The sequence below is a fragment of the Anabaena cylindrica UHCC 0172 genome (assembly GCF_034931625.1).
Lineage (GTDB): Bacteria > Cyanobacteriota > Cyanobacteriia > Cyanobacteriales > Nostocaceae > Anabaena > Anabaena cylindrica_A.
Map to the genome: position 1 here is coordinate 57672 of NZ_JAYGGY010000006.1, position 42476 is coordinate 100147.

Here is a 42476-nt window from a genome sequence, read left to right on the forward strand (position 1 = left end):
CAACTGAAGCGTCACTAAAAGCGGAAATATCCCAATTGCAAGCTACTTACAAAACCCTTCAGGGACAAGTAAGTGAAACCCAAACGGCACTCTCGAAAATGGTGCAAGAGTCCTTAGTGCTGTTAGAACAACGTAAACAAGCGTTGCAAATTTCTGTAGAACAACTAGAACGCCGTCAAGAACGGATTCGCAATGAAATGCGAACTACCTTTGCGGGAACATCTCAAGATTTGGCAATTCGGGTACAGGGTTTTAAAGACTATCTCACAGGTAGTTTACAAGATTTAGCATCAGCAGCAGAGCAATTGCAATTGGTTCCGGCTGTGAGGGAACGAGAAAAACCAGCGGCGAAAGAGGCTAAACCTGTTGAACAACAGCCACCTACATTGCAACTTGCCCAACAACAGTTTCAAGATACAACCAAACAAATTCGCCGTTTAATTGACCAATACCGCAACCAACCCGATTATTATGGTGCTGTGTGGCAGTTGCGACGCACCTTTGAACCAATTCATGCAGAACGAGTTTCTAATTGGTTTTTCACCTTGGGGGGACGGGGTGCTTTACGGACAATGGGTAGCCGCTTGCAGAATATCTTGATTGCATCGGCGGCGATTTCCATATTACACAAATTACATGGCGATCGCACACGCACTCTAATTTTAGCGAATACACCGGAACGTTTAGGTGAATGGCGACGCGGTTTACAAGATTGTTTGGGAATTGGTCGCCCAGATTTTGGACCCGACAGAGGTGTAGTTTTGTTTGAAGCACCTACAGCTTTAGCCCAAAAAGCAGACCGATTAGTTAAAGCCAATCAATTGCCTTTAATTATCATTGATGATTCAGAGGAGCAAATTAGCTTAGGGCTGTTACAATTTCCTTTGTGGTTAGCTTTTGCACCTGACCCAAAAAACATGAGAAATCGGGATTTTGATGACGAATTTTAATTTGGTGATTGGTCATTAGTGATTGGTCATTAGTCAAGATATTTTAATCTAGACTAGTGACCAAATAATTACAAATTATTTAGAATTTTACTTTTTGAATTATTATGGCTATTTGGTTAAGTTTTTGTGGTGCTGTTGTTTTATTAGCTTACCTATTGGGTTCTTTCCCTACTGGGTATATTGCCGGGAAGCTGTTAAAAGGTATTGATATTCGGGAAGTTGGATCTGGTTCAACAGGTGCAACAAATGTATTGAGAACTTTAGGGAAAGTTCCAGGGGCTTTTGTGTTATTAATTGATTGTTTGAAGGGAGTTTTAGCAATCAATCTCGTTGATACTTTATTCAATCTAGCACCTAGTCAAAATTTAATTCCATCAACATTAAATGTAGAACTATGGCAACCTTGGTTAGGAACTTTAGCAGGATTAGCTGCCATTTTAGGGCATAGTAAATCAATCTTTCTCAGCTTTTCTGGGGGTAAATCTGTAGCTACTGGTGTGGGGATTTTGTTAGCCTTAAGTTGGCAGGTTGGATTATCAACCATAGGAGTTTTTGCTGTTGTTTGTGCAGTATCTAGAATTGTGTCTTTAAGTTCTATTGCTGGTGCTGTTGTTGTTTCTATTCTGATGGTAATTTTCCATCAACCTTTACCCTATATTTTACTTGGTATCGCTGGGGGTTTATATGTAATTGTCCGTCACCGCAGTAATATTGAGCGATTAATTGCGGGTACAGAACCAAAAATTGGGCAGAAGGTAGAGACGGAAACGGAACAAACAGCATAATGCAATGCTTGAAGTAAGTCCTATTAATTATCAATTATACGTGCAGAAATTTCTGATAACTTACTTTCTATCAAATGCAACTGTTCCTGATGTGCTTTTAGAAGTCGCGTAATTTCAAAAATTTCATCTTCCCGCAACAGATTCATTTTGTCGTGTAGCAATTCAATTTCTAATTCTGCTTTCTTATTTACTTCGTAGTCATATTTTGCATCTTGGCGATCAATGGTAGCTTGACGGGTCTGACTCATCATGATGATAGGTGCAGTATAAGCTGCTTGAAAGGATAACATTAGGTTCAGTAATATAAATGGATATGGATCCCAATGGTTAACGTAAGCTGTTACGTTAAAAATAATCCATAGTAAAAGCAAAGTACTTTGAATGATAATAAATCGCCAAGAACCAACAGTATCAACTACTTTATCAGCCAACCTGTCGCCCAACGTTCCCGGAAACTTAGGTGGGTTTTGTGCGGGTTTGCGATCGCGCAAATGCTGTAATAATTTATATTCTTCTGTACTAACACGGGCGCGTAAAGGCTTTTTTTGCATATTGGTTGCGGTTGATTGCCGTTGGTTTAAAGTGTAATCGATTAGGCTCCAGGTTTGAAATAATCGAGGAGGCGATCGCCTGAATCAGCACGAATCAAAGCCACAACTATATCTGGTAAGGCTGCTAAACTATGGTATACCAAATAGCGCGGTTCCCAAGTGGGGTGAAATTTGTCTTTATAGGCGTGCAAACCTTGGAAGTTGTAAAAGCCGTTTAAATGTTCGTAAAGATAATGTAGAACTTTTTCTAAGCGGCGTGACTCTAAATTTTCACCAACTCCAGCAAGGGCAGAAAGACCAAAATTAAAAGTATCATAACCTGCTTCTTTGAAATGCTGGAGCAGGGAAATAAATAAAAAGTCCATCATGCCATTTTCAATGTCGGAACGATGGCGCATCATGTCAATAGTGATTTCATTTAATTGATATTCTGGCAAAACGTTTGTAAAAGCCACCACGTTACCAGTAGAATTATGCACAACAGCAATTTCACAATCACGTAGATAAGCTTCGTCAAACCAACCTAAAGAAAAGCGTTTTTCCGAACCCTGCGCCATTTTTAGCCATTCATCACTGACAGGTTTAAGTTGGTGTAACAATTCATGGGTGATTGGTGGTTGATAAAAACTGACTTGATATCCGAGTTTCGTTAGCCGATTAATTGATGGTCGAAAGTTTTTACCAGCTTTGCCTTGTAAAGTAAAATTTTTCAAGTCAACGATCGCTTCTTCACCAATCTTGAGTATCCTGAATCCTAGAGAAATGTAGATGTCTAGCTCGTCGGGTAAAGTTTGATAAAAGGCAGGATACCAGTCATTCCGCTGGCAAAACTGCTGAAAACCCACAATCACCTCAGGGCGGTCTTCAATAGATCCAATAGGGTCTCCTAAAGCGATCGCACCTCTACCTTTAGGCACATAAGCAATGACACTTTTACCTGAAGGACTAAAAAAGTAACTTTTATCGCTTAAAAGTGTAAAGGCTGCTAAAGAACAGCAACCATATTGCTCAACAATTTCCTTAGCTTTTTGTCGGTCTACAGAATTTGCAGATTTCTGCAAAAATACTGGCTGTAATAGCATCACCACTGCAAAAGTCATCGTGCTGACAGCAATAATATAAATAGAATCAGCAAAGAATCCACCAAATTTAGTTTTTGGTTGCAGTCCTAAATTATCCTCAGTGAAAAACATTGCCAAAGTCTGAAGTATGGCATCTTTCCAATTAAAATTTTCAGTAAACTTGCCATCTAATAAATAAAATCCGACTGTCCCGTATGCCAGAGTAAAAAGCAAAGCACCTATTAATACCCGCACACCTCTAGCAATGGAAGGGCGGTCTGATTGGGCTGTAAAAACATGGCGCATTAAAAATAATTGCACCAATAAAATTCCAGATAATATACTCTCTTCGTAATCTAAACCTTTGATTAAATGGCTAAAAATAGAAACAACTAGTAAACAAATTGTCAGCAACCAAGCAACTCGCTTGCGGCGTAATAAGTTAGTAGCAAGTGTTAGCAAAACGAAGCCAGTTAAAGCTGCAAAAATATGCCCAGTAGCACGAATTTCAAAGGGTAAAAATTCTCTTAACCAATGATTACGTCCATATAGATTAGGTGTAACTGCTGATAAAACATTTACCACTCCTACTAAACCTGTTAGGATTGTTACACTCCAAAGTCCAATTCGAGTTTTTAAGTTATGAGTCATTAGTTATTTTCAATTAGTAGATATTATCTATATTAATTTGAGTTGAATTATTTTCAGAAATTACGCTAGTGTCACTCTTAATATCCTTTGTAAAAAACATTAGACTCGATAATTCAGTAACAATAAACAGATTTTTAAAGTCCTGATTTTTTAAATGTTTTAAACTGTTCTCCCACATAAGAAAGAGAATCTTGTAAATGTTTATGAAAGTAATTCCAGCCAATATCTGCACCAGATAAACCATGACCTCCAGGAAAACCATAGAACACATTAGCAATACCTAACTTGTCTAATGTTTGGTGGAAAGTTTTAGTAGCAGCCAAAAAATCAGAATCATTTAAACCTGCATCCAGATATATACGCAATCGCTTCCTATCAGCAACAGATAGTTGTTGTACTATTTTTTGTGGGCTATTTTGGGGACTACTATCATCTGTAAAATAACCGCTATGACTAAATAAAATATTGAACTTGTTGAGATGGCGTAACCCAATATTAAATGCTCCCCACCCACCAGAAGATAGACCTCCCAACGCCCAAAATTCTGGTTTTTCTAGGGTACGATAACGTGACTTGACAACCCGGACTAATTCCGAACCAATCAAAGTGCCAATGTTGCCATTAGCCCCATCATAATAATCGGGATCATATAAAGGACTAGAACCCCGATTGTCATTACCATCTGGTGTAATAATAATTGATGGCGGTAATTTGCCAGTTTTATACAATTCATGCAGTACATTCATGATGGCATATTTATCAGCATAGGCGCGGGCATCATCATGACCACCGTGTAATAAGAAGATAACTGGATAGCGGTTTTGGGGATTTTTGCTATAGTGAGGGGGCAAAATCGCGCCATATTGACGAACTGTACCCATAGCTTTTGAATTGAAGCTTTCTAACTGAAATTTTAAGTCTGTATCTGCTTGCTCTTGGGGTGGATCTAGTTGTGGCGCACCTAAAATAAAAACATAGTAATATGCTGTACCGCTAAGAATAGCGATCGCTCCTGCCAAAGTAATCAAAATTTTAGAAATTTTCATATAAATTTATCTCCAATTAAATATAATATGCTAATTTTTAGCAAAGTTTAAGTGTACTGCCTTGAGAAAATACTAATAATGTTGTTGGTTTGGCGGATGGTGAACGCCAATATGATCAGCAGCGTGTGCGATTTTAGCATTCCGAAATTGCTCACCGACAAAAGTCAGAGAATCTGCTAAATGTTCCTGCCAGTATTGCCAAGTATGGCCACCAGGAAACTGCCGAAATAGGTTATAAACTTTTTGTTGGTTAAGAACTTGAACAAATTCTTTAGCATGATCAATTTCTTCGGTATCTGATCTGCCTGAATCTAGATAAATTCGCAGACTTTTTTTGGCTTGGGGAGAAAGAGTTTTGATATAAGCTATAGGGCTATTTTGTGCGCCGCTCTGATCTTGAAAATAACCACTATGACTAAATAAAATTGAGAAGTTTTGCCAGTTGTGTAATCCCACATTCATAGCGCCCCAACCACCAGAAGATAATCCACCTATCGCCCAAAAATCGGGATTGGGTAATGTGCGATAGCGACTTTGCACGACTTTCACTAATTCATAGCCTACTGCTGTGGCAACTTTGCCATTAGATCCATCAATATATTGGGGGTCCCAATAAGGACTAGAACCGCGTTTGTTGTTACCATCAGGCGTGATAATTATACTGAGTGGTAATTTATCTGTAGTATATAGTTTTTCCAGGGTTTTAAGGGCTTGTCCTTTTTTATCACTAAACCAATCAATAGGTTCACCGTGGCCACCGTGGAGGAGAAAAATTACCGGATAACGTTGTTGCGGATTTTGTTCATAACCAGGCGGTAAAGAAACACCATAAGTGCGTTTTCCGGGTATTATTTGGCTATCGTAGCTTTCAATTTTGTAGGTGAGGGAAGTAGCTAAGGCGTTGGCATTTGGTTGTGAAGGGAGGAGGGAAGTTGTTGTTTGTGGTGGTATAGCGAAACCTTGGGAGTAATTACAGCCCACTAAAGTGAATACTGAAATTAGTAGTAGAATTTTTTTGGACTTCATAATTTATAAATTAAGGATTGACTTGTTGTTTTAACCAATTTGCGATCGCATAATTAACTAATTCTGCACACTCGGCCATAACCAAATGTCCCGCATTGGCAAAATGTAAATGAGTACCGTTCATAAAGTGACTCGCCAACTCATCTCCCATTTCTTGGCTAAACATGGGGTCTTTTCCCGCAGTAATTACTAAAGTTGGGATATGCAAATGCTGCGGTAACGGGTGACGAGTAAAAAAGTTATAGTCCCAAAAAATTTTTAAGGCTTTGTAAGCATCAAAATCAGTGGGGACGGGGTTTTCGGCAAAAAATCGCTCCATGACACTATGCCGATAAGAAGTGGAGAGAAAGTTATTCAATACTTGCACCCCTGGTAAATAATAAAGATATCTACCACCCCAAGCCTGTAACTTTGTCAAAGGGATTTCCCACCAAGGCGCTAAATCGTGACTACCACCAGCAATGGCAATCATTGCACTAATTTTATGGTGTTGGGCAAATTCTAAACCAATGGGAACGCCATAACTATGACAGCATAATATAGGCGACTCAATACCAAACTTGTGCAACAATCGCTGTAAATCCCGGCAATGTCGCCCAATAGAATAACGAGAGTAACGACTAGACTGTCCATGTCCTGCTAAATCATAGGCAAGAATCTCCCAACCTTGAGTTTGAGCAAACTCATATTGCGCTCTAAAATTAAACCGATTACCCATTCCGCCATGAATAAAGACTATTGACGGAATCATGCCAGGACTATAGCTAACTTGCAAATCTACTCCTCGCCGCAGGTGAATTGTAGAACCAGTTAGAGCATCTTCAAAAGACTCATCATTTGTCATGGATAATCGCTACATTACTGGCTGGGAATTTGGTGGTTGGTTCTTTTGCTCTTCAGATTGCATTTCCAGCAGTTCAGGAATCGTCACAAATTGATAGCCTTGAGCCTTGAGACCAGTGATAATTGCTGGTAAAGCCTTGACAGATTTGATCCGGTTGCCGCCACCATCGTGGATTAGGACAATTGCACCTGATTTGGCATTTTTCAACACATTTTTAATCAGCATTGGCACTTGAGGCGAATGACGTTCAGCGTCTCCCGACTCTTCTGACCACATCATCACAACATATTTATGATTTTTGGCGTATTGGGCTAGTCCATTATTCAGAAAGCCTCCGGGCGGACGAAACATAGTTGTTTTCTGTCCTGTAGTTTTGTAGATAATTTCTGCTGTGCGATCAATTTCACTAGCCGCAGTAGCTACATTCATTCGGCGATACCAATGATGCCATGTGTGATTACCAATGGCATGACCATCAGCCGCTACCTGCTTGGCAACTTGGGGAAAATATTTCACCATTTCCCCAATCATAAAAAAGGTGGCTTTAATATTATTTTGCTTGAGAATTTCTAAAATCTGTGCCGTATTTTTTGGGCTGGGCCCATCATCAAAAGTTAAGGCGATAACTTTCTCCTTGGCTTTCAGTTTCGCTTCATAAACAACTATGCCCTGAAATGCTTTTGGTATTAAATTTTCCTCATTTGTAGGAGTCATGGCTTGTGTAGATGGACTGATGATCTGGCCATGAGTTGCTCTAGCACTTTCAGATTTTAATTGTTGAATTCCTAACAGATGCTCAAACCCGCTGGGGTTGATCAGCAAACTTATACCTACAGTAATAGTCGCAGTAATCAATGTAATAGTTACTAATTTAAAAATTATAAATAATTTACGGATGGACAACCGCCATATATCTTTAAACATGGTTCATTGCTACATTCTTAGCCTAGAATTTGGTCGTTATTGATCAAGATTTGAAGCTGGTGATATGAAAATACTGTGTCAAAGTAACGGAAAATTTGCGAATGATTGATTGTAAGTTAGTAATCAACGCAATGAGGATTTAAAGAATGCTGAAAAAGCTGCGACTCAATATTAGTCGTTTATTTGGCTTGTTGCTCCTGGGGCTTTCTGTGTGAGCGATCGCTCATGAACTACACTCATGAACTACATGAGTATAATTATATCCTCAATTGTAGAGAAGAGAATCCCCAGGCATCGAACGTTTCTACAACGGTTCACTGAAGATGCATATTTGATGTGAACTACCGGATTTTCTGTTGCGCTCCTTATTTAAATTTGGCGGCTAATGATCTGAAAATATAAAAAATTAAATAAAGACTTAATCTGGAAAATACTGAAAAATGTGATATGATTAGTAGTTCTCTAAAACAGTGCTGGGTGAAGAACGTAGAGATAAAACTCAGCACATCTACAACACTCAGCACGAAGAACTCTAGTTTATGGCACTGCCAATTGTTGCAATTATCGGTCGCCCAAATGTGGGCAAATCCACTCTGGTTAATCGTCTCGCTGGTGATCAAGCAGCGATTGTCCACGATGAATCGGGTGTGACACGCGATCGCACTTATCGTCCAGCATTTTGGAGCGATCGCGAATTTTCAGTAGTAGACACAGGCGGTTTAGTCTTTAACGATGATACCGAATTTCTCCCCCTAATTCGCCAACAGGCATTAATGGCGCTCTCAGAAGCCTGTGCAGCGATTTTTGTAGTGGATGGGCAAACAGGCCCCATGCCCGCAGATCAAGAAATTGCTGATTGGTTACGTCAACAAACCGTACCAATTTTCTTGGCTGTCAACAAATGTGAATCACCAGATCAGGGCTTAATTCAAGCTAGTGAATTTTGGGAACTGGGTTTAGGTGAACCTTTCCCGATTTCGGCAATTCATGGTAGCGGTACTGGGGAAATCCTGGATGAATTAATTAAGCACGTCCCTGATGTCAAGGATGTCCCTGAAGATAATGTGATTAAAGTCGCCATTATCGGTCGTCCCAATGTAGGCAAATCCAGCTTACTGAATGCTTTTGTAGGCGAAGAAAGAGCGATCGTTAGTCCTATTTCCGGGACAACTCGTGATACAATTGACACGGAAATTGAACGGAACGGGCAAACCTACCGCTTAATTGACACCGCTGGTATTCGCAAAAAGAAACATATAGAATACGGTACGGAATTTTTTAGCATTAACCGCGCTTTTAAAGCAATTCGCCGCGCCGATGTGGTTTTATTAGTTTTAGATGCTGAAGATGGTGCTACAGAACAAGACCAAAAATTAGCAGGACGAATTCTGGAAGAAGGTCGGGCTTGCATTATCGTAGTTAACAAGTGGGATGCAGTCGAAAAAGATTCTTACACTATCTACGACTACGAAAAAACCCTAGAAACACGTTTACATTTTACCGAATGGGCAGACATAATTTTTGTCAGTGCCACAACCGGACAACGGGTAGAAAAGATTTTAGAATTGGTGAATAAGGCAGCGGAAGCACACAAACGCCGTGTCACCACCTCCGTAGTTAATGAAGTCCTCACAGATGCAATTAGCTGGCATTCTCCACCAACTTCACGGGGCGGTCGTCAAGGTAAAATCTATTACGGCACACAAGTAAGTAGCCAACCCCCAACTTTTGCTTTATTTGTCAACGATGCTCAACGCTTTAATGACAATTATCGCCGTTACATTGAAAGACAGTTCCGCAAACAATTAGGATTTGATGGAACTCCAATTCGCGTATTTTGGCGGAGTAAAAAAGTCCGAGATGCAGAAATTGGCAATCTCAACCGAGCAACTCGCGTAAAATAGTATTCACTGGTCATTTGCTCATTACTTATGACCAATGACCAATGACCAATGACCAATGACTAAAGAATGGATTTACTGCGATCGCTCCCCCTTGGACTATACTTAGAACAACCAGAAACTTGGCTACATAGGCTAGATCCGCGAGTCAAGTTAGTTTGGTTGTTAAGCTTTCTCACCAGCTATGTTGTAGCTAACAACTATTGGCGGGTGTTGTTGGTGGCATTATTAATTATTTTTACCTTATTTGCCAAAATTCCGCTGCGAGTATGGCGGCAACAAATGGGCTGGCTGCTGGTGTTATCATTTATGGTGTTGGTTCTCGGTTCTATGAGTCCTGATGGACTAGCTATAAATTATCAATCACGCTTACCAGCTAATGAAAAAGTTTTAACTCAGCCAGCAAATGCTCAGAATCGCCAAGTGAATTTAGAGCAAGCCAGAGGTAATCAAGAATATAACTATGTATTATTTCACAAAGGACCAATTAAAGTAAATCGCCGTTCTATAGATTTAGCAATTAGCCTGAGTACAATAGTTTTTACCTTAATTTACAGCACTAATTTATATTTGTTAACAACCGCACCAGAAGAAATCACTTCGGGAATGGAAAGCTTAATGCAACCCTTGCGGAGGTTTAAAATCCCAGTTACAGAACTGATGTTAACTCTCACTTTATCTTTGCGGTTTATTCCTTTAGTTTTAGAAGAAGTCCAAAATCTCATTCGTTCTGTGATGACGAGAGCAATTAATTGGAAAAAGCTAGGATTAAAAGGAGGAGCTAAAGTTTGGTTAATTGTGATTGAGCGACTTTTAGAAAATCTGCTTTTGCGTGCTGATCAAATGGCAAATGCAATGATGGTCAGGGGTTTTACCAGTCCAAATGAGCATCGAGTCAAATGGCAAGAATTACGATTGAAAAGAGGTGACTGGTTAGCGATCGCAATTTTAATCGTATTTTGGGGACTGAGGATAGCTTTTGGGACAGCAATTTCTTAACAGGTGCAATATTGTAGAGACATTCCAGGGAACGTCTCTACAGGGCATTCAACCCACACATATTTAATTTTTTAATTCTTGAAACATCGCCGTACTCAGGTAGCGTTCACCAAAAGAAGGCTGAATCATGACAATTAACTTACCTGCATTTTCTGGGCGTTTACCTACTTGAATAGCCGCACACAAAGCCGCACCAGATGATATCCCTGATAATAAACCTTCTTCTTTAGCTAATCTTCTACCATAGGACATTGCTTGATCATCACTGACACGAATCACCTCATCAATCAATTCTTGACGCAACACATCTGGCACAAATCCCGCACCAATACCTTGGATTTTATGGGAGCCGGGTTCACCTCCAGAAAGAACGGGACTGTTGCTAGGTTCAACCGCAATCACTTGAAAACTCGGTTTGCGCTGTTTAAGTATCTCTGCAATACCAGTAATCGTTCCCCCAGTTCCTACCCCAGCAATTAAGATATCTGCTTCCCCATCAGTATCCGCCCAAATTTCCTCAGCTGTCGTTTCTCGGTGAACTTTGGGGTTAGCTGGGTTGCAAAATTGTTGCAGCATGAAGGTATTGGGAGTGTTAGCCACAATTTCCTCAGCTTTGCTAATTGCTCCCCGCATTCCTTGGGGGCCTGGTGTCAACTCCAAAGTTGCACCATAAGCACGCAACATTGAGCGTCTTTCTTGGCTCATGGTTTCTGGCATTGTTAAAATCAATTTGTAACCACGAGCCGCAGCTACCATTGCTAAAGCTATTCCTGTATTTCCTGAAGTTGGTTCAACTAAAACGGTTTTTCCTGGGGTAATTAAACCATCTGCTTCGGCTGAAAGTACCATACTCAAACCAATACGGTCTTTGACTGAAGCTGCTGGGTTCATGCTTTCTAGTTTGACAACTATTCTGGCAACTACTCCCTCAGCTTGGGGAATTTTGTTCAGCTGAATTAAAGGGGTTTTGCCAATAAGTTCTGTTACGTCTTTAGCAATTCGCATTTATTAACTCCTAATATTCTAAATATTACTTTTCCGTCTTTGCTTATAATAATATGTTTTTACTTATTTATTTTGTAGTTAAGTAACAGTTAGTTAATTAAATATTATTTTGCCAGAAATAGTTATGATAACTGGGTTTTAAGTAAATAGCATAATTGCATACAGCGCTAGAAGGCTGAATATTTGCTACTAAACTTGTATCAATTATTTTGAAATTAGGTGTGATTTCCAAGGCTATATAAGTCAGAATAATTTAGTCATGTCAAGGTCAGATCATAGAATTTAAGAAATTTAATTGTTTTTTTGAGTTGTTTGGTTTATTTTTAATTCAGGTCTACTTTGTCAGGATATATTGTTATTTGAGTACAAGATTTTAGGACTAATAATCACCATTAAATATTCTCAAACATCGGCTACTAAAGCATTAAGTTGAGTACAAAAATCCCCGTCCCCTATCTGATAAATGCTAGTACCTCCTCCTGAAAACACTAGCACCTCTACCCCAAATATTTTTTTAAAGTCTTACTGGATCAGTTTTATAAGCTTTGAGTACTATGTTAATGATTTTAATAATCTTAATTCGGCTGGGGTAAACTGTGTTGAAGAGAGGTGACTGCTATAAACGTTAGTAGGATTTACGCAGAGATTCCCCTCTACCCCCCGAAATTCCTAGATGAAAGTCTAGAGAACTAGGGGGGACTTCTTAACCCTAGTTTGATAGAAATCTCTATTCAAAAGCGGTTAAATCCTGTCAGTATTAGTCAATACTAAATGGAGTGTATTTGGGATTTTTAAATTTTCACTTGCTTAGTAATAATTTATGAGTATTTTGCACAAATAGTGGTGATTCATAAATCTGCCAAGTTTAGATTTGCAGTTTGAGATTCACAGATAATTTTTAAATTATTTGAGATGTTTTTAAATAATTGGGTGTCATCTACTAAATGTATATTTAGAATCTAATACTTGATGCTTGTTTGAGAATTGGCAAAAGGAAGGTGCAGCAATAAAGCATAAACTATATTTTCTTACTGGGTGAATAGCTACCTAGCAAGGGAGAGCGAAGATGAAATTAAAAATTTTAAATGTGCTAACAGTAGGTTTGGTTACTTTAGCAGTGCTTTCTCCAGGGATAATCGTCTTTAATTTAATTTGGGGACGACATATAGAGTTAGTTAAGACACAGAATTTATCTTGTCAAGTCACCAATATTAATAAAGGTTCTGAACCTGCATTTCTCCAGCCAGAGAGCATAAATACTCCCCACTCTCCAGCTAACAAAAAATTATCCAAACGTAATTTTTTTGTGCAACTGCAAATTCTAGTGGAACAGTATAAAATCGCTACAATTTTGCAATGGTTGGTTTTGGTTACACCTATTTGCATTGGCTTAGGCATTATTGTTTATGACAGGTATCTTGTCTATCGTACTGCTGTTCTCAAAGCACAAGTCGAAATGTTAGAAAGACTTTGGCAACAGAGTATTGAGCAATAATTTTCAGTTTTCTCATCCACCATAAACTAAATTATCATGACAGACGAACGCCAAACACAGTATTTTAATTTGATTGATGAACTGTTGCAATGTCCTAATGGTCAGGAACCAGAAATTTTAGAATCTCAGCCGGAATTGGTTGATTCTGGGTTAGTACATTCAATGCTACAAGTAGCTACTATGTTTGCCCATGAAGGAAATCAAGATGGCGCTCAATTTTTGTTTTTTGTAGCCAAAGAGTTAGCTAAACAATTGGGGTTATATCCTGAAGTTTCCAATGAGGTTGCACATCAGGAGTAACAATGTTATTGACTTCAACTGATGCTGGACAAATAGCGCTAGAGTTCATCTTGGCAGATTGGAACATCTCAGAAAATTATCGAGATTGGTTTACTATCTTTAACTCGCGATTAACAGGTGAGTTTTGGTACATTGTGGAATTGGGTGTTGAAGGTTTTCCTGATAAGTGGTTTATCCAAGTTTATGATACAGGAACTTGTGACCCCAATTATACATTTAGTTCTCCTATTTCTGGTTCTGAGGGATATCTGGATTTAAAAAATATTCCAGATATCATAGCTGATGTTTTAGTTGCTGAACGCAATTCTCGCTAAGTAAAGTTCAAAATTTATTTTTGCTATTTCAAAATTTTGAATTTATTATATATGGTCATTATATAGAGGTGGTACTTTCATAAAAGTATCCCTCTTTTTTTTGAGAAATTTTCCAAAAAATAAATTTAAATTGGTGTTTTGTCAGGTTTAATTGACAAATTTATGTTATGCTAAATGGTAGTGATGGACGCTACAGAAATATCAGTCAAATGATTGCTGAAGATATCCTAGCTAAAGAATTCACAAGAGTCGTTAACCTTTATTACCCTAATACTGGAAAACTACTAGAAAGGTGTCATGTAAAAGTGATTACTGGCTTCTGGGGACGACCTGCTAAACGCTTTCAATATATAGGGATTTATTGTGCCGAAGACATGATGCCCTATATCAAAGCGCAACAAGTAATACTCAGAGAAGTAGCAAGTAATATGGGACTGATTCAGGTGGTTTGCATGAATGCCAAGCGATTACTACGCGACCCAATGTCAAAGCTTAAACAATCCGAACCGCGTTTATGGTTGGAGTTGCATTTAGTGGCTGCTTAAAATATCGTCAAAAATGAAAACAGGACTTTTCTGCAATTACGAAAATCATCACCAAGATGCCCGTCGCGCTATCTTTGAGCAGGTTTTATTGGTGAAAGAGGCGGAAAACTTGGGTTTTGATGAAGCCTGGGTGAGTGAACATCATTTTAATGAATCGAATCTCAGCCCGTCACTTTTGCTGTTAATGGCACATTTGGCGGGTGTTACGTCAACTATTCGCTTAGGGACGGGGGCTGTATTATTGCCATTTCATAACCCGATTCGGGTGGCTGAGGATATTGCTACTTTGGATAATCTTTGTAGTGGTAGATTGGCTTTTGGAGTGGCTAAAGGTGGCCCTTTCCCTGAACAGAATAAGCATTTTGGCGTATTGATGTCTGAATCTCGTGTGAGGATGGTGGAAGCGATCGCACTCATTCAAAAGCTATTATATGAAACTGACGTGTCATTTAATGGACAATTCTATCAGTGCGATCGCTTGACGGTCTATCCCCAGCCGCTACAGAAACCAATTCCCGTCTATATTGCCAGTGGTGATGATGATACGATTGAATATGCTGCCCAAAATTCCTTCGGTTTAATGGGAGGACCGCCCTTTTCCCTAACAAGATTGAAGAATACAGTCAGCAAATATCGGCAATTAAACTCCAGTGGTGCAGATAAATTTCTATTAGCACGGTTCTTTTTTGTTGCTAAAACCACCGATGAAGCTGTGAGTGAAGCCTTACCTTTCATTCGTAAATTTAGCAAAAAAATGATCGCCAATTCCACTCAAGTAATGCAGAATAGTCCCCAGCCACAGAAACCATTTGATCGGACAAATATCTGTTTTGAGGAAGATTATTTGCTCGAAAATTCGATTATCGGCGATGTCGAAACCTGTCGCCACCGAATCAAGAAATTTCAGGATGAATTGAATCTCGGCACAATAGCGCTCAAACCTTCATCATTGTCTCTGCAAAAAAATCGAGAAAGTTTGCAGCGCTACAATCAAGAGGTGCGAAATTATGTCTAAACTTTCCTTGCTTCCTCCTGATGATTTACCTCCTATTGAGGTGACGAAACAGGATGGAATGCTACATTTAGAACTTGAGCAATCTATTGGGAGGTGCTACTATCTCGCGTGCGATCGCATCACCCAAGTTCTATTATCTAATTGTCAGTGGTATATGACAACCAATACCACCACCCTCATGCTGATAATTGACTGCCCAGATATAGTATCTTACTGGCATATAGTCAGCAATATTCCCCAATTGGGTAATAGGCTAGAACGGTTTACCAAGGACGCAAAAATTCGAGTTTATCCGCCCTTTGGTAAAGGTAAACCCTTTGAAATTCCCATCAATGAAATTTCGGCTTATCGAGACTGGTTATAGATTCTAAGTTCTATTTCGCGCAAAGGTGCAAACAAAGCTTTGTGCCTTTGCTTTTTTGTATAAGGTTATAATGAACTAAAGACCAATAAATTAAAAATAATGAATAACATTATAACTAACAAAAAACAACTTTTTGACCGTTGGGCATCCAGTTATGATTGGACTTTCCCCTCTTTTATTTATCAAGCTATTCATAAAAGATTGCTTTCAAAGATTGAATTGTCAGCAAATGCAAATGTACTTGATTTAGGGTGTGGAACTGGAAGATTACTAGATAGATTAGCAAGTCAATTTCCTGAATTGCGGGGTACAGGTTTAGATTTATCTCCCCAAATGGTGCGATTAGCTAGACAAAATAATCGTCATCGTCCCCGGTTAATTTATCTGGAAGGTAATGCGGAATCACTACCTTTTACTGAAGGTCAATTTGATGCCGTTTTCAATACTATCAGTTTCTTGCATTATCCTCAACCAGAAAAAGTTTTAAGTGAAATAGCACGGGTACTTTCTCCTGGGGGAAGGTTTTATTTAGTTGATATAACGGCTAAGAATAATTCAGCATTTCAATTAATGACTAATTCTCCGACTGGAATTAAATTCTACAGTCAAGAACAGCGTGAACAACTGGGTTCTATTGCTGGACTTTTGTGTTTAGGTCACTACTATTTATTAAGTCCAGTTTTGTTGACTATTTTCACTAAACCGATATGAAGTTATAGCGGTATGTACTTCAGTTAGATCCAGTCAGTAAATTGCAAAACCTGTAAGGTTGGGATTTCCCCACCTTAGATTGTATTGCCTCCGATTTCCCTTTTAAACCCCTGAATGCCTTCATTTATAAAGGTTTTTTCTTTGTATGGATGACGCTACGCTATCAGCAAAACCTAAATAAACTTAAAATGACGCAAACCCTCCAAAATACCTTCAGCATAGAATGCTTTTGCCAAATAGTGATAGTCAGTTTTGTTCGCTGTATACCATTCACGTAATTCTGAAAGGGCATTTCCCACAATAATACCTCTTTCTTCTCCTCTACTGAATAAGGCAATATCATTACCTGAATCACCACAAACAACTGTTTCGTGAGGAGAATATCCCCATTCGTTTTGTAAATACTTCATTGCTAAACCTTTATCGGTATCAAAAGGCAAAATATCCAGGTTTTTACTTTCCAGGTTTTCGCTGCCACTAAAGTTGCCACTGTAGATTAAATTAAATTTAATATTTTCCTTTTTTAGTAAATCATCGAGTTGAGGGATAACTTTTTTGGCAGCTTCTTCCTTCACAAGATAACTAACTTTAAAAGGAAGTTGTTCAGATGCTTGTTGAAGAACTAGATCTTCAAACTTTGCAGCTATTTTCTCTACCAAATCACGATTCCAGCCAATTGATAATTTACTAGACCATTTTAAATCGGGAGTTTTGTAATTAGAGTTGAAGTATATTTCAGTTCCGACAGCAGTAATTAAAGCATCGGGTTCTAAAAGTTTTTGTGTCTTTACCAACTGCTGGTATAGATTTAGTGATCGTCCTGTGGCATAAACAATCTTGCTTCCATATGTTTTGCGATGATTTATTAATTCTTCGTTCAATTGTTCTAAAAAGTCTAAAGATTTTTTATTACCCACTAGTGTGTCATCTAAATCAGTAACGAAGAGAAATGCTTTCATGATTACAGTTGCTTGATGGTACAGTTAGTATGTAAAACTTTATACTGAGTTAAGACAAGTACTAAATTGACAGTATTATATCTGAAATCGCAACCAGACTCCCAAAGCCTTACTGGTATAGTCCAAAATTTAGATCGCACTCCAATTCATCTCCAATTCATAAATAAGACCATGTGATGGCTACCATCGCCTAAAATCTCTAGCAGATGAATAGGCAAAACTCCATGAATAATACCAAAGACACCATTTTCAGCAAAATTATCCGTAAAGAAATTCCCGCAAATATCGTTTATGAGGATGACTTGGCTTTAGCTTTCACAGACGTTAACCCCCAAGCACCAGTTCATATCCTCGTCATTCCCAAAAAACCTATAGTTAACCTCGCTACAGCCGAACCAGAAGATCAAGCTTTATTAGGACATCTTTTATTAACAGTCCAGAAAGTCGCAGCACAAGCTGGATTAGAAAACGGTTATCGCGTAGTTATGAATACTGGTGCTGATGGCGGTCAAACAGTCTATCACCTACATATACATATACTAGGCCGTCGTCCTATGTCCTGGCCTCCTGGTTGATTTTCACATCTGAAATCATCTATAACTTTTGTAGTGTGGGCATCCTACCCACACAAATCATTCTGTAAATCTAAATACATTAGTAAAACATATAACTGATATAACGAATACTAATTCTAATTATCTTTACAAAACGCAACTTAGCCTTTAATGTTGAATACAGATAGGCAAAAAAACCTATCACACATCATAAAAACATAAAGCACTTATAAAATGACCACAACCATTCAACAGCGTTCAACCGCTAACGTATGGGATCGCTTCTGCGAGTGGATCACCAGCACCGAAAACCGCATCTATATCGGTTGGTTCGGAGTATTGATGATTCCTACCCTGTTAGCCGCTACTACCTGCTTCATCATCGCCTTCATCGCTGCGCCTCCCGTTGACATCGACGGTATCCGTGAGCCAGTTGCAGGTTCTTTGATCTACGGAAACAACATCATCTCTGGTGCAGTTGTTCCCTCCTCTAATGCGATCGGTTTGCACTTCTACCCAATCTGGGAAGCAGCTTCCTTAGATGAGTGGTTGTACAACGGCGGTCCTTACCAATTGGTAATTTTCCACTTCTTGATCGGTTGCGCTTGCTACTTAGGTCGTCAGTGGGAATTGTCTTACCGCTTAGGTATGCGTCCTTGGATTTGTGTAGCTTACTCCGCGCCTTTGGCATCTGCTACCGCAGTATTCTTGATCTACCCACTAGGACAAGGTTCATTCTCAGACGGTATGCCTTTGGGTATCTCCGGAACCTTCAACTTCATGATTGTGTTCCAAGCAGAACATAACATCCTAATGCACCCCTTCCATATGTTGGGAGTAGCTGGTGTCTTCGGTGGTTCCTTGTTCTCTGCAATGCACGGTTCTTTGGTTACATCTTCCTTGGTTCGGGAAACAACCGAAACCGAATCACAAAACTACGGTTACAAATTTGGTCAAGAAGAAGAAACCTACAACATCGTTGCAGCACACGGTTACTTCGGTCGCTTGATTTTCCAATACGCATCCTTCAACAACAGCCGTTCACTTCACTTCTTCCTAGCTGCTTGGCCTGTAATCGGTATCTGGTTTACCGCTTTGGGTATTAGCACAATGGCGTTCAACTTGAACGGATTCAACTTCAACCAATCAATCATTGATTCTCAAGGTCATGTAATCGGTACATGGGCTGACGTAATCAACCGCGCTAACTTGGGTATGGAAGTAATGCACGAGCGCAACGCTCACAACTTCCCCTTAGACTTGGCTGCTGGTGATGTTGCTCCTGTTGCTTTAACTGCACCTGCTATCAACGGTTAATAACTAAGATTTAGTTAAACGAAAAACACTCTCCTTAAGGAGGGTGTTTTTTGTTTGTGATGTAATTTTAATTAAGATTATACTTCCAAATATCTTTTCCGCAGTTGCACTGCCTATTTATTTAAATATTATACCAAGCGTGTTAATATACTAATGTAGCTATCAAGGTTGAGCCATGATTTAGTTACGAGTTTAAAACCCTAAGAGTTACTCATTTTAATTCATGCTTCACAAGGGTGTAAAACTGCTCAACTTGTCTGGATGATGGACGTTTCGCCTATAACAGTCAAGTCCATTTGGTATAAAAAGGCTGGATATAGCCTGCTATACAGTCAATTATGGAGGAAGACAAGATGTCAAACAGCCAAGGGTTGTACATTTTGCTAGTTAGTGTTCACGGTTTAATTAGAGGTCATAATCTAGAATTAGGAAGAGATGCTGACACAGGTGGACAAACAAAATATGCAGTAGAACTTGCCACCACATTGGCCAAAAATCCACAGGTAGAAAGAGTTGATTTAGTCACTCGATTGGTGAATGATCCAAAAGTTAGCCTCGACTATGCTCAACCACTAGAAATTCTCTCAGATAAAGCCCAAATTATTCGTCTTGCTTGCGGGCCACGTCGCTATCTCCGCAAAGAAGTTCTCTGGCAGCATTTAGATACCTTTGCAGATGAATTACTCAGACACATTCGCAAAGTTGGCAGAATACCGAATGTAATTCATACACACTACGCTGATGCAGGATATGTTGGTAGTCGGGTTGCAGGTTGGTTAGGAACACCTCTTGTACATACTGGTCACTCCCTGGGAAGAGTTAAACAGCAAAAATTACTAGAACAGGGAACTAAACAGGAAATGATTGAAGATCATTTTCACATTAGTAAAAGAATCGAGGCTGAAGAAATTACACTTGGTGGTGCAGCTCTAGTTATAGCTAGTACTAATCAAGAAGTTGAGCAGCAGTATAGTTTGTACGATCGCTATCAACCAGAAAGAATGGTGGTGATTCCTCCTGGTGTAGACTTAGATCGATTTTACCTACCTGGTGATGATTGGCACAACCCACCGATTCAAAAGGAATTGGATCGGTTTCTCAAAGATCCGCAAAAGCCAATCATCATGGCGATTTCCCGTCCCGCTATTCGTAAAAACGTCAGTAGTCTGATTAAGGCTTATGGTGAAGATCCTGAGTTGCGGAAACTGGCAAACCTAGTCATAGTCCTGGGAAAAAGGGACGACATCATGACAATGGAATCGGGTCCACGTCAGGTATTTATCGAGATATTGCAATTAATAGATCGCTACGATCTCTATGGTCACATTGCTTATCCTAAACACCATAATGCTGACGATGTGCCAGATTTATATCGGCTGACAGCTAAAACACAAGGGGTATTCATTAATCCTGCCTTAACAGAGCCATTTGGACTCACCCTGATTGAAGCAAGTGCTTGTGGTGTACCCATTATTGCCACTGCTGACGGCGGACCACGGGATATTCTGGCAGCTTGTGAAAATGGGTTGCTGATTGATCCCCTGAATATTAAAGAAATACAAGATGCCCTCCGCAAAGCGTTGACAGATAAGGAACAATGGCAATCCTGGTCTAGCAACGGTTTAGTTAATGTCCGCCAACATTTCTCCTGGAATAGTCATGTGGAGAAATATTTAGAAAGAATTCGTCTATTTCCCCAACGACGAGTTCAATCTCTGCTCAGTCCTCTGCCCGCATCTCCTGCGGCTGATCATCCAGAATGGAATGTACCAGATACTAACCGTCTACCAACCGCTGATCGTTTCCTCGTGAGTGAAATTGATAATACGCTGTTGGGTGACAAAGAAGCCCTGGAAACATTGATTCAGCGCATTCGTAGTGAAGGAAATACAACTGGTGTTGGTATTGCCACAGGAAGGACTCTAGAAAGTACTCTGAGTATGTTGGAAGAATGGAGATTTCCTCTGCCTGATTTGTTAATCACATCAGCAGGTAGTGAAATTTACTATGGTCCGCAGATAGTTACAGATACAAGTTGGCAAAAACACATCGGTTATCAATGGCAAGCGGAAGCAATTCGGGCTGCTATGAAGAATATCCCTGGTGTGGAATTGCAGCCCGAAGAAGCTCAACGCAAGTTTAAGATCAGCTACTTTGTTGATGAAGCCAAAGCGCCTAATTACCGAGAAATTATCCGCCATTTGCGTCGTCATCAGCTGCCAGTGAAAGGGGTTTACAGCCACAATATGTATCTGGATTTAGTTCCTATTCGCGCTTCTAAGGGAGATGCGATTCGCTATGTGGCTTTGAAATGGGGTTTACCTGTGCAACGTTTCTTGGTGGCAGGGGCATCAGGTAATGATGAAACCATGCTTGGTGGTAACACTTTAGGGGTTGTAGTGGGGAATTACAGCCAAGAAATTGAAAAGCTGCGCGGTTATCAACAGATTTACTTTGCTCAAGGTAATTATGCCTGGGGCATTTTGGAAGCGTTGGATCATTACGACTTCTTTGGCAATCTGTCTCAAAAACAGCCGGAAATGGTGACAGTTTAGCTGATTAGATGGTTTGATTTTGCGATCGCCTACGGTACAACGCTCGGTACAATCGCCTTGCTCACCGCAGGCATCGCACACCTAAATTTTAAGGACAGAGCGAGGGGTAGCTCTAGCCTATCTTTTTGGGATAAGGACGTAAATAGCGCCAGAATATAGGTAATCTTAAACTAGAAAGTGTCGTTAAACCCTGCTCCAAAATACCCCTAAAAATGTCATCATAATAAAGGTAAAAACACTCTGGAGACAAAGCCACGGTTTACGCACGCCCTTTAGCCCGGTTAATTGAACAACTACAACGCCTTCCCGGAGTTGGCCCCAAATCCGCCCAGCGTCTAGCGTTGCATATTTTGAAGCGTCCAGAGACAGAAGTAGAAGCCTTAGCACAGGCAATGATTGATGCAAAAAAACAGATAGGCTTGTGTCAAGTCTGCTATCATCTCTCATCTGAACCTGTATGTGAAATTTGTCGCAACTCCAACCGAGATAATAAAATTATTTGTGTAGTTGCAGATTCCCGCGATGTGATTGCACTGGAAAAAACCCGTGAGTTTAAAGGCAAGTATCACGTTTTAGGTGGAGTAATTTCCCCAATGGACGGTATTGGCCCAGAACAGTTGACAGTCCAACCTTTAGTGCGGAGAGTCAGTCAACAAAAGCCGCAAGAAGTAATTATGGCAATTAGTCCCAGTGTGGAAGGGGAAACAACAACATTATATATAGGTCAGCTACTCAAACCATTTACCAAAGTAACTCGTATTGCTTTTGGTTTACCTGTGGGTGGTGATTTAGAGTATGCTGATGAGGTGACACTGGCTAGAGCTTTAGAAGGTCGCAGAGAATTAGATTAGATATCTACAAATTACTAGATATAGTAGTCATCAATAATTTGTAAAAATAAATTTTTCCTTATGGTGAGCATTACCCACCATAATTTTTTTAACTGAACTGCAATATTGTCTTATTGAGCTTTATTTTTCAGTTTATTCCAAGCGGAGACAACAGACTGTAATTTATTTGGCAGTCCAGTTTGAGAAATATCATTGTACTGAAATGTACCTTTTTGGCTGGTGAGAGTGTAGGTAATATAGTCAGCAGCACCACTAGGTGCAGGATAACTGAGATTTTTGAATTTAGTAATGTTATTTTGATTTAGCAACTTTTCAAACTGTTTTACCTGTTGCAAAGAAACACGGCGGACACTACGTTCTGAATCATTGGCATCACCAATTCGCACACGCATCAAAAGCCCATCATTGAGTAAAATAGTTTGGTAGGTTCTACCAGTTATCCCACCACTAGAAATTTCCCGAAATACCATACCTCTATCTAAAGGTGGTGGTAACTCATTAGCAGGAATTGGTACAGATTGTATTTTACTATTTTTGATGGCTCTATGCTGTACATTAATGGGATTTGGAACAGCTACTGCACTATTAATAAGAGTAATTCCACTGCTCAAAGATAACATCGCAGTTAACATCAAAAAAGTAGCAAGTTGCTTGTGATTGATGTTGTTATTCAGGTTAGACAAGGTTTTAACATTCAGCATGAAAAAATTTCCTATGAGATGATTATTTAAATGGTTATTTTTGTAAAAATACAAATTAATAACCATTAATTACACAATGTGACAATAAAAATTTGAAGAATGAAATACAATCTTCAAAGCATCAATATTTGAGTATCTATAAAGGGAGACGCTGATTTAGCAGCGATTGTTGCCGTTTACCGATATTTTAGCAAAACTCAGCACTACTTAAGGAAACGGTTATATCAAGTCATACAATCGAGGGTTAAGTTGCTAGTTAGGGAAACTGTCTGATATGGCTTACACCACGCTATGCCTACGTCACACTACGTAAACACGAACAGGATGAAGTCGGGTATTTGATCACCAATTACCCATTACCTAACCTATTTCTCAATTTGAGTATTCATCAACCTTTGCACACTCACTAAGGCTCGATTTAATTCATAATTCCGTATTTTTGGATTCTGTAAATAAGCTTGCTGTTCTTCTTCAATCATTTTTATATCTTGTCTTACCAAACTGTCAAGTAATTTTTGGGCTGCACCAAATAAGCTATTTTTGATAAACCGTCGAAACCATAAGGGTAATTTGTGTAGTCTCCAAAAGGCGTTAAGTGATGTGAAGTGAATTAAATAGGCTTTTGTCTGTGTCTCATTTACAGGACATAATAAACAGTAAATTTTAAAATCATTACCCAAGGTAGATACCCAATGGGGATAAATATAACTGACATCTAAGGGTTCAGGATGTAAGCGTCGCAATGCTGGAAAAAATAATTGTGATATCGACCAAATTTTATCTATTTTATAATAGCTTTGGGCTGTATAATGGGCATTAACACGATTTTTATCCTCATCTATATTTTGTAATGCTGCTTCTGCCCAAGCTTGCAAATCTTGATGTAAATGACCGTGATACATATCCATCAAGTTTTCAATTAAATAGGAATAATGGGCTTGAGTATTAATTACGGAAACTGTAGCGATATAATTTAAATGTTCCCATTCTGGTAAACCCATTGGTTCTATAGATGGTTCTATATCTGAGGGAAATAACCAAATAAAACCATCTTGTTCTTTGACTGGATAATGGCGAATTTTGCAAGTTGGTAATTTTTGGTTTGCGGCTAGGTAGGGAACTGCTACACATTCACCACTACTATTAAAGCGCCAACCATGATAACTACATTCTAATTCATTGCTGATGACTTGCCCGTGACTAAGTTGAACTTGACGATGGGGACATCTGTCTTCTAAGGCGTGGATTTTTCCGGTATGATCTCTATAGAGTGCGATCGCTTGTTTCCAAATTATCACACTTAGAGGTTTACTAGTAACTTCACTACTGCGTGCCACTACGTACCAATGATTTGGATTAATCCCGATTTTTCGCACACTAGTTTGTATAACTGAAGGAGGAGGGGAAGTAGTTACAGGAATTATTTGCTGCATAAGATGTTAAAATTCAGCAGTAGTTAAAGTTATATGACAAGTAATTAGAACTTACGATTATATATTCTTTTTATACCAAATTATTCATGTTTGGGAACTAAAGAGCAGCAAAAAAAAGTTAATGTGTGATTATTCTCCCTGTTAAGAGTTCCCTACTGTACATTAAAGCAGTAACCATATTTGAGGAATAAGTCTGTATGACAAGCTACCAAGAAACCCTAACTCCCGATGAATTCATTGATGAACTCATTAGTGAAACAACTGCTCTTAATCATGTACAAGTAATTGAAAGCGTGATTGGCACGTTGGAACAAGATAACAGCGCTATGGTTAGCCACACACCAGAGGGTGCGTATCTATGGAAATTTAAATATGGCAGTGTAGAAGTATTTGTACAACTCACGGGTTCGAGTGATGAAGATACAATTACAGTTTGGTCTGCGGTATTAAATTTACCCGCGAAAGATGAACCCAAATTGATGCGTTATTTGTTAGAATTGAACTTTACTAGTACCTTTGAAGCTCGGTTTGGAATTATCGACAATCAAGTGGTTGTAATTTCATCACGGACTTTAGCAGAGTTGTCACCTAGCGAAGTTTCCCGTATAATTACCATAGTTGCTACCATTGCGGATAATAATGATGAGGCTTTAGTAGCTGAGTATGGCCTAGCATAGGTACATTTAGATTTGAGTCTCCTGCATCGGATGCAAAATAAGCAGGCTTGGCGACTAATTCCTTTAATAGCAACTACTGGTAATTTACAAATGGCAATTGACCATTGGTTGTTAGAACAGCACGAGTCGGGAAATAATCCTTCAACTCTGCGGTTTTATACTTGGTCGCCAGCCGCAATTTCTCTAGGATATCATCAAAAACAATATCCTGAATATTGGCAAAATTTAAATTGGCAAGGTGAAAAACTGGATTTGGTGCGTCGTCCTAGTGGTGGTAGGGCTGTGCTACACCAAGGTGATTTAACTTATGCTGTAGTGACATCGGGAATGATGGGAAATCGTCTCCAGGTGTATGGGAAGATTTGTGAGTTTTTGATTGCCGGATGGCGATCGCTTGGAGTAGATTTAAATTATGGTCAAGCTGGGCGCGGTTATATCCACAACCCCAACTGTTTTGGGACTGCAACTGGAGCAGATTTAATTTTAGCAGATGGTAGTAAACTGATTGGTAGCGCCCAACTGCGACGAGGTGAAGCGATTTTGCAACATGGTTCTATTCAGTTAAACCCAGACGCAGATTTATTTAAACAAGTATTTGGGAAAGATGCTTTTACCCCAGTCCAACTTCCTCAAAATCTTAATCAAGAAACATTGATAGAAGCTTTGATTATTGCGGCTTGTGATTGTTTTAATATGCAGATAGAAGTAAAACCGCTTTCTGAAACTGAATGGGAAGCAATTTTGACACAACCTAGTTTGAAGAGGGTTTAAGATATCCCGCTTGGATACAATCCTCAATTACCTGCAAAATAAATGGCCAAAGTGCCGGCGCACCTGTCTCTACTGGTGCTATCCGCTTCATAACTTGATCTCGTGTAATTCCATGAATGCGCCAAGTTCCACCCTGAGTTTGCTGATTATGCAATAAAGGCTGGATTCTGTCTAGGGCAGCAGCAAATTTAGCGGTTGGGGTTGCGACTGCTTCAAACTCTTCCCAAAGTAAACGTAGTTCTTTTCCTTGTACTTCTGGTAAAAGTCCAAATAATCTTAATGCTGCCTCTGTTTCTCGTTCCGCTTTGTTGTGATTACCCTGCACATCATAGCAAAAAGTATCACCTGCATCAATTTCCACTAAATCATGAATGAGCAACATTTTGATGGCACAAAATATATCAACTTCTGGTGGAGCATATTCTGCTAAAGTTATGGCCATCACCGCTAAATGCCAAGAATGTTCTGCACTATTTTCTCTTCTTGAAGCATCGGTAAGAAGAGTTTGTCGTAAAACTTGTTTCAGTTTATCAATTTCAATGATGAATTGAATTTGTTGATTTATTCGTTGAGTTTCCACTTCTAACTCCAATCAAAAAGCGTCTGGGAGTGTTACCGTGTTTCCACCCCAAACGCTTTTCTTTTAAACTTGCTCCTCACACCATATAACCATATCACTGGTTGAATTAAATAGCAAGTGTTTGATTAAATATCTAAGTTGAGAGGAAAATAAAAATGCCTGGGAGTGTTGCCGTGTTTCCACCCCAAGCATTTTTTGTTTCAACTTACTTCTCACACAAGGGTTAAATTATCATTGCTGAATTAAAAAACAAGTATCTTAAGTGCCACTTTCACAACTGCACCAGGAAGTAATTTTTTACACGCCCAATAAAAAGCGCCTGGGAGTGTTACCGTGTTTCCACCCCAAGCGCTTTTTATATTTAACATTGCTCCTCACACCACATAACTATATCACTGAAGTTAGAGAATGGCAAGTAAATTGCGTGACAATTCTACAATTGAGTTATTTGACAGCAAAGAATCTACATATAAATACTTAGTGTAGAAAGTGGCGAATGCCAGTCAAAACCATTAATAAACCCAATTCGTTAGCAGCTTTGATGGAATCTTTATCGCGCATACTTCCGCCTGGTTGGACAATGGCTGTAATTCCTGCGGCGGCGGCGGTTCTGACGCTATCATCGAAGGGGAAAAAGCCATCACTAGCGAGAAATGCACCTTGAGTTTTTTCTCCAGCTTGTTCTAAGGCTATTTTTGTCGAACCAACACGGTTCATTTGACCTGCACCTATGCCTAAAGTTGTGCGATCGTTCGCCACAACAATAGCATTTGATTTAACGTGTTTACAAACTTTCCAAGCAAACAATAATTCTGCTAACTCGCTGGGTGTGGGTTGACGTTCGGTGACAATTTGCCATTTACTTGTATCTGCAACCATATCATCAGCGGTTTGCACCAGGAACCCGCCAGCGATCGCTTTTACTGTTTCTTTCGGACCCGTTAATAAATCTGGTAAAATCAAGACTCGGACGTTGCCTTTTTTAGTGAGAATTTCCTGCGCTTCCTCGTCACAACCAGGTGCAACCACGCATTCTAAAAAGGTCTTTGTTAATTCCGTCGCTGTCGCTGCATCAATAGCACGGTTTAAAGCTACAATTCCCCCAAAAGCCGATGTAGAATCAGCATTGAAAGCTTTTTGATAAGCTGCAAAAATTGAATCAGCCTCAGCAGTTCCACAGGGATTAGTATGTTTGATAACGGTAGCTGCGGGACTTTCGGTAAATTCGGCAATTATTCGCCGTGCAGCTTCCAAATCTACTAAATTATTGTAGCTGAGTTCCTTCCCTTGCAGTTTAGTTGCAGCAGCCCAACCTGTGGCTGTGGTTCCCGTTTGATACCAAGCTGCGGGTTGGTGGGGGTTTTCTCCATAGCGCAGAGATTGGAGTTGTTGACCAGAGACAGTATATTGTTGGGGTAATTCTTCTGCTTGTGTACCAGCAAGGTAAGAAGCTATGGCGTTATCATAACTAGCAGTATGTGAAAATCCTTTCAAAGCGCACTTTTGGCGAAACGCTAAAGAAGATTCTCCATTTTGGCGTAATTCTTGCAAATACTCGTGATATTGGTCAGGATTGCATAATACTGTGAGATGAGCATAATTTTTCGATGATGCCCTTAACATAGCTGGTCCACCGATATCAATTTGCTCTACTGCTTCAGCTAATGTTACACCTGGTCGAGCGATCGTTTCCTCGAAGGGATAAAGATTAACAACAACTAAATCAATAGGACGAATTTGATTAGTTTCTAAATCAGTCACGTCTTGCGCTACATCCCGCCGTGCTAAAATACCGCCATGAATACGGGGATGGAGAGTTTTTACCCGACCGCCTAAAATTTCCGGTGAACCTGTGTAATCAGAAACTTTTGTGACTGGAATTCCAGTATCTTTCAGGGTTTTGGCTGTTCCCCCACTGCTGATAATATCAAAGCCAAATTCTTCTACTAAGCTGCGAGCTAGGTCAATTATACCAGTTTTGTTAGATACACTCAGCAGGGCTAGACGCGCCATAATTCCCCAGTTTCCTTTAGATTACAAAATTGTAAATAGATGATTATTCTACCGAAAGGTTTTACAAAAAAAACTAAGAAAATATGGATTAAATGAACCGCGAAGGCGCGTTCACGAAGTGTCTCGAAGAGAAGGACGCGAAGGAAGAGGGAAGAAGAAGGAAGATAATTAACTTTGCGAATTTTTCAGTCAACCAGTTATGAAACTGGGGATAAACTGGTAAACGTGGTATTAGTTCCCACCCCGCAGGTTTTAAAATTGCTTGTAATGTCTGTTCTTGTAAGTGGGGATAATCAGGGTTAACTTCATCTTTGGGACTTATTCCCCCTAAGTCTCGCGCACCTGCATCTAAACACGCTAGTAACCAATTTTCATCTTTAACTAAATTAGGCGGAATTTGAATTGTAATATCTGCTGGTAAAATTTCCCTGGCTTTGGTGATGACTTCTGGTAATTTATGAGGGTCAAAGGCTTGTGCGTTAAAGCTTTGCTGATTTCCTGGACTGTGGGGTTGCAAAATTACTTCTTGTATATGGTGGTAGCGTTGATGTAACTCAGAAATAGCTGCTAAAGTTTCCCACCAATCATTCTCGGTTTCGCCAATTCCTAAAAGTAACCCTGTAGTAAAGGGAATTTGCAACTCTCCTGCCCATTGTAATTGTTGCGATCGCACTTCTGGTATTTTACTGGGCGCGTGACGATGGACGGTATTTAGTAATTTTGGTGTTAATTGTTCCAACATCAACCCCATGGAAACATTTACAGATTTTAGTTTTTGCATCTCTTCAAAGCTGAGGGGACCAGCGTTGGTATGTGGTAAAAATCCCATTTCTAGTGCTAATTCACACAAGTTATAAATTCGCTGCAACCAAGCCTCACGCCTTGCAGAATGAGGATGAACTTCACCACTGAGGATGAGGATTTCACATACATTCTGACTTTGCAGTTGTTCTAAAATGCCTTGTGCTTCTGCCAGAGTTAGCCAAGGACTTTGACCAGGATCTGTCCGAAAGTTGCAGTAGGAACAGCGATTAAAGCATTCATAGGTAGGGACAATTGTGTAAGCCGGACTATATGTAACGATGTTTGAACTAGATGGGGGCATAAATGTAACGTTTTTGAGTAGATATTTACAACCTAGCAAAATTCCTGAAACTATTACTGATTAGTCTGTGTAGCTTCTAAGTAACATCAGATTTTACAGGTTTCTCAAAAAATTTTGTTAGCAGGGGGTTTACAAATCTCAATCATTGTCTTAATATAAGTTCATGAGGTAGAAACACCTACCAAAACATACATAACTCAAACGCAATTATAGACACATGACTACAGCTATTCAACAGCGCCAAAGCGCTAACGTATGGGACAAATTCTGCGAATGGATCACCAGCACTGAAAATCGCATCTACATCGGTTGGTTCGGAGTCTTGATGATTCCTACCTTACTATCTGCGATCGCTTGCTTCGTAATTGCATTCATCGCTGCGCCTCCTGTTGACATCGACGGTATCCGCGAGCCAGTTGCAGGTTCTTTGCTCTACGGAAACAACATCATCTCCGGTGCAGTTGTTCCTTCTTCTAATGCAATTGGATTACACTTCTACCCCATTTGGGAAGCAGCTTCCTTAGATGAGTGGTTGTACAACGGCGGTCCTTACCAACTAGTAATATTCCACTTCTTAATCGGCGTAGCTTGCTACCTCGGTCGTGAATGGGAACTTTCTTACCGCTTAGGTATGCGCCCTTGGATTTGCGTAGCCTTCTCTGCACCTGTTGCAGCAGCAACCGCAGTATTCCTAATCTACCCAATCGGTCAAGGTTCATTCTCTGATGGTATGCCTTTAGGTATCTCTGGAACCTTCAACTTCATGATCGTGTTCCAAGCTGAACACAACATCCTAATGCACCCCTTCCATATGTTGGGAGTAGCTGGTGTATTCGGTGGTTCCTTGTTCTCTGCAATGCACGGTTCTTTGGTTACATCTTCCTTGGTTCGGGAAACAACCGAAACCGAATCACAAAACTACGGTTACAAATTTGGTCAAGAAGAAGAAACCTACAACATCGTTGCAGCACACGGTTACTTCGGTCGCTTGATTTTCCAATACGCATCCTTCAACAACAGCCGTTCACTTCACTTCTTCCTAGCTGCTTGGCCTGTAATCGGTATCTGGTTTACCGCTTTGGGTATTAGCACAATGGCGTTCAACTTGAACGGATTCAACTTCAACCAATCAATCATTGATTCTCAAGGTCATGTAATCGGTACATGGGCTGACGTAATCAACCGCGCTAACTTGGGTATGGAAGTAATGCACGAGCGCAACGCTCACAACTTCCCCTTAGACTTGGCTGCTGGTGATGTTGCTCCTGTTGCTTTAACTGCACCTGCTATCAACGGTTAATAACTAAGATTTAGTTAAATAAGAAACGCTCTCCTAACGGGGGGCGTTTTTTTGTTTATTCACGCAGAGAGGATGTTTGAGTTTTTTATAGAGGTAAGCGTCCAGTGATGAACATTTTATAACCTCCTGACATTAGCATTAATGATAGAAAAAATTGCCAGAGGCTAGTAGGATTGAGGATGGCTCGACTGCTCATAAATACAAGGATAATCCCAGTAACTACGGGTATCCAGCCTAGCTCTTTCATACCTCTGGGGAAGAATATTAATATCATTACTCCTATTGTTAGTGCAAGTATGGATGTGTCTGCTGCTATACCTCGCCACCAGTAAGGATAAACGTTGGTTGTGAAGATGATGTTTTGTCCTACTAAGTAGATGCCTAATATCAGCAAACCGAAGCCGAATATTCTCAGTAAAAAGCCCATGATTACTATAATTTACAAGTCTGGCTATAATTTATCACATACTATACTTATTCTATAAATATTGTTACATCACTACAGTATGATCTAAAATTTCGTGCATAGGTACGTTTCTGCTTAACGCTTTTAGGTGCAGGAGATGAAGCTATTCCAGAAGATATAGTTTACTGGACTTTGGACTAAAAAGCTAGAGAAAAGCAGTCAGCAGTAACACTGACTGGCGTAAAGTCAATGAAAGTAACAAATAAATCATTGACGAGATAATCCTGACACAACTAGAAAAATTCCGCCAAGATATCTATAATTCGTTAGAGGGTGTTTGAAAAGTTTTGAGGGGTCAAAATTTATGCCAGTCGCCGCACCATGATCCGGATCATGGCAAGGTAAATAAAAGTCTCCGATGTTTCCGGCAGAAGTTCATAGTCTCTGACTAATCGGCGACACCCCATGACCCAACCGAAAGTGCGCTCCACCACCCAACGTTTTTTGAGCAAGAGGAAGCCTTTGGTTTGTTCTGGTCGTAGCACTACCTGCACAATCCAACGACAAAAGTCCATTACCCAGATCATGAAGGCTGGACCATCAAAGCCGCCTACGCCTTCGGCGGAGCGAAGCTCTACAGTCCAAATGGTCATCAAGCGAGAAACCTTGTCACCCATTTTTCTGACGCGCTTGAGTACTTGTTTTCCGCCTGACCGCTCTGGCACACTGGCGGCAGTTACCAACACCCGCAGCACTAACCCCAAGGTATCAACAGTCATAAATCGCTTGCGCCCTTTGATTTTTTTACCTGCATCAAAGCCTACTTCCTGACTTACCTATGACTCCTACGTCGTCACGCTACGCTATCGCCGCACTTTTTACACTCTGACCGACTTTTCAAACACCCTCTTAAAAACAGCCCAAGAACTCATTAGATAGTTAACTATTTTTCATTGATAAATAACCTTCTTCTGCCTGTCTACATTTCTCTAATGTAAAGTCTTTTCTATAAAAATTAGGCCCTCTTAGTTTAGGGTCATGAACTACTCCAACTAGAATTGTTTCCTTGCTAGTAAGGATATGTTTGGCAGTTTTAATATACAAATCAAATCCGTTCATATATGTATATCCTTTTAATTCCCATATAGAATTAAAGCGAAACGGATTAACAATCCTTTCTACCATAATTATCGGACCGGTATCTACACCTGCATCAATGTAATGTATAGTTGATCCTGCTGCTTTTCTAAACTTGTGAATATCTTTAAGAGCAGCAAAGTTTTCGATAGCATACATCCCTCTTGCATAAGGCAAAACTGCTGAATGTACATTTAAGACTTGCGATTTAGCTATTTCTATCCACCATGGTTTTAAGATTTGACAAACACTCGTAAAGAACAATGGCACTGAATATTTACAGGTTTCTATCAACCAATTTCTAGCATATTCACCATTAATATCGCTACCTATAAAAATTGTTTTAGCATATTCAATTGTAGAATATTTAGGTATTCCATACATAGCGATCATCGCCTTTTCTGTATCATCAAAATCTGGATATAATTCCAGGATTTTTTTCTGTATTTCATCAGTTATATTTTTTTGACCAGCATATTTTTTATGAAATGATTTTTTCTCTTGTTGTATCTGATCTGATGGGATCTCTTCTTTTACTAATATCCCTTTAAAGTTCTGTAGTCCGGAAAAATTATCAATCCACTTGGATACAAGATAACAACAAGCAATGCTTGAGTCGGTAACGAGGTAAAATTCTTTATTGAGCATTAAGGTAGTTCCTCATTTTATGTTAACAAAAGCGACTGGGCTGGGCAAAGATATTTGAAGAAATGAAAATTATGCTTTCATTCCTTCTTTGGTAAAAAATAGAAATCGATTAAAAGTGGCTACTATTAAATGAAATCAGCCAGATTTCTTCAGGAAAGTAATAGACTGAGTTTCTGATCAATGAGTTTAGATATCTTTCCATTTCTGGATGAGACAGTAATTCTTCCAAGGTAATATGGTGTGATTCAGATAACTGCTCTGTTTCCTTATCCTTGTTAAAGGAGTTAACTGTCGCCTCATTCTTGATGTAATGCTCCAAGGCTGCATAGTCATCAGCCTTGATTGACTCTTCATAGAAAATCCGATGCACTTGATGCTCAATACCACATTCAGAGAGACTTTCGATGACATCTTCAGCCGAGGTAAATTTTGCTCCTTTTCCCTCTCTAAAAATTTGCAGGTATTGCTCGTAGAAATCAACGTAGAAAGACTTACGAGTCGCTAAAGCAATAAATCCGATTCCCGTATCCTTCAGCAAACTAGCACATTTTTTCAATACAGATGCTAAATCTCGGCGTGGAATCATATAAAAGCCGTGCATCGACCACAAAAGGCCGTAAGAATTACTTTCTAGCTTGGCTCCTTGAATGGTATTAACATAATGAGTACCTTGCACAAAGGAAGGAGGCATTTTCTGACTCGCTTGAGAAATTGAACTCCCACAAGGATCTAATAAATCGTACACAACATTCTCAATTCTTTCATCAAGTTGAATGTAGTGATGAAAAGCTTGCAACCAGCGCCCTGTGCCACAGGCAACATCCAGTAATCTCAGAGATGAAGATTTTCCTTGATGGTATTGTGACAACAAAGTATCTGACCAGTTAAAGTTTGATGCAAGCTGCCAATAATCAATTACCGGATCTTTGTCTTCAGGACTTCTTTCTGGGATAGTGAGACTTGGAGATGATACGACAAAAACTCCAATCGGTTCTCGGATAAATGCTTTCCCACTGTCCTCACTCTCCGCCAACCTTGAAAATGCTTGTAGAATTTTGGTAAATTTTGCTTCCTGAAGCTGGCGCAAATCGCATTCCATACAAAAGGACATAATTTTAACGCCAGTTTCCGAGCGATGGAGGCACTCAGTTACATCTAGGCGAGCCTCGACATGGTGAAACTGATGCAGATGAGATTGACTATCCAGTAAATTTCTAATGTTCTCTGCTGTGAACATCTCATTTTGATTACCTTTAACTTCCAGCATATAATCGCGCTGGATTTGAGGGATACCTGTAGCTGTTTGGTGAACAATAACTACTTGTCCGCTTTCTTTCGTTTGATTCAGGGCAGTTTGAATTGCTTGGTATGGATCGTCAAAATAGTATAAAACATGGGTTAACAGAACCAAATCGTACTTTTCTTCGCTTTCAAACCTACCAGGTTCAAAGCAGTCTTCACGTATGGACACCTCTACATTCTCGTCCAAAGATGCTTTTTCGAGCCGTTGTAGAAAGCGTTCGCGATGGATAGGGTTGGGTTCAAGTGCTACATATTTTAACCGCTTCCACCGTGGATTAAGGCTGGGGAGCAGGCTATGTATGATTTCTACATCGATATCACCCTCCCCACTGCCAATACTAAGTACGGACAAAGTATCGTTTTTGGGTGAGCGCGAATAACTTCCCTCCACCAATCCTGTTACATGACTGCGGAACCACTCAATCGCAGCGACTGTCATCGTCGAAGCTGCTTTGCGTAATTCGTAACTCTGGGCATAAAACTCATCATCCAGTGGTGGAGCGAAAAAGTTCTTATTGTGTAGCGAGTGACGCTCACTTTCAGAGGATTTAGGGTTTTCTAGAGATTTGTAATGGATTTTCATTGAAAAAATAAGGTACTACTTTACACCGGGAAGTGCTGTATCAAGACAATCAATATGAAATTATTGTTTGTTGCGGTGTTTTTACTCTGGGACACGTACATTCTACAGCTTTGAAAGAGTTAATTAGAAGTTTTGTAGACTACGAAACTTAATTAAGACTTAAGGGTTCAGACGGGATACGGGCAAATTGGGACACGTTGTAAAGTTTTGTAAATTTAATTTTCAAAACTCTTAATTTACCGTTGTTTCAGCTTCTATTTGAACTTGATTGTTCAAATGAAAACATCCCCAAAAAGGGTTATTTATGAGCAAGTTTGAGAAGCTGAAGCGCGTAAAAAGTTGAATTTAGTATGCAAAATTTGAATGTCTCTATACCATTTTTGTCATCCCGTCAGGTACCATTCGTAGTGCCATCTAAGCAGGACTGGCTGTACCTTTATCTCTCCAGACACGAAAATTCCAGGGGATACGCCATTTTCCAACTACCAAATATAAAAGGCTCTTGCGTCTCTTTTATGGTGATTGAGGATTGATTATAACAAAACCCTTCCGGGGTAAGGGTTTTAAACAATTACGCCCATGTTTTCAATGAAATGCCTACAAAATAAAGCTTTCAATGGTTTTAACCCAGGTTTTCCATAAAAAGAACCAAAGAACCATATAAAATTACTATATGGAAACCTCGCCTACCATTACAGACACTTATTAAGTTATTTAAATCTTTGAATTTACCACATTTTTCTAAAGTTGTGAGGTCAATAATCACTTGTAGAAATGCTTTTCGTCCTAATGGACAGTGACTATTAATTTGTTCAAGCGCCTGCTGGCGGACATGATAAATGAGTTTACGAGTAGACCAATTACTGATATTCAAAAATCGACTTAATGCACTTTCAGATTTGGCTTTACTGTAATGTGGTAAAGGTTTTCTATCTGCGGCTAGAAATAATCCTAGCATTGATGCCTACTCGTTATCAAAGAGATAATTTGGAAGCAATGCTAGAATGGTGTACATTAGGTTATGGGCGTGGGCAAGAATGATTTCCATATTTCTTACTGATTAATGTTTTCTACGCCCTTTTATCTCATTTTTCATAAAAAAATACAAGTGTTTCTGTGCAGATGACATTATTTCTTTTTTCATATATGTCATTTGTAAATACCCCAGGAATAAATGTAGTTTATTATTCCAGTATATAAATTATAGGTATGATTTTTAGATGTTGCTTTTATTCTCTTATTTTCGGTTAATACTGAGGTTTTTGGTCAGGTGCAAGATGTGAGTTAATTGGCATCCATTCTATTATTTTAGCATAACAAGTAATGAAGAGCCTTATTGTTTACTCGGAATTTGGATTATAAATTCAGTTCCCTTGCCAATATTCGAGGAACATTCTAATTTACCATGATGTTTTTTGGTAATAATTTGATAGCTAATAGCCATTCCCATCCCTGTACCTTTACCTATATCTTTAGTAGTAAAAAATGGGTCAAAGATGTGATTTTTAATATCCTCTGACATTCCTTGTGCATTATCAGATATTCTGATCTCTATCCATTGCTTATCTATAACCTTAGTCCTAATTCTAATCTGATTGGGATTTGTCTTAATTTCTTCAAAAGTTCGGTTAATATTACTTTCTCCAACAGCATCAATCCCATTCACTAAAATATTCATAAAAACTTGATTTAATTGCCCGGCATAACATTCTACTTCTGGCAAATTACCATAATCTCGAATAATCTGAATTTCTGGTTGCTCAGAGTTAGCTTTCAGGCGATATTGTAAAATTAATAAAGTACTTTCAATCCCATCATGTATATTAACTCTTTTAAATTCTGCTTCATCTATCCGGGAAAAATTTCGCAAAGATAGAACAATATCACGAATACGTTCAGTTCCTATCTCCATAGAATTAATTATTTTAGGCATATCTGTTAGTAAAAATTCTAATTCAATTTCTTCTTCTAAATCTTCAATTTCTGGATGATCACTACCATGAATTTTTTGATATATATCAATTAGTTTTAATAAATCTTCAGTATATTGCTTCAAATGGGTAATATTGCCATGAATAAAGTTAACTGGATTATTAATTTCATGGGCAACTCCTGCTACCAATTGACCCAAACTAGACATCTTTTCACTTTGAATAACTTGAGATTGACTTAACTTCAATTCATGGAGGGTATTTTGTAATTCTATAGTTCTTTCTTCTACCCTGTCTTCTAAAGTTTCATTAGCTTGTTTAAGACGAAATTCTGCCCACCAATTTTCTCGAACGGCTGCGGATAGAACTAAAGAAGTGAGGGCAAATACCCCAATAAAAGATTGTAATAAAACCATAGATTCTATCGTTGATGAACGATGAAAAGATCCTATACCCCTAACTACTCCCCATACAGCAATAGAATTAATTAAGAGTGTAATTAATGTAGTCTCTTGTAGCCGAAAACGAAAAGCACTCCAGATTAAAATAGGTAAAAATGTATATTCTAAAGGATAACCAAACCCAAAAGAAAATTTACTAATTATCCCAACTATAACTATTATTAAAAATAATTCTATTTTCCATGATGGAGGAAGTTTTTGTTGGTGTTTAAAGGGTTTAATCCATATTAATAATGTAGGAGTAATAACTAAAATTGCCAAAGAAATACTAATCCACCATCCCCACCAAATGATAGCATATGCATCCCAAGAAGTAGCTTTAGTAATATATAAAAATCCTGCCGCAAGATTAGAAGTAATAAAACATTCACCCAATACAATTCCTATGAATTTAAAAATGTCTTGAGTTTTTTCTAGAAAATTACGATTAGGAATAAACTTATTGACTAATAAGTATATGATTAGCGGATCTAAAGTATCAGTCAAAGAAATAACAAAAGCAATTATTCTACCATGATCATAATTGTAATAAAGCCAAGTATTAACAATTAGTTCACTTAAGAAAATAGCTGGTAAAAATGAAAAATCAAAAATGAACATTCCTGCCATATAAATTCCTGATGATGGCCAAAGAACTGTGCTACCATTATCAAAAGAAATACTAATAATAAGTTTAGTTAATAAAAAATGAATTACAGGCAAACAAATCAAAGATAAAAGGGCTGTTTTGTTAAAAACAAAAGGTATTTTATTCTTAAGGAACATAAAATTAAATTTGTTCATTGATTTTAGGAGTTACGCATTGACAGAATAACAAAATAGTGAATTGATAAATATAAGTCGTCTACTTGCTAGATATCAGACAATTAGAAAAATCACGAAACCAGCCACAGCGCAATGCAATCTAGATATATACACCTTATTTTTACTGTCAGAGCCAAAGTTTGGGGGGTGCAGTAGGTTAGCAGAGATATTAGGAGACGTTTCACATGATAGTGTGAATCGCTTTTTATTGAGAGAGCGATATGAACCGAAAGATTTATTCAACATTATAGAGAAAGTTATTAACTTGGTAGGAGGAATACTAAAGCTTTAACTTGGGAGAGCGATCGCTTTAAAGCCTCATCTAGCAATAGGAAATTTTGCGATAAGTGCGCCCGAATCTCGTTCAGATACTCGTAGTAGGCGTTTGGATAGCCACCAATGCGATCGCGCCTTCTCTCGATTTGCTCTAGGCTAGGAATACCAGTATCATGGCGACAAGCTTGAATCGCATTCTCAACCTGCTGCTTAAAATCAATATCGTCAGCGTTTCTTTGTTTTCTCAGTTGTCTGAGCAATTTTTCCAACCCACTAGTTAAATCGCTCCAAAGTTGATTAAATAATTGCTCAAATAAAGGAAACCAGTTATCTTGTTGAGTCGTTTCTCCCAAAACATAACGCGCTTTTTCTAACTCAGCATCAACTGAATTTTGCAAGCGTATTAATCGCTCTTGACAAGATGCTCCATATTGCTGATCTAAAGACTCAATATTCACAACTAAATAATTAAGAACCGTATCTAAAACTTGATTCGCTGCTTCATGATCGGCGCAATTTGCAATTAAACAATTAACAACTTTGATGTGTTTATCTGTAAAACTTTCTGCCAAATCTTGACAATTATTAGAGTTATCGCCATTTGAATTAGCACTAGTTTGATTAAGCACTATAAAAGACCACAAATCAATGGGCAAATCAATCAATGCTGCGCGAGAAGTGTCATAAAGTCGCACATCCACATCTGCCCAATAATCACCAGATGATTTGGGCATTCTCACAAATAAAACTGCATCTACATCTTGTCCCAAAGTCTTCATTAATCTTTCTTCATCGCCAACACCTGTATCACCCAAACCAGGCATATCTACTAAAGCAATTTGTCCCACATCAGCATTAGGAAAATTACAAATTATTTTCACCTCTCGCACTGCTAAATAATTAAAAAATACCCTTTGTCCATCAGCAGTATCTTGAGCTACATATTCCCGAATTTCATTTCTAGAAATCCGCCGAGGTAAAGTTTCTCTTAACAGGTGACGATATTTTTCTAAATGTGTGTGATATCTGGTTAAATGTTCATACATTGCACCTGGTTCAGCATATCCCGGCAGGTTTTGCGGTAAGGCTGGAATGGGATTGGCAGCAAATTCTTCAATTGTGATTGGTGTATTACCTAAATTTAGTTTTTGATAGTAAGGACTGATTACTTCATCTAAAAAAGATCGTTCAGAATGAAACCAAACCTCACCATAAGTATCCACATTCAAATTATGGTGAATAGTACTTCTTACCCCAGTACAATGTTGTCTGTCACCATCAGGAATTTCAGCAGTACTCAACCCTGTTAAACTTTGTAATAAGCGACTTTTTCCTTGTCTTGCGCGTCCAACTACCCCAATGTTAAGGGTGTCACGACAAAAGCGCATTTTCAGTTTACCTAATTTATTGAGTTCATCTGCAATAGTATTTTGAATTGTTGCCAAATCAATTTCTTGCAAACGTCCATAAACATTTTTATCATCAACTGCTTTTAGCAAGTAATGACGATAGCTTTCTAGATGATCTAATTTTGAAAAAAGAGAATGTAGATTTGCCTCAACAACTTGAATTTTATCAATTAGTGGGCGGCGTTTTTCAATAATGCTGGTAATTTTTCCAATTCTATTAGTGGTTATGTACATAAAATAACTTCTTAAAACAGTGAGCCTCTGTAAATTATCGCTTATAATTGCCTCAATTAACTCCATGCACCTCCTAAGAAGAGATAATGATTCCCTTCCCGGTGCAAGATTAGCTAATAAATGGTATCTTCATCCTTCTCTGCGTTCTCTGCGCCTCTGCGGTTAATTAAAATTAATTTTCTAAGTTTTCTTTAATAGTGACAATCCAGCGAAATTGTTTAGTATTATCTGCCATTGGTTTTCCGTCGCTGTCTGGGTAGATGATGTCTGGCGCGGTTCCTGGTGTGAGTTGCTGTACCATAGCTAGACCTCCAATTTTGGGGAGTTGTGCTGATAGTCTTAGTTTAAAGGTGGGGAAGTGCGATCGCCGGCAAGTAATTAAGGCGATCATACTCACTCTATTTCACTCTTTAGTGACTTCTCAGCCTCTCTGCTGATTCTTCATACTCTAAGGAGTCAGCTTTTGAGAGACAATCTGGATGCTCACGATTGACTTCTTGAAGCAACCATTCCCTCTCATCTCGTAATTGTTGATTTTCGCTGTGTAAATCCTCAATGCTGAATATGAGCCACTTAACCAGACTAATCAATTCTGGCAAAATAACCTGGATTCTCGCTATATTCTCACTAAAATAGTGATCCTGAGATTCATTAGTATTCAAGTGCAGATACTCAGAATTTGAGTTAAAATGCATAGGCATGATAAATCCTCCTGTTGATATTAGAATCTGAAACAGCTACGCCGGCAAGCACTTAGCTGTTTTTAGATTTAGTGTTTAAAAAAACGCCCTCTGAACACCAAAATAGAGTTCAGTGTGGCGTTTATTGCATAGGCATAATGCTAACATACTGCTCTGAAAATAATCAACAGATAACAGTTAGTATAACGTTGACTTTTTTTTGAGGAGGTTGTATTCTTTTTAATAAGAGAGCAAATATATCACCTTAGAAACTTCTGAACGAAACCTCTAAGAGTAAATCCCTATTAGGGATTGAAAAATACTCACTGTAATCATAGTTTGCTCCCCCAATCCTCTGAATTAAAACTAAGTGTTTAATCAGAGGATAACAATCCCTATTAGGGATTAAAGTATTTTTCTTTAAATATGCTTGCAAGTCTTAAACTCCTAATCCATCCAACAGGTAGAAGCAATTACTGGCAAAATTCGTTATTTTAAAGCTAGTTGCTCAAAAATCAGGAATAAATCTAGTGGTTCCCCTTAAAGACGACAATCCAATACACATTACGCCTTATGTAACTTATGCGCTAATTGCTATCAATATCCTTGCTTTTCTCTATCAAGCAAGTCTTTCTCCTCAAGCATTAAATGTGTTTTTACACTGGGCTGCTGTAGTTCCGCAAGAACTCAGTTTAAGCTTTGCAGGTATTTCGGTAAACCAACCTATACCAGAATGGGTAACTTTAATTACTGCTCAATTTCTCCACGGTGGTATTTTGCACCTAGGTGGTAATATGTTGTTTCTCTGGGTTTTTGGTAACAATGTTGAAGAAAAGTTAGGTGGAATTAAATATTTACTCTTCTATTTGTCTTGCGGTGTTTTGGCATCATTAACACAATGGTACTTTTCTCAAAATTCTAGCATTCCGTCATTGGGTGCAAGTGGAGCTATAGCCGGCGTAATGGGTGCATACATTATTCGTTTTCCCCAAGCGGAAATTCTCACCGTGCTTCCCTTAGGTATTTTCTTCCCAACTTTCCGGGTTCCTGCGTATTTCTTTTTAGGATTTTGGTTTATCCAACAAGCTTTTTACGGAATTGCGAGTTTAGAAACACCTACTAATATCGGTATGGAAAGCGGAGGAATCGCTTATTGGGCTCATGCAGGTGGTTTTGTCTTTGGGGCAATTCTTGGCCCTTTGTTGGGTTTGTTTAACGATAAATCCTAGAAAAGTAGAACTTACGCATTGATATACTGCAAACGGGTCAAACTTGGACTTATGTCATACTGACCGTAACGTA

Annotated in this window: 39 protein-coding genes and 3 pseudogenes (1 of these 42 only partly in view); 20 read left to right on the top strand and 22 right to left on the bottom strand. The window is 38.9% G+C overall.

Going from position 1 to position 42476, the window contains the following annotated elements:
• Positions 1–950: the 3' portion of a DUF3086 domain-containing protein gene (locus VB713_RS03140; protein WP_323310129.1), read on the top strand. The gene continues 325 nt to the left of window position 1, outside the view; only the last 950 of its 1275 coding nucleotides appear in the window; the start codon falls outside the window, past its left edge; it ends in the stop codon at positions 948–950.
• Positions 951–1054: 104 nt separating this feature from the next.
• The gene (plsY, locus tag VB713_RS03145; protein WP_323310130.1) at positions 1055–1735 is read left to right on the top strand and encodes a glycerol-3-phosphate 1-O-acyltransferase PlsY; all 681 of its coding nucleotides are present in this window, start codon (positions 1055–1057) and stop codon (positions 1733–1735) included.
• Positions 1736–1758: 23 nt separating this feature from the next.
• Here the strand turns inward: plsY and VB713_RS03150 are convergent, their stop codons facing one another.
• The 6 genes from VB713_RS03150 to VB713_RS03175 form a co-directional block, all read right to left on the bottom strand.
• The gene (locus VB713_RS03150; RefSeq protein WP_323310131.1) at positions 1759–2286 is read right to left on the bottom strand and encodes a DUF1003 domain-containing protein; all 528 of its coding nucleotides are present in this window, start codon (positions 2284–2286) and stop codon (positions 1759–1761) included.
• Between the two features lie 41 nt (positions 2287–2327).
• Positions 2328–3998, bottom strand: coding sequence for a phosphatidylglycerol lysyltransferase domain-containing protein (locus VB713_RS03155; RefSeq protein ID WP_323310132.1), 1671 nt, complete (start codon positions 3996–3998; stop codon positions 2328–2330).
• Between the two features lie 134 nt (positions 3999–4132).
• Complete coding sequence (locus tag VB713_RS03160; protein WP_323310133.1) at positions 4133–5044, bottom strand: alpha/beta hydrolase; 912 nt, start codon at positions 5042–5044, stop codon at positions 4133–4135.
• 72 nt (positions 5045–5116) lie between these two features.
• The gene (locus tag VB713_RS03165) at positions 5117–6070 is read right to left on the bottom strand and encodes an alpha/beta hydrolase (protein WP_323310134.1); all 954 of its coding nucleotides are present in this window, start codon (positions 6068–6070) and stop codon (positions 5117–5119) included.
• Between the two features lie 10 nt (positions 6071–6080).
• Positions 6081–6914 (bottom strand): alpha/beta hydrolase, encoded by an 834-nt coding sequence (locus VB713_RS03170; RefSeq protein ID WP_323310135.1) that lies wholly within the window; start codon positions 6912–6914, stop codon positions 6081–6083.
• A 9-nt stretch (positions 6915–6923) separates the two neighbouring features.
• Positions 6924–7838 (bottom strand): polysaccharide deacetylase family protein, encoded by a 915-nt coding sequence (locus VB713_RS03175; RefSeq protein WP_323310136.1) that lies wholly within the window; start codon positions 7836–7838, stop codon positions 6924–6926.
• A 539-nt stretch (positions 7839–8377) separates the two neighbouring features.
• Between VB713_RS03175 and der the strand changes: the two genes are divergently transcribed.
• Positions 8378–9742, top strand: a complete 1365-nt coding sequence (der, locus tag VB713_RS03180; RefSeq protein WP_323310137.1) for a ribosome biogenesis GTPase Der — start codon at positions 8378–8380, stop codon at positions 9740–9742.
• A gap of 66 nt (positions 9743–9808) precedes the next feature.
• Positions 9809–10738 (top strand): energy-coupling factor transporter transmembrane protein EcfT, encoded by a 930-nt coding sequence (locus VB713_RS03185; protein ID WP_323310138.1) that lies wholly within the window; start codon positions 9809–9811, stop codon positions 10736–10738.
• Positions 10739–10801: 63 nt separating this feature from the next.
• On the opposite strand, the gene cysK is transcribed toward VB713_RS03185, so the two are convergent.
• Positions 10802–11743 carry a cysteine synthase A gene (gene cysK / locus VB713_RS03190; RefSeq protein WP_323310139.1) on the bottom strand — a complete coding sequence of 314 codons (942 nt, stop codon included), beginning with the start codon at positions 11741–11743 and terminating at the stop codon, positions 10802–10804.
• A gap of 1066 nt (positions 11744–12809) precedes the next feature.
• Between cysK and VB713_RS03195 the strand changes: the two genes are divergently transcribed.
• The 7 genes from VB713_RS03195 (at position 12810) to VB713_RS03225 (ending at position 16487) form a co-directional block, all read left to right on the top strand.
• On the top strand, positions 12810–13238 hold the full coding sequence (locus VB713_RS03195; RefSeq protein ID WP_323310140.1) for a hypothetical protein: 429 nt from the start codon (positions 12810–12812) through the stop codon (positions 13236–13238).
• A 36-nt stretch (positions 13239–13274) separates the two neighbouring features.
• Entirely contained in the window at positions 13275–13538 is a 264-nt protein-coding gene (locus VB713_RS03200) for a hypothetical protein (protein ID WP_323310141.1), read from the top strand.
• 2 nt (positions 13539–13540) lie between these two features.
• Entirely contained in the window at positions 13541–13852 is a 312-nt protein-coding gene (locus VB713_RS03205) for a hypothetical protein (protein WP_015216892.1), read from the top strand.
• 167 nt (positions 13853–14019) lie between these two features.
• Entirely contained in the window at positions 14020–14397 is a 378-nt protein-coding gene (locus tag VB713_RS03210; RefSeq protein ID WP_323310142.1) for a hypothetical protein, read from the top strand.
• Between the two features lie 13 nt (positions 14398–14410).
• Positions 14411–15412 carry an LLM class flavin-dependent oxidoreductase gene (locus VB713_RS03215; protein ID WP_323310143.1) on the top strand — a complete coding sequence of 334 codons (1002 nt, stop codon included), beginning with the start codon at positions 14411–14413 and terminating at the stop codon, positions 15410–15412.
• Entirely contained in the window at positions 15405–15776 is a 372-nt protein-coding gene (locus VB713_RS03220) for a hypothetical protein (protein ID WP_323310144.1), read from the top strand. The genes VB713_RS03215 and VB713_RS03220 overlap by 8 nt, the downstream gene beginning before the upstream one ends.
• Before the next feature lie 99 nt (positions 15777–15875).
• Complete coding sequence (locus VB713_RS03225) at positions 15876–16487, top strand: class I SAM-dependent methyltransferase (protein WP_323310145.1); 612 nt, start codon at positions 15876–15878, stop codon at positions 16485–16487.
• A 173-nt stretch (positions 16488–16660) separates the two neighbouring features.
• Here the strand turns inward: VB713_RS03225 and VB713_RS03230 are convergent, their stop codons facing one another.
• Complete coding sequence (locus VB713_RS03230) at positions 16661–17446, bottom strand: sucrose-phosphate phosphatase (protein ID WP_323310146.1); 786 nt, start codon at positions 17444–17446, stop codon at positions 16661–16663.
• 224 nt (positions 17447–17670) lie between these two features.
• Between VB713_RS03230 and VB713_RS03235 the strand changes: the two genes are divergently transcribed.
• From VB713_RS03235 to recR, 4 genes are all read left to right on the top strand, one after another.
• Positions 17671–18021 (top strand): histidine triad nucleotide-binding protein, encoded by a 351-nt coding sequence (locus VB713_RS03235; protein ID WP_323310147.1) that lies wholly within the window; start codon positions 17671–17673, stop codon positions 18019–18021.
• Between the two features lie 213 nt (positions 18022–18234).
• Positions 18235–19317 carry a photosystem II q(b) protein gene (gene psbA / locus VB713_RS03240; RefSeq protein WP_323310148.1) on the top strand — a complete coding sequence of 361 codons (1083 nt, stop codon included), beginning with the start codon at positions 18235–18237 and terminating at the stop codon, positions 19315–19317.
• A 353-nt stretch (positions 19318–19670) separates the two neighbouring features.
• Positions 19671–21872, top strand: a complete 2202-nt coding sequence (locus VB713_RS03245; protein WP_323310149.1) for an HAD-IIB family hydrolase — start codon at positions 19671–19673, stop codon at positions 21870–21872.
• Between the two features lie 284 nt (positions 21873–22156).
• Positions 22157–22723, top strand: coding sequence for a recombination mediator RecR (gene recR, locus VB713_RS03250; RefSeq protein WP_323310169.1), 567 nt, complete (start codon positions 22157–22159; stop codon positions 22721–22723).
• Positions 22724–22833: 110 nt separating this feature from the next.
• On the opposite strand, the gene VB713_RS03255 is transcribed toward recR, so the two are convergent.
• Positions 22834–23424: a hypothetical protein gene (locus VB713_RS03255; protein WP_323310150.1), complete on the bottom strand. Its 591-nt coding sequence runs from the start codon at positions 23422–23424 to the stop codon at positions 22834–22836.
• A gap of 365 nt (positions 23425–23789) precedes the next feature.
• Positions 23790–24857 carry an aromatic ring-hydroxylating dioxygenase subunit alpha gene (locus VB713_RS03260; RefSeq protein ID WP_323310151.1) on the bottom strand — a complete coding sequence of 356 codons (1068 nt, stop codon included), beginning with the start codon at positions 24855–24857 and terminating at the stop codon, positions 23790–23792.
• Positions 24858–25054: 197 nt separating this feature from the next.
• Here VB713_RS03260 and VB713_RS03265 point away from each other — a divergent pair, with 197 nt between their 5' ends.
• Both VB713_RS03265 and VB713_RS03270 read left to right on the top strand, forming a co-directional pair.
• Positions 25055–25534, top strand: a complete 480-nt coding sequence (locus tag VB713_RS03265) for a YbjN domain-containing protein (RefSeq protein ID WP_323310152.1) — start codon at positions 25055–25057, stop codon at positions 25532–25534.
• Positions 25535–25564: 30 nt separating this feature from the next.
• Entirely contained in the window at positions 25565–26305 is a 741-nt protein-coding gene (locus tag VB713_RS03270) for a biotin/lipoate A/B protein ligase family protein (protein ID WP_323310153.1), read from the top strand.
• On the opposite strand, the gene VB713_RS03275 is transcribed toward VB713_RS03270, so the two are convergent.
• The 3 genes from VB713_RS03275 to cofG form a co-directional block, all read right to left on the bottom strand.
• Entirely contained in the window at positions 26286–26885 is a 600-nt protein-coding gene (locus tag VB713_RS03275; RefSeq protein WP_323310154.1) for an HD domain-containing protein, read from the bottom strand. The two genes, VB713_RS03270 and VB713_RS03275, sit on opposite strands and share 20 nt — an antisense overlap.
• Before the next feature lie 477 nt (positions 26886–27362).
• Positions 27363–28898 (bottom strand): bifunctional phosphoribosylaminoimidazolecarboxamide formyltransferase/IMP cyclohydrolase, encoded by a 1536-nt coding sequence (gene purH, locus VB713_RS03280; RefSeq protein WP_323310155.1) that lies wholly within the window; start codon positions 28896–28898, stop codon positions 27363–27365.
• 88 nt (positions 28899–28986) lie between these two features.
• Positions 28987–30003, bottom strand: coding sequence for a 7,8-didemethyl-8-hydroxy-5-deazariboflavin synthase subunit CofG (gene cofG / locus VB713_RS03285; protein WP_323310156.1), 1017 nt, complete (start codon positions 30001–30003; stop codon positions 28987–28989).
• 217 nt (positions 30004–30220) lie between these two features.
• Here cofG and psbA (VB713_RS03290) point away from each other — a divergent pair, with 217 nt between their 5' ends.
• Complete coding sequence (psbA, locus tag VB713_RS03290) at positions 30221–31303, top strand: photosystem II q(b) protein (RefSeq protein ID WP_323310157.1); 1083 nt, start codon at positions 30221–30223, stop codon at positions 31301–31303.
• Between the two features lie 85 nt (positions 31304–31388).
• Here the strand turns inward: psbA (VB713_RS03290) and VB713_RS03295 are convergent, their stop codons facing one another.
• The 6 genes and pseudogenes from VB713_RS03295 to VB713_RS03320 all read right to left on the bottom strand — a co-directional run bounded on the left by VB713_RS03295 (position 31389) and on the right by VB713_RS03320 (position 38554).
• The gene (locus VB713_RS03295; protein ID WP_323310158.1) at positions 31389–31730 is read right to left on the bottom strand and encodes a hypothetical protein; all 342 of its coding nucleotides are present in this window, start codon (positions 31728–31730) and stop codon (positions 31389–31391) included.
• A 341-nt stretch (positions 31731–32071) separates the two neighbouring features.
• Positions 32072–32545: pseudogene (locus VB713_RS03300) on the bottom strand (transposase); the annotation flags it as partial.
• 103 nt (positions 32546–32648) lie between these two features.
• A complete protein-coding gene (locus VB713_RS03305) occupies positions 32649–33494 on the bottom strand; it encodes a formyltransferase family protein (RefSeq protein ID WP_323310159.1) in 846 nt (281 codons plus the stop codon).
• 109 nt (positions 33495–33603) lie between these two features.
• Positions 33604–35379: a methyltransferase domain-containing protein gene (locus VB713_RS03310; protein WP_323310160.1), complete on the bottom strand. Its 1776-nt coding sequence runs from the start codon at positions 35377–35379 to the stop codon at positions 33604–33606.
• Between the two features lie 622 nt (positions 35380–36001).
• A complete protein-coding gene (locus VB713_RS03315; RefSeq protein WP_323310161.1) occupies positions 36002–36337 on the bottom strand; it encodes a hypothetical protein in 336 nt (111 codons plus the stop codon).
• A 375-nt stretch (positions 36338–36712) separates the two neighbouring features.
• Entirely contained in the window at positions 36713–38554 is a 1842-nt protein-coding gene (locus VB713_RS03320; RefSeq protein WP_323310162.1) for an MASE1 domain-containing protein, read from the bottom strand.
• A 127-nt stretch (positions 38555–38681) separates the two neighbouring features.
• Here VB713_RS03320 and VB713_RS03325 point away from each other — a divergent pair.
• Positions 38682–38864, top strand: a pseudogene (locus tag VB713_RS03325) (IS701 family transposase); the annotation flags it as partial.
• Here VB713_RS03325 and VB713_RS03330 read toward each other — a convergent pair.
• The 3 genes and pseudogenes from VB713_RS03330 to VB713_RS03340 form a co-directional block, all read right to left on the bottom strand.
• Entirely contained in the window at positions 38836–40494 is a 1659-nt protein-coding gene (locus VB713_RS03330; RefSeq protein WP_323310163.1) for a hypothetical protein, read from the bottom strand. The pseudogene VB713_RS03325 and the gene VB713_RS03330 overlap by 29 nt on opposite strands.
• Positions 40495–40672: 178 nt before the next feature.
• A pseudogene (locus tag VB713_RS03335) lies at positions 40673–40795 on the bottom strand (Uma2 family endonuclease); the annotation flags it as partial.
• A gap of 109 nt (positions 40796–40904) precedes the next feature.
• Positions 40905–41195 (bottom strand): hypothetical protein, encoded by a 291-nt coding sequence (locus VB713_RS03340; RefSeq protein ID WP_323310164.1) that lies wholly within the window; start codon positions 41193–41195, stop codon positions 40905–40907.
• A 509-nt stretch (positions 41196–41704) separates the two neighbouring features.
• Here VB713_RS03340 and VB713_RS03345 point away from each other — a divergent pair.
• Positions 41705–42403: a rhomboid family intramembrane serine protease gene (locus VB713_RS03345; protein WP_323310165.1), complete on the top strand. Its 699-nt coding sequence runs from the start codon at positions 41705–41707 to the stop codon at positions 42401–42403.
• The last annotated feature ends 73 nt before the right edge of the window (positions 42404–42476 follow it).

Coding starts and splice junctions, on each gene's coding strand:
- plsY (WP_323310130.1), top strand. CDS start 1,055: ATGGCTATTTGGTTAAGTTTTTGTGGTGCTGTTGTTTTATTAGCTTAC.
- VB713_RS03150 (WP_323310131.1), bottom strand. CDS start 2,286: ATGCAAAAAAAGCCTTTACGCGCCCGTGTTAGTACAGAAGAATATAAA.
- VB713_RS03155 (WP_323310132.1), bottom strand. CDS start 3,998: ATGACTCATAACTTAAAAACTCGAATTGGACTTTGGAGTGTAACAATC.
- VB713_RS03160 (WP_323310133.1), bottom strand. CDS start 5,044: ATGAAAATTTCTAAAATTTTGATTACTTTGGCAGGAGCGATCGCTATT.
- VB713_RS03165 (WP_323310134.1), bottom strand. CDS start 6,070: ATGAAGTCCAAAAAAATTCTACTACTAATTTCAGTATTCACTTTAGTG.
- VB713_RS03170 (WP_323310135.1), bottom strand. CDS start 6,914: ATGACAAATGATGAGTCTTTTGAAGATGCTCTAACTGGTTCTACAATT.
- VB713_RS03175 (WP_323310136.1), bottom strand. CDS start 7,838: ATGTTTAAAGATATATGGCGGTTGTCCATCCGTAAATTATTTATAATT.
- der (WP_323310137.1), top strand. CDS start 8,378: ATGGCACTGCCAATTGTTGCAATTATCGGTCGCCCAAATGTGGGCAAA.
- VB713_RS03185 (WP_323310138.1), top strand. CDS start 9,809: ATGGATTTACTGCGATCGCTCCCCCTTGGACTATACTTAGAACAACCA.
- cysK (WP_323310139.1), bottom strand. CDS start 11,743: ATGCGAATTGCTAAAGACGTAACAGAACTTATTGGCAAAACCCCTTTA.
- VB713_RS03195 (WP_323310140.1), top strand. CDS start 12,810: ATGAAATTAAAAATTTTAAATGTGCTAACAGTAGGTTTGGTTACTTTA.
- VB713_RS03200 (WP_323310141.1), top strand. CDS start 13,275: ATGACAGACGAACGCCAAACACAGTATTTTAATTTGATTGATGAACTG.
- VB713_RS03205 (WP_015216892.1), top strand. CDS start 13,541: ATGTTATTGACTTCAACTGATGCTGGACAAATAGCGCTAGAGTTCATC.
- VB713_RS03210 (WP_323310142.1), top strand. CDS start 14,020: ATGCTAAATGGTAGTGATGGACGCTACAGAAATATCAGTCAAATGATT.
- VB713_RS03215 (WP_323310143.1), top strand. CDS start 14,411: ATGAAAACAGGACTTTTCTGCAATTACGAAAATCATCACCAAGATGCC.
- VB713_RS03220 (WP_323310144.1), top strand. CDS start 15,405: ATGTCTAAACTTTCCTTGCTTCCTCCTGATGATTTACCTCCTATTGAG.
- VB713_RS03225 (WP_323310145.1), top strand. CDS start 15,876: ATGAATAACATTATAACTAACAAAAAACAACTTTTTGACCGTTGGGCA.
- VB713_RS03230 (WP_323310146.1), bottom strand. CDS start 17,446: ATGAAAGCATTTCTCTTCGTTACTGATTTAGATGACACACTAGTGGGT.
- VB713_RS03235 (WP_323310147.1), top strand. CDS start 17,671: ATGAATAATACCAAAGACACCATTTTCAGCAAAATTATCCGTAAAGAA.
- psbA (WP_323310148.1), top strand. CDS start 18,235: ATGACCACAACCATTCAACAGCGTTCAACCGCTAACGTATGGGATCGC.
- VB713_RS03245 (WP_323310149.1), top strand. CDS start 19,671: ATGTCAAACAGCCAAGGGTTGTACATTTTGCTAGTTAGTGTTCACGGT.
- VB713_RS03255 (WP_323310150.1), bottom strand. CDS start 23,424: ATGCTGAATGTTAAAACCTTGTCTAACCTGAATAACAACATCAATCAC.
- VB713_RS03260 (WP_323310151.1), bottom strand. CDS start 24,857: ATGCAGCAAATAATTCCTGTAACTACTTCCCCTCCTCCTTCAGTTATA.
- VB713_RS03265 (WP_323310152.1), top strand. CDS start 25,055: ATGACAAGCTACCAAGAAACCCTAACTCCCGATGAATTCATTGATGAA.
- VB713_RS03270 (WP_323310153.1), top strand. CDS start 25,565: ATGCAAAATAAGCAGGCTTGGCGACTAATTCCTTTAATAGCAACTACT.
- purH (WP_323310155.1), bottom strand. CDS start 28,898: ATGGCGCGTCTAGCCCTGCTGAGTGTATCTAACAAAACTGGTATAATT.
- cofG (WP_323310156.1), bottom strand. CDS start 30,003: ATGCCCCCATCTAGTTCAAACATCGTTACATATAGTCCGGCTTACACA.
- psbA (WP_323310157.1), top strand. CDS start 30,221: ATGACTACAGCTATTCAACAGCGCCAAAGCGCTAACGTATGGGACAAA.
- VB713_RS03295 (WP_323310158.1), bottom strand. CDS start 31,730: ATGGGCTTTTTACTGAGAATATTCGGCTTCGGTTTGCTGATATTAGGC.
- VB713_RS03305 (WP_323310159.1), bottom strand. CDS start 33,494: ATGCTCAATAAAGAATTTTACCTCGTTACCGACTCAAGCATTGCTTGT.
- VB713_RS03310 (WP_323310160.1), bottom strand. CDS start 35,379: ATGAAAATCCATTACAAATCTCTAGAAAACCCTAAATCCTCTGAAAGT.
- VB713_RS03315 (WP_323310161.1), bottom strand. CDS start 36,337: ATGCTAGGATTATTTCTAGCCGCAGATAGAAAACCTTTACCACATTAC.
- VB713_RS03320 (WP_323310162.1), bottom strand. CDS start 38,554: ATGAACAAATTTAATTTTATGTTCCTTAAGAATAAAATACCTTTTGTT.
- VB713_RS03330 (WP_323310163.1), bottom strand. CDS start 40,494: ATGTACATAACCACTAATAGAATTGGAAAAATTACCAGCATTATTGAA.
- VB713_RS03340 (WP_323310164.1), bottom strand. CDS start 41,195: ATGCCTATGCATTTTAACTCAAATTCTGAGTATCTGCACTTGAATACT.